Below are 57,671 nucleotides of genomic sequence, written 5' to 3'. Positions count from 1 at the left end.
CTTCAGGCTCTCATAATTGCCAACCTGCAACAGCAGGAACCGCTAACCAAAACCGAGCTGGAAAGTATATTTAACAACGCTCAACTACCGGTAATGGATATATTTTTTGCGGCCGACTATTCAGAACAACAAACAGCACGCAATCTTCACCGGGCGGTTGCTATGCGCCAAAAACTAAACGACTACCAACAACTGAAACTTAACAATCAGCCAACCGTTACCGAAACAGATTTTCAAAGTTTTTTATTGGGGCGAGTGCGCGGCTTTATGCAGAAAAAGGCTAGTGGCGTAGAACTGAAAAAAGAAGATTGATTGGAATGACAAAGAAATACCGCGAAATAAAAAAGCGGTATCAGCATACGCCGAAACCGCCGTTCATTGCTCACTCGATAGTGAACATCCTGTCCACATCGAGTAATTCCCTCTCCCTACTCATCGAGTGAGTGCTCGCATTAGGCGCTTCCCTTGACCCTGCTTGGCCAACCTACCGTCCCTGACGACCTCCTTGTTAGATGCCATTGTCCAGCAAGCAACCATTTCAGAACAGTCGCAAAGTTCACTGTTTTTTGTAGGATATTGCCGCCAATGGTTAGCCGCCATTAGCGCTTTTTTTGCGCGATATTAGCACCATGCATTATCGGTAATTCAGCATACGCAGATGTAACTCACCGATAATCGGGGGCTGTGTCGCACGAGTTGCCAGATAATGGAGGTTAAATAACTGAAAATAATCAATTAGTGCATCTGCCACACATGGTTCGCGCGCCATTTGCAAACATAGACCCGCCGCCTCAGCAGTTGACAAATAATGCTCCTGATGTGATTTGCGCACCGCATAACCTCGCACCAGAACATCCGGCAACTGGACACAGGGCACAGCATCCAACCAACGACTGAGATGAAACATTCTGCCACTTTGCTTCCAGGTGCCATCCAACAGAATAAACGTTGTAATTTTGCCATCCTCAGGCAACGTATAAATTACCTCATGGGGCTTGGAAGCAGTAGTTGCCGCCTCCGCTGGAAATACCAAAACACAACGCCGACGCTCATCATTCAACAGCGCCAACAAGTCTTCCTCAGGCTCAGTTCTGCTCCAACAAAACACATGGGTTTGACCCGGCAAAATATCTGCAATAAGCCGCCCGGTATTAGTAGGTTTGAAAATTTCATCACTGTGCATCAGGAGCACAAACTCACAATTTGTTGACATAGTCGGGCGCCATGGACAAATACAAGCAAATTGCGCCAACTGACATGACTCACAGCGCAAAACAGATTTTCCTCTGGCGAGAAATTCACGGGTTGACCGCGCCAATCGCTGTGCACGCAAATGCAAATATTGATTCGCATATTCACTCACCATGTCATCCACTCCAACCAAGTCAAATCAAAACTCTGGCATTACCCAAAAAATAACAGACGAAAAAAAAGCGCTCAATAAGAGCGCTTTTTTGTTTGGTGCCCTGGGCCGGACTCGAACCGGCACAGCTTTCGCCACTACGACCTCAACATAGCGTGTCTACCAATTCCACCACCGGGGCAAATACGTTAATTACTCTTTTTCTCTTCAACCTGATTAGTGCTTGGAGCAGCTTCATTTTGTACTGCAGGCACATCAGAAGGAGCAGGTGCTACAGGAATCTCGCTAGCAGGAACATCAGATGCTGCAGGGATATCTTGTTGCTGTACTGTAGCCGGAACAACCAAACCTTGGGTTGCGACTTGCGACTGATTTTTTGCAATAACTGCCAAACCAAAGCTTGTGCAAAAGAAAATTGTTGCGATTATTGCTGTAGCACGCGTAAAAAAGTTACCACTACCTTCACTTCCAAAAACTGTTTGTGAAGCACCAGCACCAAATGATGCACCAGCGGCAGCCCCTTTACCTTGTTGCAACAAAATCAGACCAATGATGGCAATTGCAGCAAGTGAATGAATAATAAGTACTAATTTTTCCATTGCAAAGCTCTCTTGAGCGTTTGATGTAAAGCAACTATTCAGCAGCTTTACAGATTGCTAAAAACTCGTCGGCATCAAGTGAAGCGCCGCCAAGCAAGGCACCGTCAATATCAGCTAATGCGAATAAATCTTTTGCATTGTGCGCTTTGACGCTACCACCATACAGAATTCTTACTTCTTGGCCTATCTCACCAAGCTGCTTACGTATAAAACGATGAACCTCTTCAGCTTGACAAGGCGTAGCTGTTTTACCTGTACCTACAGCCCACACAGGCTCGTAAGCTACTACTGCATTGCAAAAAACTGACCTATCTACAAGATCAAATACAGCATTAAGCTGTCGACCTATAGTTTGAAGATACAAACCATTATCACGATCTTCAGTTGATTCGCCAACGCATAGTATTGGGATCAACCCCGCGCTTTGGCATTGAACAAATTTTTCTGCAATTTCACGATCTGACTCGCGCTGCATTCGGCGGCGCTCATTGTGACCAATTATTACAAATTTGCAATCCAAATCTGCAAGCATTAAAGCAGAAACTTCACCCGTGTATGCGCCTTTTTCATACTCGCTTACTGTTTGTGCACCGGTCATAATTTCAGAACCAGAGAGCAAATTCGCAGTGTGCGCGAGATACGGGAAAGGAGGGCAAATTACAACATCGGCACTGTGCTTACCTTGCCATTCGCTGGCAATTGCTTTCAGCAACAGTCCATTTGCATTCAAGTTACCGTTCATTTTCCAGTTGCCAACCACAAGTTGGCGGCGCTTGGCGTTACTTGCTTTAGTCAACAGCAATACCTCCCCCAAAGCGGGCGCTAATGTTAGCCAAGATGATTTCAACATACAACAAAATCTTGGCTTAACATCTGATTTTTATCTGTTTTTTTGTTTTACTGGAGGAAAAATTTTACCGCTGAATACAACTCAAGCTGACTGAGCGTATTTTGCACGCCCACAATAGAGTGCAACCTCCGCCCATCAGCAGCCATCAGTTCAATGCGGCTTCGACAGTAGCTGCCAATTCCTGCGCCAATTCTTTTACTTGTTTCTTATCTTCACCTTCCACCATTACACGCACTACCGGCTCAGTACCTGATGGACGCAACAAAACACGCCCGGTACCTGCAAGCTTGTCTTCAGTAAGTTTAACTGCGGCTAGAACGCTGGGATTGCTACTTAAGTCAACACGCTTAGTCATATGTACATTGATCATCACTTGCGGCAACTTGGTCATGGATTTTTTAATACGGTGAAGCGGCTCACCTATAGTGGTAACCGCAAGCAACACCTGAAGTGCCGCAATAATCCCATCACCGGTAGTGGTTACATTGCTACATACGATATGGCCTGAGTTCTCGCCGCCCAAGCGCCAACCGTTTTGACGCATCAATTCAATCACATAGCGATCACCCACTTTAGCGCGAGCAAATGGGACGTTCAGTTTTTTCAAGCCTAACTCAAAACCAAAATTACTCATGAGTGTGCCCACAACACCATCACAACCGCCAGCGTATTCATGCTGATAAGCTGCAATGATGTAAAGCAATTCATCACCATCAATCAATTCACCTTTGTGATCAACAAAGACCACACGATCACCATCACCATCAAAGGCGATCCCCAAATCAGCACCCAACTCAACGACTTTTTCCTGCAAGGCTTCTGGTTTGGTAGAACCGCAACTGCGGTTGATATTTGTACCATTCGGCTCAACAAATAAAGAGGTAATTCGCGCCCCCAACTCAGTGAACACATCGGGTGCAATGTTATAAGTCGCGCCATTAGCGCAATCCAAAACAATATGCATACCCTTCAGGTTAAACCCCCAAGGCATAGTACCTTTACAAAATTCGATGTAGCGCCCTGACGCATCCGCAATGCGACGCGCCTTGCCCAGTTTTTCTGCAGTCGACATTTGTCGCTCGAGCTGATCCTCGATGAGGTTTTCCAGCTCATCCGGTAATTTACTGCCATTACCGCCAAAAAATTTGATGCCATTGTCGACATAGCTATTGTGTGAGGCACTGATCACTATACCCGCCTGTGCTTTGAAGGTTCGCGTCAAATAAGCAACACCTGGGGTTGGCATTGGTCCCAACAGACCCACATCAACCCCAGCATTGATCAGGCCTGCTTGTAGTGCAGATTCAAACATATAGCCAGAAATGCGCGTGTCTTTACCGATCAAAATCATATTCTGACCATCAAAGCGATCTTTCAACACACAGCCAGCAGCCCAACCCAGCTTAAGCATAAAGTCCGGGGTTATGGGAAACTCCCCTACCAAACCACGAATACCATCAGTACCAAAATACTTACGAGACATACTTCCTTACTCCGCTAACAATGAGTTACTGCACCCAGCTATTGGTTTACAGCAGCAAGAACCTTTAAGACATCGACCGTTTCGGCGACATCATGAACCCTAATAATCGCAGCACCGCGCTCGGCGGCAAGCATTGCCAACGCAAGACTACCGGCCAATCGCTGCTCTACTGGCCGACCAAGTAACTGCGCAACCATGGACTTCCGCGACACTCCAACCAATAACGGCAATCCAAATCGCGCGAACTCTGGCAAGTGCTTTAAAAGCGCGAGATTATGCGCGAGTGTTTTGCCAAAGCCAAACCCTGGATCGAGCAGGATTTGTTCGCGAGCAATTCCAGCGGCCTGACAAACCGCAACTCGATCCTCCAAAAAGCCAAATACCTGCTCAACCACATCACTGTAATTTGGGTTTTGCTGCATTGTGTCTGGTTCACCCTGCATGTGCATCAAACAGACAGGCAACCCCGTCTCCGCAGCTGCAGCAACCGCACCCTCACGCTGGAGGGCTCGCACATCATTAATCAAACTTGCGCCGCGACTAGCAGACTCGCGAATAACCGATGCCGAGCTTGTATCAACCGACACCAGCGCGCCCAATTGCCCGACCACAGCTTCCACCACCGGAATAACGCGATCCAGCTCTTCCTGCACCGAGACAATCGGAGCGCCAGGGCGGGTTGACTCCCCACCAACATCAATTATTTGTGCCCCATCCAACAACATTTGTTCGGCACGACGCAGAGCAAGATCCAATGAGAGCCGGTGATTTTTGTAGTAGCTCCCACCATCGGAAAAAGAGTCGGGCGTGGTATTTAAAATACCCATCACCACAGGGCGGGTCAGATCTAACAAATGTTTACCGCAACACAAACTTGTGACAGAGGGGGAAATTGGTTTCATAGAAGATGATTATTGAAAGTAAGCAGTTATTCTAAAACAAGAACCCCGAGCAAGCTCGGGGTTCTTGTTTGCCACGCTAAGAGATCAATGAGTATTGGCAGGGCCACCGATAGGACCGGCCGGGTTATCGCCTGAACTCCCCTTATCCTTTTCTTTTTCGTCTTTTTCTCGTAGATGACTATTGAAATCATCGTCATTCCAATCACGTGGTGGACGCACTTTTCGGCGAGCCATCAAATCATCAACTTGATCAGCATCAATAGTTTCATACTCCATCAGTGCATCTTTCATCGCCTCAAGGATATCGCGATTATCTTCAAGAATCTTTTGCGCGCGCGCGTAACAATCCTCAATGATGCGTCGAACCTCTTCATCAATATGCTTTGAAGTATCATCAGAATATTGCTGGCTAGCCATGCCGGGGTACATACCCTCCTCTTCACCATAGTGAAGAGGACCCAATTTGGATGACAAGCCCCATTTGGTCACCATGTTGCGCGCAATCGCGGTTGCACGTTCAATGTCGTTCGACGCACCAGTAGTGATGCCATCTTCACCAAGGGTCATCAATTCGGCAATACGGCCACCAAACAAAGTACATATACTGGATTCCAGCGCACGGCGGCTCATGCTGTATTTGTCTGCTTCTGGCAGGAATTGGGTAACACCCAGAGCACGCCCACGCGGAATAATAGTAACTTTGTGGACTGGATCGTGCTCCGGAACTATGCGACCAACGATGGCATGACCAGCTTCATGATAGGCAGTGTTCTCTTTTTCCTTCTCACTCATCACCATGGTACGGCGTTCAGCCCCCATCATAATTTTGTCACGTGCCTTCTCAAAATCCTCCATGGTAACCAGACGTTTATTACCGCGAGCAGCCATCAGAGCGGCTTCGTTTACCAGGTTTGCAAGCTCTGCTCCTGAAAAGCCGGGAGTGCCACGAGCGATGATAGACGCACTGATACGCTCATCCAATGGAACCTTGCGCATGTGAACTTTCAAAATTTGCTCGCGCCCACGGATATCAGGCAGACCAACATAAACTTGACGATCGAAGCGACCTGGACGCAACAACGCTTTATCGAGCACGTCAGCACGGTTGGTTGCAGCGATAATAATTACGCCATCGTTGCCCTCAAAGCCGTCCATCTCTACCAGTAATTGGTTCAAGGTTTGTTCACGCTCATCGTGACCACCGCCGTGACCACCGCCACGATGGCGACCAACCGCATCAATTTCATCGATAAAAATAATACATGGCGCCTGCTTCTTGGCCTGCTCGAACATGTCGCGCACACGGCTTGCGCCGACACCCACAAACATCTCCACAAAGTCAGAACCGGAGATTGAAAAGAAAGGCACTTTGGCTTCGCCCGCAATTGCTTTAGCCAGTAGGGTTTTACCGGTACCGGGTGGGCCAACCATCAGCACACCACGTGGAATTTGGCCCCCTAACCGCTGGAACTTAGAAGGGTCACGCAGGTACTGCACTAGCTCCTGCACTTCTTCTTTAGCCTCATCCACACCGGCAACATCAGCAAAGGTAGTTTTAATTTGGTCTTCACCGAGCAAGCGCGCCTTGCTTTTGCCAAAACTCATAGGGCCGCCCTTACCGCCAGCACCGCCTTGCATCTGGCGCATAAAAAACCAGAAAACCGCGATAATAATAAGTATAGGGAAGCTTGCCACCAACAATTGATTCAAGAGACTCGGTTGCTCAACCTCGCGCCCTTTAATAGTAACGTTGTGGTTATACAGATCATCAATAAGCTTGGGATCCTGCACCTGAGGACGTATCGTTTTAAATGTCGTGCTATCTCTATTTATCCCTTCGATAACCAGACCATCTATAGTTACCTCTTTTACCCGATCTTCGCGTACGCTGGCGATAAAATCTGAGTAATTCAACGTGTTACTCGCTGACTGCTTATTGAAGCCCTCAAATACACTAAACAGGACTACGGCGATTACCAGCCAGAGCACGAGATTCTTGGTTATATCGTTCAAGGAAAAATCCTCACAGTTACATCATTTTGGTGAAAGCATCAAACCCCAGCATAGCTCCACAACTTGCGAAACCCCAATGGAATTAGCTAATTCTTACACATCTGCGACATGAAATCGCCGATTTTTCCAAGAATACTCTTGGATATATACCTCCAATTCTATTTCATGAAGGCTTTGATATTGAGTGAATGATTGGGGCCCTAGGAGACGAAAACAAGGTCAAAATAAAATTATCCCAGTGAAAGCACCCACTTTCACCAAAACAGTTCCCCCTAAAAACAAGCCTTGCCCAATGGAATGAAGTAGAATACGCGCCATTATTTCATTATTAATTCAGGTACATTTATGCCGATCAGCCCAGAGCGCAAAAAACAGTTTCGCACCATTGGCCACAAACTAAACCCTATAGTCACCATCGCCGGCAATGGCCTGAGTGATGGCGTAGTAGCAGAGCTTAATCGTGCACTGGATGATCACGAACTGATTAAAGTGAAACTGGCGTTGGCTGAACGCGAAGAGCGCAAGGAAGTAGTCACCAAACTCTTAAACCTGCCTAATGTTGAGCTGATTCAGGAGATTGGCAAAGTAGTTTTACTTTATCGCCACAATAAAAAAGCCAACCCCAAATTATCCAATCTACATCGTTAATAAAAAACCGCCCAACGGCGGTTTTTTTATGACCTGAATTCAACAGCCTAGATGTGCTCAACCTTGTCAATTTCGTAGTCGACATCACCACCTGGTGTTTTTACTACCACCACATCTCCCTCCTCTTTACCTATCAGCGCGCGCGCAATAGGTGAGTTAACGGAAATTTTGTTGGATTTAACATCCGCCTCGTCGTCACCCACAATCTGGTAGGTCATAGACTGCTCAGTATCCAGATTGATCATAGTGACAGTAGTGCCAAACAATACTTTGCCGCTGTGGGGGATTTTAGTTACATCAATAATTTGGGCATTGGAAAGCTTGCCTTCAATTTCATTAATACGCCCCTCACAGAAGCTCTGCTGCTCGCGCGCGGCAGAGTATTCGGCATTTTCTTTTAAATCGCCGTGGGCACGAGCCTCGGCAATGGCGTTAACTATGCGCGGGCGCTGAACTTTTTTCAGGTCTTCCAGCTCAAGGCGCAGTTTTTCTGCGCCCTGTTCTGTCATCGGAAATTTAGTGCTCATGCCTAATCCTTTTAAACGATTCGACTGTGCAAGTCTTGTAGACGGCGCACTTCGATCTCTTTAACTTCTTTAAGTGCCATACACACCGCCAAACCAGCTGCCAGGGTAGTGTTGTAGTACACACGATGGTTTTCTGCGCTGCGGCGAATCGATGATGAATCACGGGTAGCTTGACGCCCTTCAACCGTGTTGATGATCAAATCAATTTCATCGTTTTTGATCATATCAACAATGTGTGGGCGCCCCTCCTGTACTTTATTAACAACCTGTACAGTCAAGCCAGCTTGCTCCAACACAGTGGCAGTACCGCGTGTTGCCACGAGTTTAAAGCCGAGCTCAGCCAGATCCTGGCCAACACTGACAATGCCAGCTTTATCCATGTCGCGCACGCTAATAAATGCAGTACCCGAAGTGGGAATGCGGTTGTTGGCGCCCAATTGCGATTTACCATAGGCTTCACCGAAACTGTTACCTACACCCATCACTTCACCGGTGGACTTCATTTCTGGCCCGAGAATAGGGTCGACCGCCGGGAACTTGTTAAAGGGGAATACCGCCTCTTTAACACTGAAATAGTCAGGAATAATCTCTTTGGTGAACCCCTGCTCGGCCAACGACGTGCCCGCTTGACAGCGCGCAGCCACTTTTGCCAGTGACACCCCAATACACTTGGATACAAAGGGCACAGTGCGCGAGGCGCGAGGATTCACCTCAATCACGTAAATCTTGCCGTCTTGATAGGCCAACTGGGTATTCATCAGGCCGATTACGCCCAACTCAATCGCCATTTGTTTTACTTGTTCACGCATAGCGTCCTGCACATCAGCAGGCAGTGAGTAAGGTGGCAATGAACAGGCTGAGTCACCTGAGTGGACACCGCATTGCTCGATATGTTGCATGATGCCGCCAATGACCACCTGTTTACCGTCAGATACCGAATCTATATCCACTTCGATGGCATTATTCAGGAAGTGATCGAGCAACACCGGTGCATCTTCTGACACTTGTACCGCAGTGCGCATATAGGTGCGTAACTCATCTTCTTTGTAGACAATTTCCATCGCGCGGCCGCCCAATACATAGGACGGACGAACTACCAGTGGATAGCCAACTTTATCAGCAGCAAGTAAAGCTTCTTCCAGCGAACGAACAATCGCATTTGGCGGCTGCAACAGACCCAACTTGTGGATCATTTGTTGGAAGCGCTCGCGGTCTTCCGCTTTATCGATAGCATCCGGGCTGGTACCGATAATGGGTACGCCTTCCGCTTCCAGTGCGCGCGCCAATTTCAGCGGAGTTTGACCACCGAATTGCACAATCACACCAACCGGTTTTTCTTTGTGGACGATTTCCAATACGTCTTCCAAGGTCACCGGCTCAAAGAACAAACGGTCAGATGTGTCGTAATCGGTCGATACGGTTTCAGGGTTACAGTTAACCATAATGGTTTCGTAACCGTCTTCGCGCATCGCCAGTGCCGCGTGTACGCAGCAGTAATCAAACTCGATACCCTGACCGATACGGTTAGGACCGCCGCCAATAACCAAAATCTTTTTCTTATCGCTCGGATTCGCTTCGCACTCTTCTTCATAGGTAGAGTACATGTAAGCAGTAGAGGTAGAAAATTCAGCCGCGCAAGTATCAACACGCTTGTATGCCGGGCGAATATTCAAACCTTGACGGTAGTGACGCACCGCCTTTTCGCTAGCCCCCAGGAGCAGCGCCAAACGTTTGTCTGAGAAGCCTTTACGCTTGAGCTTGAACAGCTGATCTGCATCCAAATCATTCAGTGACTTACCGCGCAGTGACTGCTCTATATCGATGAGTTCTTTGACTTGTACGAGGAACCAGGGATCAATTTTTGACAGGTTGAAAGCATCGTTAACGCTCATACCCATACGGAAAGCATCACCCACATACCAGATACGCTCGGCACCAGCAGTGGTCAATTCGCGGCGAACTTTGGCAGCGCCCTCTTCGGTGGTGTAATCCACTTTAGATTCAAAACCGGCCGAACCAACCTCCAAACCGCGCAGGGCTTTTTGCAGCGATTCCTGGAAAGTGCGGCCAATCGCCATCACTTCGCCCACTGATTTCATCTGGGTAGTCAGGCGTGCATCCGCCTCACCGAATTTTTCAAAGGTAAAGCGCGGCACTTTAGTAACAACATAATCGATTGATGGTTCAAATGAAGCAGGAGTTGCACCACCGGTAATTTCGTTTTGCAATTCGTCAAGGGTATAACCAATCGCCAACTTGGCAGCAATTTTTGCAATCGGGAAACCCGTCGCCTTAGATGCGAGTGCAGATGAACGCGATACCCGCGGGTTCATCTCGATCACTACCATGCGGCCATCAACCGGATTCACCGCAAATTGCACGTTGGAACCGCCCGTTTCCACGCCGATTTCACGCAATACCGCAATCGATGCGTTGCGCATGATTTGGTATTCCTTGTCGGTAAGGGTTTGCGCCGGTGCAACAGTAATCGAGTCGCCGGTGTGCACGCCCATCGGATCAAAGTTTTCAATCGAGCAGACGATGATGCAGTTGTCGTTTTTGTCACGCACCACTTCCATCTCGTACTCTTTCCAACCGAGCAGCGATTCGTCGATCAACAATTCATTGGTCGGTGACAAATCCAAACCGCGCGTACAAATTTCCTCAAACTCGTCCCAGTTGTACGCGATACCGCCACCTGAACCACCCATGGTAAATGACGGGCGAATGATGCATGGGAAACCGAATTCTTTCGGTGCTTCTTTGGCTTCTTCCAAGGTATGAACGATTTTCGCGCGGGCGCATGAAAGGCCAATGCGCTTCATGGCTTGGTCGAACAAGTTGCGGTCTTCTGCCATATTGATGGCTTCTTCTTTCGCGCCAATCAACTCAACATTGTACTTTTCCAACACGCCGTGTTTAGCAAGCGCCAACGCACAGTTGAGCGCCGTTTGGCCGCCCATGGTGGGCAGGATTACATCGGGGCGTTCTTTTTCAATAATTTTTTCTACGGTTTGCCATTCAATCGGCTCGATGTAGGTTGCATCCGCCATCGCCGGGTCGGTCATGATGGTGGCTGGATTGGAGTTCACCAAAATAACGCGGTAACCCTCTTCACGCAGGGCTTTACAGGCTTGCGCGCCTGAGTAGTCAAATTCACACGCCTGGCCGATTACGATCGGGCCAGCGCCGAGAATCAATACACTGTTTATGTCTGTACGTTTTGGCATGTCTGCTCCGATTAGGACGCCTTGCGCGCTTGCATCAATTCAATAAAGTGGTCGAATAAGGTATCGGCATCGTGTGGGCCGGGGCTGGCTTCAGGGTGACCCTGGAAGCTGAACGCGGCCTTATCGGTGCGATGAATACCTTGCAAGGAACCATCGAACAAGGATTTATGAGTCGCCTTGAGGTTGACGGGCAAGCTGGATTCTTCTACCGCAAAACCGTGGTTTTGCGCGGTGATCATCACGCGTTTGGATTCAAGATCCTGTACCGGATGGTTGCCGCCGTGATGGCCAAATTTCATCTTGATGGTTTTGGCACCCGAGGCCAGCGCCAATAATTGGTGGCCAAGGCAAATACCAAACACCGGTGTATCAGTTTCCAAAATAGCTTTAATCGCTTCGATAGCGTAAGTACATGGCTCAGGGTCGCCAGGGCCATTGGAGAGGAAAACACCATCCGGATTCATTGCCAGTACTTCAGCAGCAGTGGTTTTGGCGGGAACAACAATCAGTTCACAATCGCGATCAGCAAGCATGCGCAGGATATTGCGCTTAACTCCGTAATCGTAAGCGACTACTTTGAATTTTTTCGCGCCGGTCAAGGTTTTGTGGCCTTCACCTAAGGTCCAGCTACTTTCATTCCAGGTATATGACTCGCTGACGGTTACTTCTTTAGCAAGATCCAGCCCTTTCAAACCGCCGAAAGCTTTGGCAGCAGCCAGCGCTTTGGCTTCATCAATATCATCTCCCGCAATCAGGCAGCCGTTCTGGGCGCCTTTGTCGCGCAAGATACGGGTCAAGCGACGGGTATCGATATCAGCGATGCCGATCACATTGCGCGCTTTGAGATAATCGGAAAGACTTTCCTGATTGCGGAAGCTGCTGGCTAACAAGGGCAAATCGCGAATCACCAGGCCAGTAGCCCAAATGCGCTCGCATTCTTCATCTTCGCTGTTGGTGCCGGTATTGCCAATGTGGGGATAAGTGAGGGTAACAATTTGCTGGGCATAGGATGGATCGGTAAGGATTTCCTGATAGCCGGTGATCGCGGTATTAAACACCACTTCGCCCACCGATAAACCGTCAGCACCAATTGCGATACCACGAAAAACACTACCGTCGGCAAGGACCAAAATGGCCTTCTTCGGGGCAGGAAGGGATTCCTGAGTAGTCAAAACAACCTCCTGAGCTGGTTGGGTTTTGGCTTGGAGAACACCAGCAGTCACTAACCCTGCGGGATACCCTTAAAGCAAGCTAATAAATCGATGTAGGTTCGTCATCCAAATCACACAGACGTTCAGTTTCTTCAGGCTCAAAAAGTCAGTCGCATTGACACTTGTGAAGTGAGCATCGCGATAAGTCATTGAGTTAAAAGGCAAAATTAATCTGACTGTAAAACGTTTGGTTGTAAAAAAGCGAGATGAAACTCTAATCTCATCTCGCTTTTTTATGTTCTTGTGCGAACCGTTTTGTATTCTTTTGTTGCCCTACATCTGGTCGGGCACAATCTGGCTGCGAATTCTACGGGACTCGCCAGCGGCTGTCCACGGGAATCTGCCTTGATTCGGGCGAAGTCACCTCCCCCCCCTTTTTTGCAGAACCCTCATCATGTCCGTTAATTAACCTCACTTAAATAATTATTACTGAGCACCTCCCTAACTCGAGGCTCATAGGAGCAACGCTCGGCATAGTCCATCACAGTAATATTTTCTGTGGCGCTTAGCTGTAAGGACGGATTTGCCCCCAAACTCAACAACAAGGCCACCATATCAGCATTGCAATTATCAATTGCCTTCACCAACGGCTGGGCAACACCGGCATTGACCTCCGTAACCGGCAAGCCCTGTCGGGATAAAAACTTCACCATAGTTAAATCATTTTCATAAATAGCATCATTAATAAGGCTTCTCTTACTCTGACGGAGTGCAACATCGGCGCTCATCAGGTCTGCACCACCCGCGAGCAGATATTGCACCAAGGCTAATTTTTTATTCGTTACCGCTTTGCGAACTAGTGAGTTATCGTGATGTTTTATCTGCGGGTCCATGCCGCTTTCTAACAGATACTGCAACAAAGAGGGACTTTCATAGAGCACAGCATCCTCTAATAATTTTTGATAGATGCGTAAATTTTCGGCTGAAAAACCGGTGGCGCGCTTACTGACAATATTGATAGGCACCCAAGCCGCAAATTGTTTTTTAAGGGAACTCTTTTGATAGTGGTTGTCGTAATCACAATCCGTCTTACTAGCCGATGAATAATTCCTGCTAATAGCGCCATTGTGGGCAGGACGGCCATTTATATAAAGCTTGGCCTGAACCTCCCAAATGGGATCCCGCCCAAGATCAAGACTATCGACATAACTTTTAAGTTGATACTCGCTATTGGTGACCAGATACTCCTCTGTTTTTACCAGACGCCAAGTATCCTTGTAACTTTGCCTGACAGACCATTCCAGCTTTACTTTCTTTACTGGAATATCCACCAGTGTGGCCAACAACCACATTCGCTGCCCCGGCTGGATATAACATTGGGTAGGCGTATCTCCCTGCAACTCCGATGCAATCACCATCCGATAAACGCTCCAGGATGGAGAAAACCGCTCCATCGCCTTCTCTAACAACAAGACCGCACCGGAGTACCCCGACTCCTGCGCTATATCCACAGCCTGGCGCCCAGCATAATCAACATGATAAGGATCTTGATAAGGCAGCGATTCGGATTCTTCTACCATAGCATCCAAACCGACAAGACCAATGATCGCAAACTCATCACCGGATGCAGCAGCGCGCATCAATGAGGTTTCGCCCAAACGATTACGCCCACCAAGGTAAGCGTAATTACCGCTGGATAAAATGTTCGCAAAACTGATGTCGCTCCATCCGGCACGCTCAACCGAATTGCCGGAGATCATGTGCTCCAGAAGCATTTCAACCAACATTCTATTTTTTGCAGCCAGCGCCAAATCCAGGGGCGAGCGATTCTCCGCATCGCGGATAAATGGATTGGCGCCAATTGCCAGCAAACTCTTGATGGTGTTTTGGCTATTGTTTTTAATTGCCTCCAATAGCACCGTATCACCACCCGCTGTTTTGCGATTGATATTCACATCAGAATAATTAAGCACAACCCCACCTTTTGCAGAGGGCAGTGGGAGAGCTTTATCGCGTTCAACATACCGGCTAAAAACATCGCGCGTTAACTCATTGCGCAGCTGATTTTCAATATCAATATAGATTTTTGGATTTAACCGTTTTTCATCAAAACGATAAACCAAGGCGGTATTGTTAACCTCTTGCGAATACTGGAATGCACTTGATACATCACCGAGGGTTTTATTGTAATAATCAAAATAACTCGCAGATTGATCGAGGTGGATTGCATGTGCATCAGCAGAAAAATGAATCTTGTCCGCATGAACCATACATTGGCCGGACCAAATTTCAACAGTTAATGGCAGGGTTTTATGCAGCTGCGCATCCGGTTTGGTTAACCCATTAATGGCTGACCAAACCCGCCAACGCATCCCCTTCACATCAACCTGTTCACGGTAAAATTCCGCCCCACCCTTGCTCCACCTGAATTCTACCGATGGAGTTTTAATACCAATCAATTCGGAAAAATACACCAGGGAATCACGCTCAGGCTCTACTGCATCCAACAAAAATTCCGGCAGGCGCGCTTTAATACCTGATGTAAAAGTCGCATTCAAGGCAAATCCAGCCTTGGTGCAGGGATTGGTTTCAACCACTATGGAAGATACGGATGAGGATGATGCAGCTGCAACAACTTGCACTGGTGCTGGAGCAGGATTTAAAAACTTAAGCAGTCCGATGCCTTCATGGTTCATCCGGTAATTTACATCGGCTAACTGGAACAGGCCAAATGCGATAAAGGCAGTTACTAATATTTTTTTTATCATCGAAACTCCATATTCTATCAACTGATCAAATACATTAAAGGGCGAGGGGAAAACTTACTGATATTTCTGTTTATACTTTTCCTTCATTTGCTGCAACTCATACTCCAACAACAAGCTTTCATCTTCTGGTGTTAAGGTATCCCCCGCGTTTTTGAGTGCAATGACGCGTCCTATGTCCGAACTGTATTCGCCTTTACATTCCTGGTTATGATTAGTGTGTCGGGCAATAAATGTGGCTTCATTTAAAAACACCTCCAGGTCAGCACAATAAATTTGTGTTGTATCCGGCATATCCACAGCCTTCAAAGTGGCAATAGACAACAGCGGTTTAATGCTGTTCGGTTGATTTCCGGAAAGACGAATTTCTTTTAAGTTGGGAAGTGTGGCGAGCGCCTCAAGGCTGGTAACCGCATTGTTGGAAAGATCTAGGTTTTCAAGTTCACGCAACTGCGCCAATACATTGAGATTGACTATCGCGTTATCGCGCAGGTCAATGGAAGAAAGCTGCTTTAATGTTTCAATACCATCAAGACTGGCAATGCCTTTATTGGCACACCCCAGCCATTGGAGCTCAACGACAGAATCTATACCGCCTGAACTGGAGGGAGGAATTTTAGCCTGCTCAAGTGCCAGCTCACTGATACAGTTAAACAGTGCAGGATCAGTGAGCTGAAGTTTTTTTAACGAAAGAGTGACCAGCTGGACTCTATTTTCAACTTGCTCATCCAGCGCCGAATAATGCGCTTGCTCTTTGCGCTCAGCAAGCCAGAACATAAAGTTCATTCCCAGCACCGGCAACAAGAAAACACTGATCACAATAATAAGAATAACGGCAGAGAAGGTTTTAGAAATTTTAATCTCATTTAGCTTCATTGACGAAATCCATTTAGCCATATTCTTGGAGCCCCGCCACAGGAGTAGAAATTAATAGCTAGTCACAATATGCATTAAAGATATTAATGTAAAAATGTTAATTTTTCTTTTTAACAATCCATAACACGGCATTGACAACAACAAGCACCAGCGCACCAATCACCACCCCGGCAACACCATTCAATAGCGATGAAGTGAACCATCCCACTGGTTCAGTCGCAGTGGCTGCATGCTCAATCCAATGATGAATCACGGGAATACTGTGCGTCACGATCCCACCACCCACCATAAACATGGCGGCAGTGCCCAGTACGGATAAGAGTTTCATCAGGCGCGGTGCGGCGGCTAATAAAAAGTTACCGCAAACCTGTGCGACAGGATTCGACTTTTTACACAGGTGCATACCTATATCGTCCAGCTTCACAATCAACGCAACAAATCCGTAGACACCCACCGTCATCAATACTGCGATACTGACGACTACGGCAGCTTGTTTGGCAAATGTCGCCGCGGCCACCGACCCCAGGGCGATAACAATAATTTCAGCGGAGAGGATAAAATCCGTACGCACAGCGCCTTTGATTTTGTCTTTTTCGAAGGCAACCATATCCACTTCAGGGTTGGCAACCGCTTCGATTAACTCGCGGTGATGCTGGGCTTCTTCTTGCTGAGAATGAAAATACTTGTGTGCGAGCTTTTCACATCCTTCAAAACACAAATAAGCACCGCCAATCATTAACAGCGGGACGATCAACCAAGGGACAAATGCGCTAATGAATAACGCGGCAGGCACCAGAATCGCTTTATTGAGTGCCGAGCCTTTGGCGACTGCCCATACAACAGGTAACTCACGCTCAGCGCGCACACCGGACACTTGCTGCGCATTGAGCGCCAGATCATCGCCTAACACCCCAGCGGTTTTTTTCGCGGCGACTTTGGTCATTACCGCCACGTCATCAAGTACAGTGGCGATATCATCGAGCAACATTAATAAACTGGAACCGGCCATTCTTTAATTCCCTGTGCGATGTTTTACAAAATGGATTTAAGACTTTACCGCGCGACCGATCATAAAAACTATCGCAGGCCCAATACATCCTGCATATCAAACAAACCGGATTGTTGTTGCTGCAACCAAACGGCGGCACGCACCGCACCATTGGCAAAAGCTAAACGGCTGGAAGCTTTGTGGGTAATTTCTACGCGCTCGCCATCGGCCATAAACATCACCGTGTGATCGCCCACCACATCGCCGCCGCGCACTGTGGCAAAACCTATAGTGTCGCGCGGGCGCGGACCAATTTGACCTTCGCGACCATAGACTGCGACCTTATCCAGATCACGCTCCAATGCATTGGCCAGCACTTCCCCCATACGCATGGCGGTACCTGAAGGTGAATCCACTTTATGGCGGTGATGCGCTTCGTAGACTTCCACATCGTATTCATCGCCCAGCACCCGTGCCGCCAAATCGAGCAATTTAAAACACAGGTTTACACCGGTGGAAAAATTGGCCGAGAGCAGCAAAGGAATTTGTGTTTGATAAGAAAGCAGCTCGGCTTTTTCTGCGGCACTAAAACCAGTGGTGCCAATAACAATTGGTTTGTTGTGCGCAGCGCAAATTTTTACATTATCGAGTGTTGCGAGCGGCGAACTAAAATCAATTAATACATCAAACTGGTCGACCACAGCGGCAATATTATCCACTAAGGTTACGCCCAACTTTCCAACATTGCCCAGCTCACCGGCGTCTACACCAATCAGTGAGCTGCCCGCACGCACAGTTGCGGCGCCCAGAGTGGTTTGCGGATTTTTTTGGGTGGCTTCAATCAGCGCCTTCCCCATACGGCCAGCGGCACCGGCGATTGCAATTCGTGTCATTGCGTTACTCTCAGTAAAAAAGTGATTTCAAAAATTATTCGTCGTCGGCAGCATTAAATAAATGCCCGAGCTTACCTTTTTTGGTTTCAAGGTATTTAGCGTTATGGGGATTGCGCCCGGTTTGATGGGGCAAACGCTCTACAATATTCACACCCATTTCCTGCAGGGCTTTTACCTTGCGCGGATTATTGGTGAGCAATTTGAGTGATTTAATCTGCAGGTGTTCAATCATCGGTTTGAGAATAGAGTAGTCGCGCATGTCAGCGCCAAAACCTAATTGCTCATTGGCTTCAACTGTGTCCGCGCCCTGATCCTGCAAATGGTAGGCACGGATTTTATTGAGCAAACCAATACCGCGCCCCTCCTGACGTAGATAAAAAATCACCCCGCGCCCTGCTAGAGCAATTTTGTGCATGGCCGCCTGTAATTGCGGACCGCAGTCGCAGCGCATGCTAAACAGTGCATCGCCGGTTAAACATTCGGAATGAACGCGCGCCAGCACAGGTTCGTCGCTGCTAACATCACCCATGGTGAGCACCACATGCTCTTTATCATTTTCGGCATCACAAAAACCGTGCATCACAAAAATGCCCCAGGGGGTTGGCAACTTGGATGATTCCACAAAACGAACAGTCACAGAAACCTCACAGAATAGGCGATGAGTTGCAGCACAAGCAGTGCGTAAATTCCGGCCAATACATCATCGATCATAATGCCGAAACCACCGTGAACTTTTTTATCCAGCCAATTAATTGGCCAGGGTTTGATAATGTCAAAAAAACGAAACAGTACAAATCCAATGACTATCCAGATCCAACCGGCGGGCGCCATAAACATGGTGATCCAGAAACCGACAAATTCATCCCACACTATACCGCCGTGATCGTGTACGCCGAGCGCTTTGGATGAACGATCACACCACAGAACCCCTAATGCAAAAGTCACCAACAGCCAACTCAAATAAATCGGCCAGGATAAATCTTGCAGCAATATAAAAAATGGAATCGCTGCCATAGTGCCAACCGTGCCCGGCGCCTTAGGTGCCAAGCCACTGCCAAAACCGAAAGCAAATAAATGATTCGGGTTTTCCAGCAATTGTTTGAAGCTGGGTGTATGAAGCGCTGCTTTCGCCATAAAAAATCTAATTAAAAGTGTTGGTATCCGGTGCGAGCCATCGTGTAGGGCTCGCCATTTAATTCACACACAACCTTGCCGCCTGCAATCATTTCACCAATGACTGTCGCGTGTAATTTGCCCTGCGCAATTAACATAGCAAGTTCAGGCATATTTTCAGGGGCGATACTAAAACACAGCTCGTAGTCATCACCACCGCTAAGCGCCCATTGGCGTGCTTGTGTCACATCATTCAAGGATTGCAGCGCGGGTGATAGTGGTAAATCCTCCACATAAATCACCGCACCCAAATCGCTGGCATCACAAATATGCTGCAAGTCAGCCACCAAGCCATCGGAAATATCCAGGGCGCTGCTGGCGATTGCACGAATCAATGTCGATTCTGATAAGCGCGGTGTCGGGCGATAAAAACGCTGCTGCAAATACGCTGCGTGCTCAACGTTAAATTTATGGGTGTTTTGGATTGCGGCCAACGCGGCAGCGCCATCACCCACAAAGTTGGTCACTACAATAAAATCGCCGATATTCGCACCATCGCGCCGCAGGGTCTGTTGCGGTTGGGTTGCGCCCATCACTTGAATCGTAATCGACAGCGGGCCAGAGGTTGTATCGCCACCAACCAAGGCAATGCCAAATTCGCGCGCGCACGCGAATAAGCCACGACTAAAACGACGCAGCCAGTCTTCGTTTGCTGCAGGTAGTGTCAGTGCGAGGGTAAACCACAGCGGGTCAGCGCCCATGGCGGCGAGGTCACTTAAATTGGTTCTTAAAGCGCGCTCGGCGATTAACCCGGGATCTGCATCCGCCGGGAAATGTACATCAGCGACCAGTGTATCCACTGATACCGCCAATTGTTTTCCCGAGGGAACTTGCAGCAGTGCGCAATCATCGCCAATCCCCAGCAATACCCCTTCGGCAGGCTGTTCAGCTTGCTCGCGCTGGAAAAACTGCTGGATTAACTGAAATTCACTGGGCACTGTTTTACGCCGGAAATGAATAAGACGGGGAGAAAAAGGTGAGCACTGCCCACCTTGGAAATGAATACAAACTAGCGACTGTTGCGCTCAGCGTTAACTTCTAACGCCCGCACCACCGCAGCGGTTTTATCCAACACACCATTGATAAATTTGTGGCTGTCTTCCGCGCCGAATTTTTTAGCCAGGGCTACTGCCTCATTAATCACGACTTTGTAGGGCACATCGATGCGGAATTTAAATTCGTAGGTTGCCATACGCAGCAGTGCGCGGGTAATTGCATCCAGTTCCGCCAGTGAACGGTCAACCAAAAAGGGCGTAAACAGCGCTTCAAGCTCACTGAGATGTTCAGGCACGGCATGCAAAATTTCGTGGAAGTAATCCACATCCACTTTGCTCATATCGTTGTCGGTGCGAAATTCCGCTTCAATGGCATTGATGCTGGAACCTGCCATCTGCCATTGGTAAAGCGCCTGCATAGCGTAGTGGCGCGCCATACGGCGAGTAGCAGCGGTGTGGCCTTTTTGCTGGCCGGAAGAAGTGCTCATGAACAATTACCTGATAAAGAACTTGAATGCAGAATTTGAATAACCGGTGCGATGGTTAAAAATTAAATCTTGCCGAGCTTAAATTTTTCCAAACAGGGAAACCATTTCCAATGCAGTGGATGCCGCCTCTACACCTTTGTTACCTGCTTTAGTGCCAGAGCGTTCAATGGCCTGCTCGATGGAGTCTACCGTCAACACACCAAAGGTCACCGGTACGCCGTATTGCAGTGACACCTGTGCCAAACCTTTGGTGCATTCACCGGCAACATAATCAAAGTGCGGAGTACCGCCGCGAATTACCGCACCCAAGGCGATGATTGCGTCGAACTCATTTTTGGCGGCGATTTTCTGTGCCGTCAGCGGGAATTCAAATGCACCCGGAGCGTAATAAATAGTGACGTTTTCATCTTTGATGCCGTGACGACGCAGGGTATCCAGCGCGCCATCCTTCAAACTTTCCACGACAAAACTATTCCAACGGCTAACGATTAATGCATATTTGCCAGCAGATGCAGAAAAATCACCTTCAACAACTTTGATATTGCTCATACTCTTTTCTCTTTAAATTTTCCAATTTTTAAATTCGTTTACCTCCTCCCAGCCTCCCCCCTTTTAAAGGGAGGTTTGGGAAGAGGTTACTCGCCTTCAGGGCAAACCTTTCAGTCACCCTCCGGGCAAACATAGCCAACCACTTCCAAATCAAAACCGGAGAGCGCGGAGTAACGCATGGGTGCAGACATTACACGCATTTTGCGCACACCCAAGTCGCGCAGGATTTGCGAGCCGGTGCCCACTTGTTTGTAGAGGACTTCCGAGCTGCGGCGCATTTGTTTGCCAGAGATCAGCCAATCGATGCTGTCCTCTACTTCTTTGGTGGATTCATCGTGGCAGATTAACAGCACGACCCCCTTGCCCTCTTCACTGACTTTTTGCAGTGCATCCTGATAGGTCCAGCTTTTACCGCCAGCAACCGAAGTGCGTTTGAGGCTGAGCACATCGCGCGCTATATCCATCACATGCACCCGCACCAAGGTTGGCTCAGCGTCTATCTCGCCTTTGGTCATCACAAAGTGCAAATCGCCGCGCGCGGTATCGCGGTAGGTGTGCAAATCAAACTCGCCGTAAAGGGTATCCACTTTGCGGCTGTTGATGCACTCCACGGTTTTTTCTTTGGTGGCGCGGTAGTGAATCAGGTCGGCAATGGTACCGATTTTCAGGTGATGTTGCTCAGCAAATTGCTCAAGATCCGCCCGACGCGCCATAGTGCCATCGGGGTTCATTACCTCCACGATAACCGCTGCTGGTTCAAAGCCGGCCAGGCGCGCCAGGTCGCAACCGGCCTCAGTATGACCGGCACGGCTCATTACACCACCCGGCTGCGACATCAGCGGAAAGATATGGCCCGGTTGAACTATATCCGTTGCTTTGGCATTGGCTTTTACCGCCGCACGTATTGTTAAGGCGCGATCAGCAGCGGAAATACCGGTGCTAACACCTTCGGCCGCTTCAATCGAGACAGTAAAATTGGTGGTGTGCTGGGATTTGTTGTCGCTCACCATCAGCGGCAAATCCAGTTGTTTGCAGCGCTCGGCGGTGAGCGTGAGGCAAATCAAGCCGCGTGCGTGGGTTGCCATAAAGTTGATATCTTCCGGGCGCACCTGTTCGGCGACCATAATCAAATCGCCTTCATTTTCACGGTCTTCGTCATCCATCAGGATAACCATCTTGCCGTGACGTAAGTCTTCGATCAGTTCTTCAATGGTGTTGAGTTGCATAGAGAATCCCGAGTTACCAATTCCTATTAGGAAATGCCGATTACATAAAACCGTTTTTTGCCAAAAACTCCAGGGTGATGCCCTGCCCTTCGCCTTCAGCGGCTTTTTCGCCCAACATCAACCGCTCCAGATAGCGCGCGAGCACATCCACTTCCAGATTGATTTTGCTGCCCGCTTGATAGGACTCCATGATCGTCCACTTGAGCGTGTGCGGCACAATATTGAGTTCAAACTCGGCGCCATCCACTTTATTAACGGTAAGACTAGTACCATCCACCGTAATTGACCCTTTGTGGGCGATATATTTCGCCAACTCTTTCGGCGCGCGAATGCGAAAACGCTCGGAGCGTGCATCCGGGTGGCGGCTGACTACCTCGCCCACACCATCCACATGGCCACTAACGATATGGCCACCGAGGCGGGTTTGCGGGGTGAGTGCTTTTTCCAGATTCACCCGCTGCCCAATTTTCCAACTGGGTAAAGTGGTGTTATCCAGGGTTTCGCGCGAGACATCGGCCCAGTAGCCATCGCCGGGTAAATCAACAACGGTGAGGCAGACGCCATTGGTGGCAATCGAATCGCCCAAATGCACATCAGCCAAGTTCAAATTGTTCGTTTTGATACGCAGGCGCAGGTCGCCATTTTTAGGCTGCAACGCTACCACTTCGCCAATGGCTTCAATAATACCGGTGAACATAACTGAGCTCCGAATTTGCGCCGTAAATAACAGCGCTGTAAACATCAGCGCCGCACATAAAGGGCTTATGTAAACTGGCTTATACGATGATGCTGGTAGGTATGGTCTGGCTGTGAGTGACGGGAATTTTCAGATCAATCACTTTGGTTTTAGCGAGGTGATCGTGAATGCAGCGTTTGTCTTCACGGAAAATCGCCAGTACATCCGCCAAGCGCAGCAAAATGCCGATGACCGGCACCATACCCATCAACCACTGGGACACATAGCGCTGCAGAATCAAAAACAAAAATGCAGGCTTTTGGTTATCCATAGTGACTATCGCAATACCAATAATACGTTTACCAATGGTTTGTCCGTATTGATGCAATAAAAAGCCGTGCAGCACAAAAAACATCATCAACTGAAATAACACCAACTTCAACGCCAGCTCCGGCGGAATGGTGCCCTGCTTTTCGGCGATCTCCATCAAACCCTGACTTTGCGCAAAGGGAAAGATACAGACCATCATAATTACCACGTCGATAACCATGGCCTGAAAACGTTTACCCAATGAAGCAGTATTGTCTATAACAGGGCCAGAAGGCGGTGGCGTAAACGGGGAAGATTGTTGTTCATCACTCACAAGAAAAACCTTTAGGGGAAATTGGGTTTACAAAAAAGCCTTAATATTCGGTATCGGGCGCGGCGGTAATGCGCCAGTCACGGCCCACGGCGCGAATATCTTTGATTTTTAATGCCAGCGATGACGACATAGTATCCAGCGGCAAATCAAAGATGGGGCGCGCATTGCTGCCCAGCAGTTTGGGCGCCATATAAATAATGATTTCATCGAGCAGGCCACGACGTAAAAAACTGCCCGCCAGAGTCGCGCCGGTTTCTACCAACACCTCGTTGCACTGGCGCTTCGCTAACTCGCGCAACAGCGCAGTTAAATCGATACGGTCATCTTTCGCGGGCAGAGCTAACAGTTCGACAAACTCCGGCCAGCCATCATATTGAGCCGCATCTACCGAGCCGTTATGAACCAGCAAGATGGGGCTGGGTTGTTTGAATAACAAGGCGTTGCGCGACAAACGCAGGGTTGAATCCAGAATCACGCGTAGCGGTTGTTTGGCGGCTGCCTCCTGTGCATTGGGCAAATCCAATTCGTCTACACGCACAGTCAGGGAGGAATTATCCTGCAGAATCGAATCGACACCGGAAATAATTGCACAGGAACGCGCGCGCAAGCGCTGAACATCAGCACGCGCTTTGGGGCCAGTAATCCATTTGCTTTCACCGGATTCCATCGCTGTGCGGCCATCGAGACTCATGGCCAATTTGCAGCGCACAAAGGGCAACTTGCGCTCCATGCGTTTGATATAGCCGGGATTCAATGCGCGTGCATCGTCTTCTAATAAAGAGCCATCCACCTGCACACCCGCGGCGCGCAACATGGCGATGCCATCACCAGACACTAATGGGTTAGGGTCTTCCATCGCATAAACTACGCGCGCCACACCCGCATCAATCAGCGCTTGAGAACAGGGGCCTGTGCGGCCGGTATGACTGCAAGGTTCAAGGCTGACATAAGCCGTGGCACCGCGCGCATCTTCTCCCGCTGCACGCAATGCATTGACCTCAGCGTGAGCTTCACCGGCGCGAATATGCCAGCCCTCGGCAATAATCTGCCCATCTTTTACCAGCACACAACCTACGCGCGGATTGGGCATGGTGGTATGGAGGCCGCGCTCCGCCAACCGGAACGCCTGCGCCATAAAATCAAAATCGACTGGAGTAATAGCCATTAGGGGATTATTCGCGTCCGCTTACTGTTCGTGTTCGGGTTGCTGTTCAAGGCGATCAATTTCCTGACGGAATTCGTTTAGATCTTTAAAGCGGCGATAAACAGAGGCAAAACGCACATAGGCGACCTCATCCAGTTTCTGCAATTGCTCCATTACTTTTTCACCGACCAATAAGGCTTTTACTTCACGTTCGCCCGTGGCCTGCAAAAAGTGTTTGATATGGTTAATGGCAGACTCAATCGCCTCAATACTCACAGGGCGTTTTTCCAGCGCACGCAGTAAACCGGCGCGCAGTTTGTTTTCGTCGAAGGGTTCGCGGGTGCCGTTTTGTTTGATGATGCGCGGCATCACCAATTCAGCCACTTCAAAAGTGGTGAAGCGCTCATGGCATGATAAACACTCGCGGCGGCGGCGCACTTGATCGCCCTCGGCCACCAAACGGGAATCGATAACTTTCGTATCTTCCGCACTACAAAACGGACAATGCATAATCATTAGCCCCAGCGATTAAAAACTGGCGCGCAGTCTAGCACAAAAACCGGTGAATCTTGCCGTCGTAACGGCCACCACCAGCACACGTCGGAGCGCACAAAAAGAAGCGCTTGCAGCTCGCCCTTTCGCACGCGCTTTGTTCGCTGGCGCACCGCGCTCGTCAAGCTTACTGCCTATACTCCTCCCAAATTAAACGAAAGACGACTTGCCTGAGGTGTTGGTAGATCCAAGCAGCGCTTCACTTTTCTACTGTAATTACATTTTTATTACGCGGAAAAATAACTGCTCTACATTTCCTCGCAAAACGAATCTTGTTTACTTGTCTGCGCTGTCCTAAAGGCTCTCTCGCCTTAAAACTGCCGTTAACTCACACTCACAGAAAAGGCACCTTATGAAACACTCACTTCTTTTATTAACCTTAATTGGCGCGATTGGCCTTGCTGCGTGCGAACGCCAAACAGACACAGTAGTAGTTGCAGTCCCTGGCCCGGCCGGCGAAAAGGGTGCCACCGGCGATACAGGTAACACCGGAAATACCGGCAACAAAGGCGCAACGGGCAACGAAGGTGTACAAGGCGCGACGGGAAATACTGGTGACACTGGCGCAACCGGTGATACAGGTAGCACGGGCGATACCGGTGCAACCGGAAACACAGGAAATACCGGGAACACAGGCGCAACCGGAGATACGGGTTCGGCTGGCTCTGCAGGTTCAACTGGCAACACCGTGATTGTAGTGCCCCAGTAACCAAAAATTTGATTGATATTGGCAAAGGAAATTAATGCCAAAAACAAAAAGGCAGCCACAGAGGCTGCCTTTTTGTGATCAAGGAAAACCCCCGTATACAGATAGCGAGGGTTCCTTAGTAGGGGCCATTACTCAGCGTAAACGGGGAACTGCTTGCACAGCGCAGATACCTTGGCTTTCACCTCGGCAATCACTGCATCAGCATTACCGGCTTCCAGTGCAGCAAAAATATCGCAAATCCAGTTAGTCAATTGCACGCACTCAGCCTCTTTGAAACCACGGGTAGTCACCGCCGGAGTACCAACACGGATACCGGAGGTCACAAAGGGTGAGCGTGGGTCGTTAGGTACGGCGTTTTTGTTCACGGTGATGTGCGCTTTGCCCAAGGCTTCATCCGCATCTTTACCGCTGTAGGATTTGCCAATCAAATCAACCAGCATCAAGTGGTTTTCAGTACCACCAGAAACAATATTAATGCCGCGCTCAATAAAGGTTTTGGCCATCGCCTTGGCGTTTACTACTACTTGTTTCTGATAAGCCTTGTACTCGGGGGTCATGGCTTCTTTAAAGCTGATCGCTTTGGCAGCGATAACATGCATCAACGGGCCGCCTTGACCGCCGGGGAATACGGCAGAATTGAGTTTTTTCTCAATTTCTTCGTTGGCTTTGGCCAGAATCAAACCACCGCGGGGGCCACGCAGGGTTTTGTGTGTGGTGGTGGTAGTTACGTCGGCAATTTGCACCGGGTTAGGGTACAGGCCAGCTGCAACCAGACCGGCAACGTGCGCCATATCCACAAACAAATAGGCCCCCACCTTGTCGGCGATGTCGCGGAAACGCTGCCAATCCACTACCTGTGAATAGGCGGAGAAACCTGCTACTACCACTTTTGGCTTGTGTTCCAGGGCCAGACGCTCTACTTCGTCGTAATCGATCAGGCCAGTCTCAGGGTTCAGGCCGTACTGGATGGCGTTGTAATACTTGCCCGATGAACTGACCTTGGCTCCGTGAGTCAAGTGACCACCGTGCGCGAGGCTCATGCCCAAAATAGTATCGCCCGGGCTACACAGCGCCGCGTAAACCGCTTGGTTAGCTTGTGAACCGGCGTGTGGCTGCACGTTCGCGTAGTCGGCACCGAACAGCTCTTTGGCGCGCGAAATAGCCAATGCTTCAGTCACATCGACGTATTCACAACCACCGTAATAACGCTTACCTGGATAGCCTTCAGCATATTTGTTGGTCAGCTTGGTGCCTTGCGCCACCATCACCATGGGGCTGGTGTAGTTTTCCGAGGCGATCAACTCGATGTGCTCTTCCTGACGTTGACCTTCGTTCTGGATAGACGCCCAAATTTCGGGATCAAAAGAAGCAATAGTTTGGTTTTTATCAAACATAAATAGTTCCTGTGGAAAGTTCCTGAGTTAACCGCGCGCCATGAGATGGGCGGGGATGTGGATGGGAAGGTGAAAAAGGGAGGCGCGCATTGTACACCAAGCACCCAAAGCCCTTCCACGCAAAAAACTCATCCACAGCGTTAAATAGATTCATGTAGCTTTTGCACTAAATCCTGCCCTTCGGGCACCGTCGCACCAAAAAGATACAAAAATTAATTTCCTATTTACAAAAATGACTCTGGGAAATTTCATCATTTCGCCATCAAAACCAAGAAGAATCATTCATCTGACACGAAAGCCCGCTTTATTTATGCCTTGGTCTGCATTTTTGTGATTTTTTTATATCAATTGTATGAGTGGGCCTCGCTTTTGCAGGAGCAAAGCTAGATATCGTTTTATTCCCCGAACTTCGGTGGATAGATCATTAAGGACAGTTGAAATGATTCGTTGTTATCCAGTTGGTCGTTCCGGTCACTACCTCACCGCAGCTGTTTTATTGCTGTTCAGTACGCTGGCATGGGCAGAGTCGTCAATGGCACCGCGCAGTTATCTGATCGGGAGCGGTGATGAAGTGCGCATCACTGTATATGGTCAACAAGAACTCGCCGCCGACGCCCAAGTCAGCGCGACAGGCACAGTGCAAGTCCCCTTGCTGGGCACCATGATCGTCGCCGGTAAAACCAGTGCCGAAGCGGCACGAATGATTGCTGAACGGTATGAGGCCGGCAATTTTCTCAAAAATGCCCAAGTTAACCTATTGGTTACCAAGTATCGCAGCCAAGTGGTCGCCATTCTGGGGCGAGTTAATAGCCCCGGAAAACTGGTTCTGGAAGGCCCCACCAGCCTGACCCAGGCGTTGGCATGGGCCGGCGGCATAGCCCCCACTGGCAGCGAAAGGTTAATTCTTACCCGCACCCTCGCCAACGGTCGCCAGGAGCGTACCGAATATGACCTGCAGCAAATGCTCAACCACGCTGCGGAACAGCAGCCAACGGTGTGGCTTAAAGATGGCGACACAATATATGTGCCCAATGCTGGCCGTTTTTATATTAATGGTGAAGTTCATTCACCAGGAATGTACCCCCTTGATCGCCCTTTAAATATCCGTCAGGCACTCAGTGCCGGTGGTGGCCCCACCGCGCGCGCCAGCGACAGCAAGGTAAAGGTGTTTCGTGAAGCTGCCGACGGTTCAGTACAGGAATTAGTTGCCAAACCCGATGATCGAGTGATGGACGGAGATGTGTTGGTGGTGAGAGAAAGCCTGTTCTAGCCGCCCCTGAAAAGTAGGAACTGACGTATGAATCTGAATACACTGATGGGCATCTTACTGGCGCGGAAGTGGGCGATTATCGCCAGCTGTGCCTTGGCTCTGCTGGCAGCAGCGATACTGATTTTGCTAACCCCCAAGTCTTACACCGCCTCTATTGACCTATTGGTGGATAGCCGCGGGCTCGATCCGATCAGCGGCCAATCACAACCAGCTCGAATGACGGGCGCCTATCTCGCAACCCAGAGCGATATCATTCGCAGTCGCAATGTGGCCGGCAAAGTGATTGATCAGCTGGCACTGGGTAGCTCTCCTGCCATGATCAAAGCGGCCAAACTCACCGGTGAACCCGAGCGCGATCAGCGCCGCATGCTCAGCTTCCTCGCAAAGGGTTTAATTGTGGTGCCCAAACGGGATAGCAGTGTGTTGAGCATCGCCTTCAAGGCTCAAGACCCACAGCTTGCCGCGCAAATCGCCGATGCCTACGCAGAGGCATATATGTACACCAACCTCGAACTGCGTATTGAACCCGCCAAACAAACTACCCAGTGGTACAACCAGCAATTAACCGGAATGCGGCAGGAGCTGATCGAGAAGCAGGATGCACTTTCCAGTTATCAAGAGGAACACGGTATTCTCGTGTCTTCTGACCGATTGGATCTGGAATCCAACAAGCTCGCCGAGCTGTCGTCTATGTTGATCGCCGTGCAGAACGAACGCCTGAACTCCCAAAGCCGCAGTGACCAGATTGCCAATACCAAGCGCGGCCAGCTGGAAACCCGCGCGTTGGATAACCCTCAAGTACAAAAGCTGGCAACGGATCTGGCGCAAGCTCAGGCACGGCTGGCCGAGCTGGCTACCCAAGTCGGTGAAAACCACCCTCAATACCGCCAGGCACGCAGTGAAGTGGGCGCACTCAAACAACAAATGAACCGCATGTTGGAGCTGATCAGTGGCAGCCTGCAGTCTTCTGTAGAACTGTCGCAAACCCGCGAAGACCAGCTCAAAGCCGAGCTAACACGGCAAAAAGAACTGGTGCTACAACTCAGCCGTAATCGCAATGAACTCAACCTGCTCAAGCAGGAAGTGGATAACGCCCAAGCCGCTTACGACGCCGCACTCGCCCGTTCGGTACAAACCCGGTTGGAAAGCCAGATTGCCGCCACCGATGTCGCGGTACTCAACAGCGCACTGGTACCTACAAGCCCAACATCCCCCAAACCCGCCCTGATCATCCTGCTCGCTGCCATGGCCGGTCTGCTATCCGGTATTGCTATCGCACTCTGTTGGGAATGGTTGGATCAACGTATTCGCAGCGTTTTGGATCTTGAACAAGGGTTGGGTTTGCCGGTGCTGGCCCATATTCCGCGCTGACCGCCAGACGCAGACTTAGATATAGCAGGAGCTCGCACCATGAATGATCGTTTGCAAATACTGGATCGCGAACAGGCGCTTGCCCAGGCAATGCAGCTCGGCCAGTCATCCCGGATGGGACCAATGCTGGTGGCAATGGGCAAGCTCAGCCCCAAAGACCTGAACACCATTCTGGCGACCCAAAAGAAACAGGGGCTGCGCTTTGGCGATGCCGCACTGAAATTGGGGCTGGTCAGCGCCGATGACATTAACGCCATTCTGGCTGAGCAGTTTGCTTACACCCAGACACCTGCGGCATCGAGCAAACTTGACCGCCGCCTGAGCGCACTCTTTCAACCGGACAGCACACAGGCAGAAGCACTGCGTAGCCTGCGCAGCGAGTTGATGTTGCGCTACTTCAACCCCCAACCACACCATGCGCTGGCGATAGTCAGCGCCGAAAATGCGACGACCACAGCAATCACTGCCGCCAATCTGGCGATCAGTTTTGCGCAACTCGGCCTGCGCACCCTGCTGATCGACAGCAACCTGCGTACGCCACAACTCAACGCCCTGTTTAACCTGCAGGAGCACGCACCCGGTTTGTCCGACTGGATTGCCGAGCGCACCTCGGTGGCCCCCACGGCCATAGAGCAAGTGCGCTCACTGTGGGTGTTACCTGCCGGCACCCGCGCGCCCAACCCTCAGGAATTGCTCGCCAGCAAACACTATCAGGAGCGGGTGAACCCGCTGATCCAGCACTTTGATATCACCCTGATCAGCACCGCACCGATGGACTCAAATCGCGATGCACAACTGGTCGCCGCACAGGCGGGAGCAGCCCTGTTAATTGCGCAACAACATGTCACTCACACCAAAGCGCTGGTTGCCATTGGCAACCGCTTGCGCGAATTAGGTGTGCGCCTGTTGGGCACAACCCTGCTCGGCTAGTGGCGGTTGCAGACGATACACACGAGGTAAGGATGAACTACCCGCAGGCCTGCCCGACTATTCCCCCCCTGCCCGCCAGTGCGCATCTGGTGCGGGAGCAACGCTGGCTGAACGATCAGCGACTGGTCACTTTTATCATTGTCGCCAGTGTCGGCTACCAGGCGGTGTTGTGCCTGCTCAATACCCTCGTCCTGCCTATGTCGCGCTCGCTCGTGGGTTTGGCCGAGGCAATTATCCTGATGGCATGTGTGCCGCTATTGGTACGGCGGCTATTGCCGGGGGTGGTCATTCTCGCCTGTCTCGCCGCTGCCATGCTGTGCCTGCTGAGCATCATCAACGACCAGGTTAACGTCAAAGCCTTTCGCGATATTGCCATCCCCCTCTGCTACTTCTGGCTGGGGTGCAACATCGGGCGGCTGGAGCTGGCTGATCGCGCGCTTAAAGTGGCGATTTGCATGGTCTTGGCGATGGGCATGTTTGAGTTGCTGCTACTTGATAGCTACACCCGCTGGTTTGATATTTTCAGCTACTACGTCAACATCGGCTCTATTGATCCTGCGATGGACTTTGTCCGGGAAGACCGCCTGCAAGCCAATGGTATGCGCCCCGAAGGTATAGGCCGCACCCTGCTCCCCGGCCTGCTTGGCCCGCATCGGGTCTCCTCGGTTTTCCTCGAACCGGTATCGCTCGGCAACTTTGCCAGCCTTTGCGCCGCTTGGGGGCTTGCCCGCACACACTGGCGCGATGGGATATTTTTTGTAGTGGCCGCGGTGATAATGATGGTGCTGTGCGATTCGCGATTCGCGCTGATGACCGTGAGTAGCTTTGTAGTGCTGCGTCTGCTGGTGCACGGCAGCCTGCTTAATTTTTGTATCTTCGCTCCTATCGCCGCCATCCTCCTGCTCTTGGTCATTGGCTACACAACCCCCAACGAAACCGGGCGGATTCTCAATGACGACTTGCAAGGGCGCCTCGCCTACAGCGGTTGGTCGCTACTGCAATTTGACGCCCTCAAACTACTCGGTATAGGTCACACCAAGGTTTATTACGATGAGGGCTACGCCCATACCCTAGCCACGTTTGGGCTACCAATGGCGCTGGTGTTTTGGTGCAGCTTCTGGCTATTACCCATCAGCTCCGCTACCAGCCAGCGTTTTCGGGCGATGGTATCGCTCTACATCGCGCTGATTCTCTGTATCAGTGGCTTTTCATTTTTTGCACTCAAAAGCGCCGGCTTACTCTGGTTTTTAGTGGGTTGCAGCCTGCAAAAGCCTGCACCTACTCCCGGGCAACCCACTTATACCGGAGGAAAAGATGCCAGTTAGCTCTCCCATTAAAGTCACCCACATAGTGCGCCAATACCTGCCGTCCATTGGCGGGATGGAAGAAGTGGTGCGCAATATTGCTCGCCACCAGTTACATCAAGGCCAAGGCGCCACGCGGATCATTACCCTCAATCGCCTGTTTCGTAACTCCAGTGAGTTGTTGCCCCAGCAAGAGACGATTGAGGGAATTGAAGTCATCCGCCTGCCCTACATGGGTTCCAGCCGCTACCCCCTGTGCCCCGGCGTTTTTAAATACCTGAAGGATGCCGATGTAATACATGTGCATGGCGTGGACTTTTTTTACGACTTCCTCGCTGCAACCAAATGGCTACATCGTCGCCCGCTGGTGCTATCCACCCATGGCGGGTTCTTCCATACCCGCTTTGCGTCGCGCGCCAAACAGGCGTATTTCCACAGTGTTACGCGCCTCTCCGCCAATGCCTACAACCGGGTGGTTGCCACCAGTGCCAATGACGGCGACTTGTTTGGACAAATCATGGATCAGCACAAACTGCAGGTCATTGAGAATGGGGTGGATGTGGAAAAGTATGCAGGTAGCGCCGCACCACAACTCACACCAACGCTGATGTATTTTGGCCGCTGGTCATCCAATAAAGGGCTGATTCCTGCATTGGAATTGTTCGCTGAACTGCTGCGGCAGCGCCCCGAGTGGCGCTTGATTATCGCCGGGCGCGAATACGATCACAGCCTCGCAGAGCTGCAAGCAACCACGCAATCCTTGGGTATTAGCCATGCAGTGACCTTGGCCGCTAACCCCAGCGACGAGGAAATCAAACACCTGCTCAACCAAGCCAGCTATTTCATCTGCCTGTCGGATCACGAAGGTTTTGGTATAGCGCCGATAGAAGCGATGAGTGCCGGGCTCACACCCATTCTCAGTGCGATTCCACCCTTTCGGCGGCTGCATGGGGAATCTGGCTTGGGGTTCTGTTTTGAGCCGGCAATACAACAGCACGCGGCAATCGCCCAGCTGCTGGAACTTCACGATCAAGGCGAGCAGGCTTACCAGCAGCGCGTGAAAGCCGCGCAGGCGTTTGCGATTCGCTATGCCTGGCCGCAAGTGGCTGATCGTTACCTCGCGCTTTACGATCAATTGCGGAAGGCATCATGACTATTCTCCGGTGTCCTCGCCCCCTGAAGCGCGCCCTGGGCTTATTGAGCCTGATGTTGGCGATGGTTGGCTCACCTTCACAGGCGGGTTGTTTGGATCAAGCGCGGCTGACCGGCGTCAATCTCGCCGGGGCGGAGTTCAATACCAAAGCCTTGCCGGGCATCGTCTATAAAAATTACACCTATCCCAGCACCGCGGAATTGAATTACATCGCCGCCCAGGGCGCCAATATGATTCGCCTGCCCTTTCGCTGGGAGCGCCTGCAACAAACGGTTAATGGCCCACTCGACCCGGCCGAGCTGGGGCGTTTGCACACTACAGTCAATAACGCCAGCGCCGCGGGGTTATGTGTACTGCTGGACGTACACAACTACGCCAAATACTACCAATACAAACTGGGCGACCCACTGCCTACACCTTCGCCCGAAGGCACCACCTTAACCACTATGTTTATCGCCTTTTGGCTGGCGCTAGCCGCCGAATTTCCGGACGCCAATAAAGTCGCCTTCGGGTTGATGAACGAACCGGCCAATATTCCGTTGAACAGCTGGGCAGTTATCGCCAAACAAACCCTCGCCGAACTGCGCGCGGCAGATGCGACCAATCTGGTCTTTGTCAGCGGTGGCCGCTGGAGTGGCCTGCACGATTGGTTTTCCGGCCTGGAATACAGCAACGCCAGCGAATTTAGTGACCTGCATGACCCGCTCAACCGCGCCATTATCGAAGTCCACCAGTACACCGACAGTGACTACTCGGGTACTCACACCACCAGCACTGGCACGGGGTGCCGGCCCGCCGATCAATTTAATGCGAAATTCGAGCGCATTACCGAGTGGGCCAAAACCCATCAGCAAACGCTGTTTTTAGGGGAGTTTGGTGTGCCGCGCAGCAGCGAATGCCTACTCACGCTTACTCGCTTTCTGGAGTTGATGGACAACAACACCTGGCGCGGCTGGAGTTACTGGGCGGCTGGTGGTTGGTGGGGTAGCTACCCACTTGCCTTAAGCGGTGCTAACCAGGCACCTGCACCGCAATGGGAACCGTTGAAAGCCTTTTTCTTTCGCGCCGGGGAAGATGAAACCAGTCCGCCGCAACCACCCGTTCCTCACCCAGCGAATCCCTAATGCTGTGAATGAAGGCCTTAATGCAGTAACCGAAGGAGAGCATCGTGACCGCACCAGAAATACTTACCCACACAGATGAATCATCCCTGACCAGCGCTCCCCCGGCGCCGCAACAGAAATACCTGCTGCTCTCCGCGCACGACTACCGCTCGCCGCGCAAAGCGGGCATTCACTTTGTGGCGAGTGAATTAGCCAAAATGGGGCCGACACGCTTCTTCTCGCTGCGTTACAGCTTTTTATCGCGCTATAAACACGACCCGCGTCTGTCGCTGGACGATCAGGCAAACAAAATAGTGAATCATCAAGGCGTTGATTGTTATTTGTGGAAAACCTTGATCCACCCTATTCGCATTCGCCCGTTTGAATCACTGATGTATCACCTTTACAGCTTCGGCTTTAACGCGGTGTTACGCCGTTGGATAAAAGAATCGGATGTGATTATTTTGGAGAGCGGTGTTGCACCGATTTTTTTCGATTTAATTAAAAAATTAAATCCGCGCGCAAAAATACTTTACCGCGCCTCCGATGCACTGGACACGATTGACGCCGCAGACTATATCCGCAACACCTTTGCCCGCATCGCCAAAGAGATAGACACCATAGTCATGCCCTCCAAAGCGCTGGCCGACTCCATGCCGTCAACGCACAATCTCGCATTTGTACCGCAGGGAATTGATCATTCTGTTAATGAAAAGGCCAACCCATCGCCTTATGGCGAAGGCATACATGCGGTATCGGTTGGCTCCATGTTGTTTGATCCACAATTTTTTATTCTTGCGGGCAAGCGCTTTCCACATATTCATTTTCATATTATCGGTTCCTGCCAACCGCGCCACCCGGAGTACGGTGAAAATATCAGCGTGTACGGTGAAATGCCGTTTGATAAAACCCTGCCCTACATCAAACACGCCACACTCGGTATTGCGCCTTACGCCAGCGTGAACCTGCCCGCTTATTTACGCGATACCTCACTTAAACTCACGCAATATGAATTTTTTGGTTTACCCGCGATTTGCCCACATTTTATCGCCGCCGATTACCCCACCCGTTTTGGTTATGACATTGGCGATGAAAATTCTATTGCTCAAGCGATTTCACGTGCACTAAACCCAGCGCAACCGCTCACCAAACGCACAGTACTGGATTGGGCGCAAGTGACCGAACGCATGCTCGCGCCTAAAAAATTCAGCGACACAGAGGTATTTGCATAATGACTACAGACACAATTAATGCAATTTCACCGGATGACATTATCCCCCTTGGCGGATTCCCTATAATGCGCACCACCAGCGCCGCATTAATTCCGCTTTTGCAAGAAAAAATGCAGCAGCAACAAATCGCTTTATTATTTGCCAACACTAATTTTATTGTGAAATGCCAAGCCGAAAAGACCGCTCTGGCAGGCAGTGACACAATTATTGTCAACGACGGTATTGGGCTGGATATTGCCACTTGGCTCGTGCATCGCCGTCGCTTTATTGAAAATTTAAATGGTACGGATTTCACCCCGCAGTTTTTACAACAACTGGGCGCAAGTGCACGAGTTTTTTTGCTCGGCGCCAAACCCGGTATTGCACAGCGCGCCGCGCAAACACTGACAACTCAATATCAGGTTAAGGTAGTCGGTGTACGCAACGGTTACGATGAAGCGCGTAACAGCGAAGAACTTATTGCCGCGATTAATGCCAGCAATGCGAATGTAGTGTTGGTCGCCATGGGCAACCCTTATCAAGAACAATGGATTTTAAAACATCGCCGCCAATTAAATGCGCCAGTGTTGATGGGTGTTGGCGCGCTACTGGATTTTCTGGCAGGCGACAAAACCCGCGCGCCCGCGTTGGTGCAACGTTTGCGATTGGAATGGTTTTATCGCTTATGCCTTGAACCTTCGCGTTTATTGCGGCGCTACACAGTGGATATCGTGCAGTTCCTCTTACTCTGCTTGCGCAGCGGTAATCGCATAGATCACCTGCGTCACTCGGAAGGATAAGACTATGAAAATTTTTGCGGCGCCAGCCTTTAGCAATGAAAAGGTTAATCCCTACAACGCACTGCTCTATCGCGAACTACAGCAACTCGACGTGAAGGTTGAGGAATATCGCCACAGCAAAGCCCTGCGTACACCCTGCGACATAGTGCATTTCCATTGGCCGGATGGTGATATTAATCGCCCCAGCCTTGGTAAAAGTGTACAGCGCATGCTGCTCCTGGCAGTCACTGTGTGCGTATTAAAATTAAGAGGCACAAAAATCGTGTGGACAGTGCACAACACAGCACCTCACGATGCGCGCCGCCCGCGGTTATCAAACGCATTTATGCAGTGGTTTGCACGGCGCTGCGACGGTTTTATTTTTATGAGCGAAGCCAATCGCGCGGCGTTTTATCAGTTGTACAAAACCTCCCCCACCAGTCATTACGCCATTATTCCCCACGGTCACTATCGGGGCTGTTATCCCCCAGCCATTGATCAACAGGTTGCAAAAACCCAATTGGGATTAGATCCAGCCAAAAAAGTATTATTGTTTGTCGGGATGATAAAACCCTACAAAAATATCGACGGTTTAATGCAAGCATTTAATCAAGCCGAACTCGCGGATTATCAATTAGTTGTAGCAGGCACTGCAGACACGGCACCTACCGAGTTGCGTAGCACCATGGAAACGCTAAAAAATGCCAACACCCATTTATTCCTGCGCTTTATTCCCGACAGCGAATTGGCACTGTTTATGAGCGCAGCCGATGTGGTGATTTTGCCCTACAAAGCAATTCTCAATTCCGGTGCGTTACTATTGGCGCTTTCTTACAATCGCCCGGTGATTGCACCGCATATGGGCGCCGTAGCCGAATTGCAAAAGAAACTGGGGCTGCACTGGATTTACGGTTACGCCAGCGACTTAACACCGGCAAGCCTGCAACACGCGTTGCTTGCCCTTGAACACAGCAGCCGCCCGCAAGAGTGTCCATTGGATAATTACAACTGGGACAAACTCGCTGCACAAACTCTGGATTTTTATGGTCAACTACGCGCCCCAATACAAGCACCCACAACGCTAACTGACTCCAAAAAAACACCTTAATCGCAATAGCTTTTGTATGAGCATTCAAAACCTATGAAAAACCTCGCGCGTCATATTTACCGCCGCATTCGTGCGCAGCTATTGCAGCGTATGATTCCCAAAAGCGACGCGCCGCTCCCCCTTAACATCGCCGAGTTGCGCATAGAAGTGATTGGATTTTTTCACAGCATTTCCGGCATTGGCGAATCTGCCCGCTTGTGCGCGCAACAATTAGCGGCAGACGGTTATCAGGTGCAATGCACCAGTGTAGAAAAGTTTTTTCACAAACCCGAAGAACTAGCATGGGACTGGCCGGCACAAAAGCCTAATCCCAGCGGGCCAACTGCTATTAATTGTCGAATCTATCACTTGAACCCACCCATGTTGCCGCCGGTGATTTTCCAAATGGGAATCGCCAATTTTAAAAAAACCTACAACATCGGTTATTGGGCATGGGAGTTGGAGGCCATACCCAGCGAATGGGTTAATGCTATTCGCTATATGAATGCGATTATCACACCCTCTCGCTTTACGACTGATGTTATCCAGCGCTACACAGATTACCCGGTACTGACGGCGACCCACCCGGTTACGCGCGGTGAAGCTACCCAAGGTATGCGTGGCAAATTAAACATCCCCGAGCAGGCATTTTTGGTATCCAGCATTTTTAGTTTTGGCAGCGCAATGGAACGCAAGAATCCCCTCGCATTAGTCGCTGCGTTTAAACAAGCATTTGCTCATACGCCCGATGCTTATTTAGTGCTAAAAGCGAATACCGGTGGCGATTCACCTGAAAAGCAGCAACTGCTTGATGCTATCGCCGGGCACCCCAATATCTGTTTAATCGATCAACATTGGAGTCGCGCCGATGTGCTCGGTTTAATTCAGAGTTCCGATCTCTATGCGTCACTGCACCGTTCGGAAGGTTTTGGTTTAACCCTTGCCGAAGCGATGTTGTTAGACACCCCCGTACTCGCAACCGCTTGGTCAGGGAATATGGATTTCTGTACGGCAGAAAATAGTTTTTTAGTGCCCTGCACACCCATTGCGGTTAACTCCAAGCACCCGGAGTTTCAGGAAGTTGATAACATCACTTGGGCCGATGCCGACAGTCAGGCAGCAGTACAAATACTGGGCGACATTTATCGCGATCGCACATTACTCGCCAAGAGAAAATCCTGCTGTGCACAGCAAATGCAAAACTGTATCGATAGCAACAAATATGAACATGCCTTGCAGCAGTTAGTTAACGCACGAATCAATCCTCTATGAGCCTGAAAAAGAATTTTGGTAAAAGCAGTGTTTGGATGAGTACCGCTGCGAGCGGTAATAGCCTCATCAGCCTGGTGATTTTTATTATTCTTTCCCGCCTGTTGGCGCCGGAAGAAATTGGCTTGGTCGCCTTTGCATTAATTGTGGTTGAGTTGGGTAGAGTCATTGTCAATGCCGGCTTCTCACAAGCCATCGTGCGCCACCCCGAATGGGATGAACACTACGCGGCCACTGGTTTTTATCTCAACCTGTTATTGGCATTGGTGGTTACTGCGGTTGCATTTTGGGTAGTAGCGCCACTGGTCGCTTTTTACTACGACTCCCGCGCCGAATTATTAGTACAGGTGCTTTCCGTGATCTTTTTTTTGGAGGGCGCCAAAGCAGTACATGAAGGCAAACTCAAACGAGAGTTTAATTTTCGTGCGATTGCGCTGCGCACTGTCATTGCAAGCTTGGTATCCGGCATCGCGGGGGTAGCACTGGCCTTTTTGGGTTACGGTGTTTGGGCGTTGGTATGGCAACAATTAATTAACCAGATATTCATGACCCTGCTCACCTGGAAAAGCGCACACTGGTTTCCCAGTTTGCATTTTTCTTTCCTACACACACGATCACTATTAGGTTTTTCTGCGCCGCTGACACTTGCACAACTGGTAAGTAATCTCGCGAGTAAAATATACGAATTATTGATAGGCCTCTTAATTGGCCCCGCTGCATTAGGGTTTTTCCGCGTGGGTGGGCGCGTGCTATTTATCATGCAAGAAATTGTAATAAAGCCTTTCGAGCAGGCGCTGCTACCGGCATTGTCGCGATTGAACGAGCGCGACGCACGCGCGCAGGCCACACTGCGCGTAATGCGCATCAGTGCTTATTTTACTTTCCCGATTTTTTTTGGCGCTGCGGCGCTGGGGCCTGAGTTTATTGAACTTGCCTTTACCGATAAATGGGCACAAAGCGGCCAGGTAATGACCATGTTGGCACTGGGGATTGCCCCCATGGTAATTAGTGCACAAGTGAATTCCGCACTGACCGCAAGCGGCCATACGAACTACGTTATGCTACTGGCAGTTATCACATTTGTACTGAATTGCCTGCTCGGTTTTCTGCTAGTACCTTTCGGTATAGTGGTGGCGGCAGCGGGTTATGCATTGCGGGCGTATCTGAGTATTATTTTCAATATGTTATTTTTCAAAACCATATTTAACGTGGGCATACTACAACAGTTGCGCATTATAGCGCCCACTTTCACCGCAGCCTTAATCATGTTCGCGCTGGTACAACTTACAAAATTTTTATTGCCCGCTGACTGGGCGCTCGGAGTACGTTTACTATTGCTCGCCGGTTTCGGTGGGCTGATTTATATTTTTATCATGTCGTGTATTTTTCGCGATGAAACGAAACATTTTTTAGGCGAGAGTGCGGCCATGGCGCCCGCCAAAGCAAAACCTGCTATAACGTATTTGCAGCGGTTATTACGCCTGGCCTAAATCGATAGTTAAAAATTTAATTCCATAAATGGAGCGGAAACGCATCCATCAGCGGGCGATGATCAAAACGCAACCCCGGCATGCCGCCCATTTCTTGCCCTTCAGCAATTGAATTGGCAAATTGAAATTCAGACTCCAAACGCCCGGAACCAAAATAATAATCTTTGTATTTAAACAAGTCTTCAGTTTGCGACAAACGCACATAGCGTGCTGGAATACCATAAGCCTCCGCGATCACCAATCCGTGCAGGGAACTCGCCAGTACTAATTTCGCTTCCAGAATTTGTTCAATCACACGATTCCACCCTTGCAAAGGTGAAATAACATTCGGTGTCTTGGGTGGCAATATAGATAGATCGTGTAGATTGGGCACAAATACATAATCGCGGCAGGGATTGGGCGTAAAACGTCCTTTAAATAAATGCGGCATCAGCAGTGCAGGATCACCATAAACTTTCGGTACGGTAAAACCACGGCTGCGCAAAAACTCACGGGTCAATGGGCCACGCACTGCATGCAGGTTCAAGCGTTTGGATTTGAACATGATCTCGGGTACTTTGCCATTCCAACCTGTACCCCAGATATGGTCATCGTTTGCACTGTATTGCAAGATTGAACCAATGGCTAACAAGCGCGCACTTTTTGAAACTTCCTGATCCAGACTTAATCCCTGTAGTGCCAACAATTGGCGAGTAACAATCTCTGAAAGATGATCACCAAAATTTACCCGCCCGTCACCTGGCGCCCAGTTATATAAATCCACATAAGGAAAAGGTAAACGCGGTTTCAGTTCAGTAGGGGTTTCCCAATAAGCAGCCAGACGTTTAAACATGAATATTCCACTCATATAAGTTAAGCGTTAAAAAATTATTTTTAAAGTATCAGCGCGACGCCAAGGCTTGCCTGGGCATAATCATAATCGCGATACTCTAATGGCGATTCGCGATCCACCCACTGGCTACTGAGGCGAAACTTGAGCATTTCAGAGAATTGATAAGTAAGTGCGATAGGGCTGAGTGTCGTGATGTGTTCGTCGCGGGCGGGTTCGGTTAACCGCTGCACATAAGCCTGAGTGCTGTAACCCGCCGCCATGGAGAGCGACCATTTAGCCGACGGCTCCCACCCCAGGCTAATTCTGCTGGCGCGAACATCGGCCGGCGAGTCAGAGGTTTCACCCACCGCGGGTTCGCTTTGGCTGTAACTCAAGGACAGTGTGAGTTTTTCACTCACGGCCCAATCCAAATCCACTACGGCTTGGGTACCTGTACCGGCATTAATCTCCCCTTCGCGCTTGAAGCGCCCCAGGGTAAATCCCAGTTGCGTTTTGCGGGTCAGCGCCCAGGAACTTTCCACTTCCAGTTGGCGATAATCAAAATCCAATGAGGTAAGTGCATCAGGCAAAGGGTTTTCATAAACTCGCTCACCTTCACGCAAACGCAAACTCAAAAACGATTTATTTGCCGTAGTGTAAGTACTGGCAACAAACCATTCATCATCATCAAAATCCAGACTTTCGCGCAGCTCATTGGAATGCGTTTGCGCTACTTGCCGCGCGCCAACAGTAAATCCAAGGCGCTGCCCTACCCCCATAGTCAATTGGCCCGCAAAGTTATCGCGTGCAACAACATCTTTATCGGCAAATTCCAAGCGATCCACCGCGTAGGCATCACGCACCCAGGTAAAATCTGTTTTTACCCGTGTGCTCCAGTCACTGCGCCAACGTGCATTGCCTTCATAAAAACTTACGTCCAAATCATCACGCTCAGCATAAGCATAATGGTTGCCACTTACGCCCAATGAAAAATCCTGTTTACTCAGGCGCTCATTAAGTGCAACTGAAATAACCGAGTGAGTGTAATGCTCGGAATCCACATCTGCACTGCGCGCAAAATTGCTGTCCCAGTGTTCATTCGTGCCCAACGACAAAGTAAAGCGATCCATCGCATAAGCAGTTGAGTTAGCCAGCCCAGCGAACAGAATTAACGCCATACCCCGCTTAACGCTGACAGGTATAGTGTTCATTTTTTTCGCGCAGCATTTAATTTCATCTGGATTAATAAACATTCTCGCCAACAAAACCTTTAAAGATTGTTTTCCATAAAATTTTTATGTCCAACAAAATTGACCAGTTACGAATATATTCCAAGTCATACGCGATGCGTCCGGACATTTTATCCAGCGTTTCCGTTTCACCACGAAAACCATTCACCTGCGCCAATCCAGTAATGCCTGGTTTTACTTTATGGCGCAACATGTAGCCTTTGATTTGCCCGCGATAAAATTCATTGTGCGCAACGGCGTGGGGGCGCGGGCCTACCAGCGACATACTGCCGGACAATACATTGAATAGCTGGGGCAATTCATCAAGCGACGTGCGGCGCAAAAAATTGCCAAACGGCGTAATGCGTGGATCAGCGCGTTTGGCTTGGGCAACACTATTGCCATCCTCACACACAGTCATGGAGCGAAACTTCCACACTTTTATTTTTTCACCCCCCATGCCGTAACGCGTTTGTTTAAAAAACACGGGACCAGGCGATGTCACCTTCACACCAATCGCCACGGCTAACATAGGGATTGCCAATAAAAGTAAAATTCCAGCGCCCAACACCACATCTTCCAAACGCTTCACCCAACCGTTATCAACCAGTGGCGAATCGTAAATACTCAGTGCGGGAATGCCCTGTAAACACGTGAGGCGCGAATGCAACAAATCAAAACTAAATACATCGGGTATAACATAGGGCGATACTGTAGTATCAGCCAAGCGATCAATCACAGTACGCATGCGCATTTCAGCGCGCATTGGTAAACCGACAAAAACCATATCCAATTTGCCATCATGGGCATCTTGATAAAGCTGCTCAAGCCCACCTTTTACTTCAATATTGTCGCCAATCAAACGCCGCCCCACTTCATGGGAGGGTGAGCGATCGTCGTAAAAGCCAATCACTTTGTAGCCCAACCATGGCATTACTTTCATGGAATTGATTAACCGTAAACCCAATTCATTGGCACCGACAATCGCTACACGGCGCGGCTCGGTTGGATGAGAGCGCAATTTGGCAAGCAGCAAACGCCGCCCAATATGCATACCCGTCATTAATACCGGCGTTGCAACCAACCAGCAGACAAACGCCAATAATTCCATGGATTTAAATGGATAAATCACCAGCGCCGCAAGAATGATAAAAATAGCCGTTACCAGCCAGGCAAATAATATTCGACCAGCCAAATCCAGCATGGAATGACCGCGCCACAAATAATAAACTTCATTGCCCTCGGCAAAAAAACCAAAAACAATAACGGCGGTAATTGCAAAGGTAGTGTAAAGATTTGTCCACTCAAGCCCTAGCATGTTAAGCCCGAGCCAAAGTATGGATACGATCAGCGCGCTATCAATCGCACGAAATAGCGCGAGGATTTTTGAATGGTGAAGCCGTATAACCGGCGGTTCATTTGATAAGGTTACAGGGCTAACAAGCGCCCGATTGACCGATAGATTGCTCATACTCCCTCCACGCAATGTACTTCATCATGCCATCAGCATTTGTTTACTAGCAGGATATAGAAGGCATTAATCAGGCCATAAAGAATGCAACATCACGATTACGTGACGAAGTTTTAAAAAAATCGATATTTGTCGCCAAATCAACTAAAATTGACGCCAAAAGCAGCAATCATCAATCCGCTTTTGATAAAAATATTTGTAATTTTTATAATTTTTCTGCCCCAGCAAAACGCACTGTTTTTTTAAAAGCACCGATCCAACGCAAAAACATTTTTCTTTATGAACACTAACTGAATAATCACTCTAAAAATTAATTAAGACGCCATGACAGCACTGAAATATTTAACCGGCTACTCCGCCGATACACTGCAAAAAGTGAAAACGCTTATTGAAGAGAAAAAGCTGGCTGAGGTATTACTAAAACGCTACCCAAATGTTCATCAAGTGCGCACTGATGGTGCGCTATATCAATATACGCAACAAATTAAAGCGGATTTTATGGGCAAGACCCAACCTTTGAACCGGGTCAGTTATGACAGCAAAATAAAAGTGATCCAGCATGCACTGGGGCAACACCACTACATTAGCCGTATTCACGGAGGGAAACTTAAAACCGTGAACGAGATCAAAATTGCCAGTGTGTTCAGAACCGCACCAGAAGCATTTTTAAAAATGATTGTCGTACATGAGCTTGCACATTTTAAAGAGAAGGAGCACAACAAAGCGTTTTATCAACTCTGCTGTCATATGGAACCACAGTATCACCAATATGAATTTGATCTGCGTCTGTACTTAACCCAACTGGATTTATTTGGGGATATATATACCTAAATTATTACCGCCCTATTACCTTGCTTAACATGAGCCAGAAAAAAACATGAAAGACCTAATGCACACCGCCTTGAATTATCTTGGTATTCCAAACAACGAATATGCTTATCTCGCGGCCGTTATTCTTGTCATCTTATTTACGTCACTTGTTATTCATTGGCTCTTGCATAAAGTGGTGATGGGTTTATTGCGTGCCAATGCCAAAAGCGCAGAACAGTTGTGGAAACGTTCATTTTATAAAAATAGATTGTTTACCCGCGTCGCCCTTACCTTGCAAGGTTTGATTATTTTTATGCAAGCACGCCTCTGGCTGGATGCGGATGATAGCGCCCTGCCAGTCATCGCCGTTATTACCAGTTTATGGGTACTACTCTACGGGCTGCTGTCAGTTTATTCGCTGCTGGATACGCTGGAAGATATTTCAAACACTAACCCTGCAGGACGTCGCCTGCCGCTACGTGGAATTTTCCAAAGCATCAAATTAATTGGCGCAACAGTGGCAATTATTTTTGCGCTGGCGTTATTGATTGGTAAATCGCCCGTGATTTTATTTAGCGGTCTTGGCGCCATGACTGCAATTTTATTATTGGTATTTAAGGATCCTATTCTCGGCTTGGTAGCAGGCATTCAACTTTCCGCCAATAAAATGTTGGCGGTGGGCGATTGGCTGGAAATGCCAAAATACGGAGCGGATGGTGAAGTGACGGACATTAACCTCACCACAGTCAAAGTCCGCAACTGGGATAAAACCATTACAACGATTCCCACTTATGCACTGATTGCTGACTCATTTAAAAATTGGCGAGGCATGGCGGAAGCGGGTGGTCGCCGTATAAAACGCGCCATCAATATCGATGCAACCAGCGTTCACTTTCTTAGCGAGGAGGATGTAATGCGTTTGCGTAAAGCAAAATTACTGACTGACTATATTGAACAAAAAGCCAAGGAAATCACCGACTACAATACACAACATCAAGTTGATACCAGCTGCCCGGTCAATGGTCGTCGCTTGACGAATTTAGGAACCTTTCGCGCTTATTTGACCGCTTACATCAAAGCCAATCCTCATATTCATTTGGGTATGACGCATATGGTGCGACAACTTAGCCCCGGCGCTGAAGGTATTCCCATTGAGGTGTACGCGTTTACCAATAACACGGAATGGTTGGCTTACGAAAATATTCAGTCAGATATTTTTGATCATATTTTTGCAGTGCTGGCAGAATTTGATTTGCGGATTTATCAAGCACCCAGCGGCTATGACATGCGCCAAATCATCACTGGCAGCACTCAAAGCCACTGAGCATCCTCACAAACTTTTAATATATTCCACTAATGCCCAACGCTCTTCATCACTCAATGCCGTGCCATATTCATGGCCGGCATTGGAATTGCCCGGCAGACCTGTATCAAAAAAGCTGGTATCGGGAGCCGCACTGGAAACATGGCCAACTTTGATTACATCCAATTCAATATTACCCACATAAAATTGCGACGGGCGCTGTGCCGCGGGCAACAGTAAATCGTAAATCGTTGGCACCGAGCCATTGTGCAAATAAGGTGCAGAGGCCCATATGCCATTGATTGGGCGAGCTTTATAGCTATCGACACTGGGGGTATCGGCAGAAAGATTGGAATGATATTCACGCACAATAGTTTTGAGGGTTTGCCAGGGTTTGTTTAATAAAGTCCCCATAGCCGCATGAGTGACCAGGTCAAGTGAACTGGCTTCTGCAGTAAACTTTTTCCCAACCAACACCATGCTGCGCTCGCCTTCCAGCACCCCGGTTTTTACTTTGCGCTGACTGAAATTATGCGCCATCAATGGATCCGTCCCCACCTCCGCAACCGGCGTTAGTACCGCCCGCAGTTTGCGTTTTTTATCTGCTGCATCGACATGTGTATGGCACTCCACACAGTGCTGTTGATAAAGTTTTTTACCGGCAACTAATTTGGTTTCATCCAACTTCCCGGCAAATTCTTGCGGCCATCGCGGTGCAGTTAATTGATAAAAGGCTTTTTGAAGATCGGCAAGGTGATTAATACGAATCGAGGATGAATAGGTTAAGTGTTCTTTTTTAATTTCAATCGTGCCATAAACCGCTAGTGCAGTGATTGCATTTTGAAACAACGGGCCAGGTTCTTTATTGGGTGCTGAGGCATTCCATTGCACCAAATCCAGATGGGATGCATCCCACATCACCGGATAACTGGTGGGTGCATTAGGTGAATGAATATTTTCTGGCATATTTAACGCTTCAACTGCAATCGCATTAAAAATTTGCCCAAAGGCGTCCAAGCGACCATGACCATAAGGCACATCGGTTTTGTTATTTTCCAACCGCTGTTGCAACTGCTGCAATCGCCCATGCATTTGGACTTGTAGAGCTTGGGTAGTAAGTGAGGCTGAAGCGATGGCGCTGACCGACGGCGCTGTGCACACATTGGAATAAAAGCGCGCAAATTTTTCGGTATCCTCCAGCGTAGCCTGCAATGCAGCTACCAGTGCTGTTTCAAACCCGGTGAAATCGATCAGCGCTTGGCCGCCATCAATTCGAATACGCTGGCCGTTAATCATTACTTGACCGGTATGACAAGCCGCGCAAGTCAGGCCAACATAATCACCATGTTTTTTATCCTTATCGCGTACCACACCAATGGGTAAGCCATCCGGATTATATTTATCGGCGGCAGCAACGATAAAACCCAGCGCCGACATATGCGCCGGATCGCGAAATAGCGCTGGATTATTCGCTTGCTCCAACACGATAAACCAGTCATAGGGAATAAGCCGCGAACCAAAAGAGGTAAATGACAGTTGCTGGCGAGTTTCATGCTCCCAGCCCTGCGCAAGGTAATGGGTATCCTGCATGCTGGATACAGTGGTCGAGGCAAGTGCTGCAGTACTGCACAAAGCAAGCCACGCAAACCCGATATAACACTGGAGATGACTAACGCGAGTCAGTACTGAACCGATTTTTTTACTGTGTTTTTTGTTGTTTTTCATGCTGCATCCTCAACATTTTTATACTGCCCCTATCCGGGGCAGAAGCACACCTTAAAAATTGACTCCTTTCACTATAAGCCTCTTATTAGTCTCCTTCTATTACACCAGGTAACAAACTACACCCAACCAATACCGACACAACACAACGCGTAATTTAACGTCGCCCTCCCAACAGAGAACCAAGAATCCCGCGTACAATTTGACGGCCCAAATTACTACCAATTGCACGCGCCGCACTTTTTGCCAGCGCTTCAGTGGCCGATTCACGTCGGCTCTCAGCACGCTGTGCTTGCTGCTGGGCTTTTAGCTGTTCTTTTTGCCAGCGCTCTTGCTGTTTTTGCTGCTCTTTAGCGATGCGTTCTTGTTCGGCGCGCTGCTGTGCATTTAATTTTTCTTGCTCTGCCTGAAGCTGCTCCTGCTGCACAATCTGTGCCTGCTGGTTAACGCGCTGTTTTAAAATTTCATACGCCGACTCGCGATCCACCAGTTGCGAGTAAATGGCTTTATAAGGGGAGCGCGCCATCACTTCTGCACGCTCCTCTGCTGTTAACGGCCCAATACGTGATGCTGGCGGAGCAACCATCACCCGCTCAACCGGTGTGGGCGAGCCTTTTTCATCCAACACCGATACCAGCGCTTCTCCAATACCCAATTCAGTAATTACCACCTCGGTAGAAAATGCCGGATTGGGGCGAAAAGTTTGCGCAGCAATTTTTACCACCTGCTGATCTTTAGGAGTGTAGGCGCGCAATGCATGTTGAATACGATTGCCCAATTGCCCTAATACGGTATCAGGAATATCCGCAGGGCTTTGTGAGATAAAATAAATCCCTACACCTTTGGAGCGAATCAAGCGCACCACTTGTTCGATTTTATCCACCAATAATTTGGGTGCGCCATCGAACAACAAATGTGCTTCATCAAAAAAGAATACCAGTTTGGGTTTATCGGCATCGCCCTGTTCAGGCAAATTCTCAAATAATTCGGAAATTAACCAAAGTAAAAAAATTGCATAAAGTTTTGGCTGATTAACCAAGGTGGTGGCATCGAGAATATTAATGACACCCGTGCCTTCCAAAGTGACTTGCATCAGGTGATTAAGGTCCAGCGCTGGCTCACCAAAAAATTCATCCGCCCCCTCCTGTTCCAACATCATCAAGCGGCGCTGAATAGCGGCAATGCTTGCCTCACTTAAACCGCCGTATTCGTCTTCCAGATTTTTGCGCTCATCCTTCATCCAATTGAGCATGGCTTGTAAATCTTTTAAATCCAGCAACAACATGCCTTGGTCATCGGCAATTTTAAACGCGGCATAGAGCACGCCGGTTTGGGTTTCATTCAAATCAAAAAAGTTGGCGAGCAATAGCGGGCCAAAATCAGAAATAGTGGCGCGCACCGGATGGCCTTGTTTGGCATACAAATCCCAGAATACACAGGGAAATAACCGCTGCTGGTAATCGCTGATATTCATCAGCTGCACTCGCTCATCCACTTTAGGGTGAGGTTTGCCCGCTTTGGCAAGGCCAGAGAGGTCGCCCTTGATATCCGCCATAAATACCGGCACGCCGGCCTTGGCAAAACCTTCGGCGAGCACCTGTAAACTCACCGTTTTGCCCGTGCCCGTGGCACCGGCAATCAAACCGTGGCGATTTGCCATACGCAGATTTAAATGCACCGACTGGGTGCCGTTGCCGCCAATAAGATAATGTTGGGTCATAAATTCTCCGTCACTCTGCACGAAATCAATTTGTTAGTGTTGCGCGTAAAGTTTACGCAATTGATGTTTGGGCGTTTTTGTTAGTTGGTGCATAAAACCAAAGGATAGATCATTGAGCCCCTGCTGCGCACGCAGCTCCTCCAATAAACTCAACCACAAATGCGCGGTGACCTCTGCATCAGCCAAAGCGCGGTGATAGACACCCTCGGTCGGTAAGTTTTTATAGGCAACCAAAGTAGCTAATTGATGATTGGGCGCATGTTGAAATATTCGGCGCGCCGCCAATAAACTGCAGGCAATACCTGACGAAAAGTATTTTTTGATCCGCTTGAATTCGGCGCGTAGAAACCGCTCGTCAAAACTGGCGTTGTGCGCAACCAGATTGTGACCGGCGATAAAATCGTAAAAATCGCTCATTACCTCGGCATTATTGCGCGCCTCTTTTACCATCGCATTGGTGATACCGGTGAGATTTTCAATAAACAGTGGAATACGCACACCAGGATTCATCACCTGCTGGAAGCGATCAGTGATACGCCCATGCTCAATTAATACTGCACCAATTTCTATCGCGCGATCGCCCATATCAGGCGACAAGCCGGTAGTTTCAAAATCGAAAACTATTACACTGGCAGCGGAACGCCGGTGAAAATCCAATGTTGTCATTTAATAACCCAGCAATTACCCGATGAAAATTGAACAAAGAAAAAAAGAGCGCCAATGCGCTCTTTTAAATTGAAATTATTGCGCCGATGACACCAGCTGCACCCGCGGTGGGCCGCCTAATTTAATGTCGCCACGCACGCGATAGCCCGGCAAGGCGTCGCGCATTTTTTGATAGATCCAGCGCCCCTCTACATCACTGCGGGCGATAATCATGGCCAGGCTATTCGTTGCTTTGAGCTGTTGTGCAATCTCATTGATGCGCGCCAATATTTGCGGATCATCTTTTCCCAGCAAGCTGGCTTCTAATAAAAATTCATTGGCACCGCCACGATAAGGCTCTACGGGTGGCGCGGATTTAATTTGCTCGGTAAGCGCCGCCGAAACCTCCTTAATTAACAAGTTGTTCGGGTCGACGATACGGGCATTGTTGAGCATGGTCGTCGCTTGGGTGTAGTTGCCGCGGGCTGCAGCCTGACGAGCCAGATCTACATAGCGCATAACGATGCCCTGCAACCCACCCTTGGCGCGCTGGTTGTTGGGATCGAGTTTTAACACTGCATGGAAAAAATCATAAGCGTTGTCATTGGCAGGCGTGAGCAATTGATCGCGCGACAGGGTGTACTCCCCATTGAGTAGCAGCATGCGAACCACCTGCTGCTCTTTGGTGATCACCGGAACCGGTGGTGCTACTGGCGCAGGTGCTACAGGAGCGGGTTTTTTCTGATTCGCATAAAAAGGAAGCTGACAGGCACTGAGGCTGAAAAACACTGCCATACACAATGCACTGCGACCAACAAAATTAAACATAACGCCTTTTCTCTGTACTGAAAGATGAGTTGTGTGTTGCGTTAGAAAAATCGAACATCGCATAGAATGATTGCGATTACCGATTGTCTAGAAGGCTGCGTATGTTACTGTAAGTCGCGCCCAAGGACACCAGAACCTGGGCACTCCCCAGCCAATTTGATCAAGATACGTTTCCATGTATATGAGAATGCAAAAGACTCGCCACCCATTTATCAAATTCCCGAACTGCACTGGCGTCATCGCCCTGCTGCTCGCCAGTGTTATCGCATTTGCTGCGCCTGCTTATGCCCAGGATCCCTTTGCTAAAAACACCAGCACTAACAACAGCAATAGCCTGCTGGGCGCACAGGATGAATTTTTGCCGGTTGCCGAGGCATTCAAACCGAGCTTCGAGATATCCCGCGAACAGCTGACATTAAGCTGGACTATTGCAGATAGATACTACCTCTACGAAGAGCGCTTCAAGTTTAAAGCCGATCAGGATATTGAGTTAACCCCGCGTTACAGCCCTGGGCTAATGAAGTATGACGAGCTGTTTGAGCGCGAAACCATGGTGCACTACCAACAAGTCAGTGCGGCATTTGATATCAGCGCAATTCAACAATCTTTTACGCTGAAGCTGGAATACCAAGGCTGCGCCGATGCTGGCCTCTGCTATCCACCGCAAAAACTTACCTTGAAAGTTGACCCTGTTGCATTGACCGTGACGGAGCAAATCCCTACCGCACCATTAATAGCTCCAACAAATCCAGCCACTACCGACACGCCGACAACAGATTCAAACTGGCTACTGCAAGCCATGCTGCTCGCCTTGTTAGGCGGCATGATTCTGAACCTGATGCCCTGCGTTTTTCCGGTGCTATCTATTAAGGTGATGAGCCTTGCGGCTGCCGATCGCAGCCGGTTAGCACTGCACGGCTGGGTTTACACGCTGGGTATTGTGGTCTGTTTTGTGGGATTTGCCATCGCGTTGATTCTGGCACGCAAAGGTGGTGAAGCGGTGGGCTGGGGCTTTCAATTGCAATCGCCCGGGTTAATTGCCGCACTGGCCTATTTATTTTTTGTGATGGGCTTGAGCATGTCCGGACTGATTCATTTTGGCGGTAGTTTGATGGGCGCCGGCCAGCGATTAACACAAAAATCTGGCTTGAGCGGTTCATTTTTTACCGGCGTATTGGCGGCCGTAGTTGCCAGCCCTTGCACCGCTCCGTTTATGGGTGCCGCACTCGGGTTTGCGCTCACACAACCACCGCTGGTCTGTATTGCTGTTTTTGCCGCACTGGGTTTTGGTATGGCACTACCGCTGTTGCTCTTGTGCTACCTGCCTGCCTTGGCTAACCGCCTACCCAAACCTGGCGTGTGGATGGACAACCTGAAACAGCTGCTAGCATTCCCCCTGTACCTAAGTGCGATTTGGCTGCTGTGGGTTTATGGTCGCCAGACAGGCGTTAACGGTATGGCAAGTTTGTGCATTGGCGCCGTGCTGATTGCTTTTGGCTGCTGGTTATCAGGCCGCCATACCACCGGTTTATGGCTTTGGCTGCGCCGTTTGGCGATTGTGGCCAGTTGGATTATCGCTCTTGCATTCATTTTCCAAACACCCGCCCTAAACAACCAAGCGCAGCCCCAAGGACGCTGGCAACCTTACAGCCCCGAACTACTGGCGGACTTACGCAGCCAAGGCCGCCCGGTATTTGTAAACCTGACGGCAGATTGGTGTCTCACTTGTCTGGCCAATGAACGAATCGCACTGGACACAGCTGCTGTGGAAGCCGTATTTGATGAGCTTAATGTGGCAACCATTAAAGGTGACTGGACAAATACTGACCCCAAAATCACCGAGTTACTGCAAGAATATGGCCGCAGCGGCGTTCCTCTATACCTCTGGTTTCCGGCCAACCACGCGGGCAAAGGCCAGTTATTACCCCAACTACTCACCAAAGAGTTGGTTATCAACACCTTGAAAGGCGAAGATAGGCCATAAATTCATACTTTTTGATGAAATTAGCAGCACTTACCGTCAACTTTACAAAACTTCCCGCATCGTGCCGCTATCGTGGGGGCATGATGCGGGGATAATCATGCAAAAGTGTTATTTAAGTGCCGCTTTTTAGCATCACCCTGACTAACTTCTTCAATCATGCTGGCATTTTCTGCCAACTCAACAAAATTTCGCTGCTATCGTGGACAGATCCCGGTTTTTGCGGCAAACTCTTCTCACTTTCAATCCAGACAGGCCGAGACTCGCCAGATATTGGTGAGTTCGTGCACAAAAACAGAATATCACTGCAGGATCACAGTCAATGGCAACCATTTTGGTACTTCACGGCCCCAACCTGAACCTTTTAGGGCTGCGCGAACCAGGCATCTATGGCGCCACCACACTGGAAGACATCAACCGTAACCTGACCCAAACCGCGCTTGATGCCGGCCACCACCTGCAAACCCTGCAAAGCAATGCCGAATACGAATTAATTGATCGCATTCACGATGCACGCAAAGAAGGTGTCGATTTCATCATCATCAACCCCGCCGCCTTTACCCACACTAGCGTTGCACTGCGCGATGCGTTACTTGGCGTTGGCATTCCGTTTATCGAAGTGCACTTATCCAACGTGCACAAGCGCGAGACCTTCCGCCACCACTCCTATTTCTCTGATGTCGCCCAAGGCGTCATCTGTGGATTTGGCGCCACCAGTTACGACCTGGCGCTGCAAGCTGCTTTCACCCTGATCAAATAGCACCCTATTTATCGGGCCCAATTCAATATCAACCAACAACCTAATGTTGCCAAAGAGGACACTATGGATATTCGCAAAATTAAAAAACTGATCGAGCTGCTCGAAGAATCCAATATCGGCGAGCTGGAAATCAAAGAGGGCGAAGAATCTGTGCGTATCGCACGCAACAGTGGCACTACTCAATACTTCACTGCACCGCAAGGCTTTGCGGCACCCGCTCCCGCAGCGGCGGCACCCGTTGCGGCCCCCGCAGCAGCCGCACCTGCTGCTGCCCCTGTTGCAGTGGCCCCCTCTGGCCACTTGGTAAAATCACCCATGGTTGGCACCTTTTATCGCTCACCAAGCCCAGGCTCACCTTCATTCATTGAAGTGGGCAAACACGTTAAAGCGGGCGATGTCATTTGCATCATTGAAGCGATGAAAATGATGAACCAAATCGAAGCTGACAAGACTGGCGTGATCGAAGCCATTTTGGTTGAAGACGGCAGCCCCGTTGAATTCGACCAGCCTCTAGTGACTATTGCCTAACCATTTGTTGTGGCTGTCGCACGCCCTTTTTTTTGCGCGGGCGACCTATTCACTAATCGCTGAGGATTTGGTTTATGTTCGATAAAATTTTGATCGCCAACCGTGGCGAAATCGCGTTGCGCGTGTTGCGCGCCTGTAAAGAGTTAGGCATCAAGACTGTTGCTGTTCACTCACAGGTTGACCGCGATTTAAAACACGTTCGCCTGGCGGACGAATCGGTGTGTATCGGGCCAAACCCGTCGCCCAAAAGCTACCTGAACGTTCCGGCGATTATTTCCGCCATGGAGATCACTGACGCGGAAGCCGTTCACCCGGGTTATGGCTTCCTTGCTGAAAACGCCGATTTTGCCGAGCGCGTGCAAAACAGCGGTTTTACCTTTATCGGCCCGGATCCTGCGGTTATTCGCATGATGGGCGACAAGGTAGAAGCGATTAAAGCGATGAAAAAAGCTGGCGTGCCTACGGTTCCGGGTTCCGACGGCCCACTGCCAGAAGACCCCGAAGAGTGCATGAAAATCGCCAAGCGTATTGGCTACCCTATTATCATCAAAGCGGCAGCTGGTGGCGGTGGTCGCGGTATGCGCGTAGTACACACCGAAGCAGCGCTGATCAGCTCCATCCATGTTACTCAGGGTGAAGCCAAAGCAGCATTTGGCGATGGCACTGTGTACATGGAGAAATTCCTGCAAAATCCGCGTCACGTAGAAGTACAAATCCTGTCTGACGGCCAGGGTCATGCCATCCACTTAGGTGATCGCGACTGCTCACTGCAGCGCCGCCACCAAAAAGTGTTGGAAGAGGCACCCGCACCCGGCATTCCACAAGAAATCCGCGAGGAAACCTACGCCGCTTGTGTAAAAGCGTGTATCGATATTGGTTACAAGGGCGCCGGTACTTTTGAGTTTTTGTACGAAGATGGCCGCTTCTACTTTATCGAGATGAACACCCGTATCCAGGTGGAACATCCGGTTTCAGAAATGGTAACCGGCATCGATTTGATCAAAGAGCAAATTCGCGTTTGCTCAGGTTTACCACTTTCATACAAGCAGTCCGATGTGATTATTCGCGGCCACTCGTTTGAATGCCGTATCAACGCTGAAGACCCAAAAACCTTTATGCCCTGCCCTGGTTTGGTTAAAGGCTTTCACGCCCCCGGCGGCTTGGGTGTACGCGTGGATTCACACCTGTACAACGGCTACACAGTGCCGCCAAACTACGATTCCATGATCGCCAAAATCATCACCTTTGGTGACACCCGCGAGATCGCCTTGAACCGTATGCGCAACGCACTGGATGAGACCATTGTGGACGGTATCCGCACCAACATTCCGCTGCAGCAGATGTTGGTACGCGATACTGAATTCCGTAAAGGCGGCGTGAACATTCACTACCTTGAGAAAAAATTGGCTGAGTAATATCAGCCGATGACTAAAGGGCGCGATTTATCGCGCCCTTTTACGTTTAGCCCCCGAAAATCAGATTCCTTTATCACCAAGAGCAGAATTCCTATGCCCTGGCTGCAACTCAAAATTATCACCTCGCGCCGCTATGCCGAATCCCTTGAGGATTCATTACTGGCGTGTGGTGCTGCATCGGTAACACTACAAGACAATGCCGACCAACCCATTCTCGAGCCGGGTTTGGGCGAAACCCCCTTGTGGGACAGTGTGAAAATCACCGGCCTGTTTGATGCGGAAATCGATACCGCCAAGACGATCACCATCGCCGAGCGACGCTTTGGCAACCCGCTGCCCGAACACTATTGGGAGCAGCTGGAGGACAAAGATTGGGAACGCGAGTGGATGACCAATTATCATGCGATCCGCTGCGGTGAGCGCCTGTGGATTTGCCCGAGCTGGCAACAGCCGCCAGAACCAGACAAAGTCAACCTGATGCTCGACCCAGGCCTCGCCTTTGGCACCGGCACCCACCCCACCACATTTTTATGTATGCAGTGGATCGACCAGCAGGACTTTAACGGACTTGAGGTAGTGGACTACGGCTGCGGTTCGGGCATTTTAGGTATTGCTGCTTTATTGCTGGGCGCCAAACGCGTTATTGGTGTCGATATAGATCCGCAAGCACTGCTCGCCACCACGGAAAACGCCAAGCGCAACAATCTGCCTGCAGATGCCATGCCCGTCTATTTACCACCGAACTGCCCTGCCGTAAAAGTGGATGTAATGCTCGCCAATATTCTCGCTGGGCCACTGGCCGAACTGGCACCGGCGTTAAATGCCATGACCAAAGTTGGCGGCAAACTGTGCTTATCCGGGATTTTATCGGTGCAGGCCAAATCGGTTATGGCTGCTTACGAACCATGGTTTGAGTTTGATCCCATCGCCGAGCAAGAAGAATGGGTGCGCTTAACCGCCACAAAGGTGAGATAGTTGGCATTGCGATACGAGAACCTGAAACCGGTCTCGCGTCGCAATTTACCGCATGGCGCGTGAAAAGCTACACTGTGCTATTCAACAGATTGACCCGACAGGTTTAAGAGCCCACAGACATGACCTCCGCCAACAACCAAATGATCACCCGCTGCCCGAAATGTGGAACTGCATTTCGTGTAACCCAAAGCCAACTGCAATCCGCCAAGGGTGCAGTGCGCTGCGGCTCCTGCCTGAATGTTTTTAAAGCGCAGGAATATTTGGTTGACGTCAAACCCAAAACCCCACCTGCGGCACCAAACACTGTAGCAACACCGGCAATGGCGGCTACTCAACGTAGCGCGAGCACTGCAACAATCACAGCGCAGCAACCTAAACCGCAACCGCAACCGCAACTGCAACTGCAACTGCAAAAACCCATACTCACAAGTAATGCCGCCCCCACAGTACAAGCGCAACCAGAAACTGCGCCGGTCACACGTGCGATGGAACTGAAAAAGCCAGACTTCAGCACTGCGAAGCATTTATCCCCACCGGTGGAAAAACCAGCGAGCCCGGTCCGCAGCTTTAAACCGATTCAGCTCGACGATGGCGATGACATGTTGATCAGCGATGACATGGAAGAGCCATCAGCAAGTGAAAACAAATACGAGTTTGATAGTTTTATGG

The 57,671-nt window shown here is 49.6% G+C and carries 53 protein-coding genes and 1 tRNA gene (2 of these 54 only partly in view); 22 read left to right on the top strand and 32 right to left on the bottom strand.

Annotated elements, in window-relative coordinates; translation table 11 throughout:
- Nucleotides 1-312: the 3' portion of an alpha/beta hydrolase family protein gene (locus NNX04_RS20455; RefSeq protein ID WP_261947016.1), read on the top strand. The gene continues 762 nt to the left of window position 1, outside the view; the window shows 312 of its 1,074 coding nt (coding positions 763-1,074); the start codon falls outside the window, past its left edge; the stop codon is at nucleotides 310-312.
- A 322-nt stretch (nucleotides 313-634) separates the two neighbouring features.
- On the opposite strand, the gene NNX04_RS20450 is transcribed toward NNX04_RS20455, so the two are convergent.
- The 7 genes from NNX04_RS20450 to ftsH form a co-directional block, all read right to left on the bottom strand.
- Nucleotides 635-1,213: a tRNA-uridine aminocarboxypropyltransferase gene (locus NNX04_RS20450; protein ID WP_410004069.1), complete on the bottom strand. Its 579-nt coding sequence runs from the start codon at nucleotides 1,211-1,213 to the stop codon at nucleotides 635-637.
- A gap of 246 nt (nucleotides 1,214-1,459) precedes the next feature.
- Nucleotides 1,460-1,544: transfer RNA gene (locus NNX04_RS20445), tRNA-Leu, on the bottom strand.
- Nucleotides 1,545-1,551: 7 nt separating this feature from the next.
- Nucleotides 1,552-1,962: a preprotein translocase subunit SecG gene (gene secG, locus NNX04_RS20440; RefSeq protein ID WP_151058636.1), complete on the bottom strand. Its 411-nt coding sequence runs from the start codon at nucleotides 1,960-1,962 to the stop codon at nucleotides 1,552-1,554.
- A 34-nt stretch (nucleotides 1,963-1,996) separates the two neighbouring features.
- On the bottom strand, nucleotides 1,997-2,704 hold the full coding sequence (gene tpiA / locus NNX04_RS20435; RefSeq protein WP_410004095.1) for a triose-phosphate isomerase: 708 nt from the start codon (nucleotides 2,702-2,704) through the stop codon (nucleotides 1,997-1,999).
- A 253-nt stretch (nucleotides 2,705-2,957) separates the two neighbouring features.
- Nucleotides 2,958-4,295 carry a phosphoglucosamine mutase gene (glmM, locus tag NNX04_RS20430; protein WP_261947014.1) on the bottom strand — a complete coding sequence of 446 codons (1,338 nt, stop codon included), beginning with the start codon at nucleotides 4,293-4,295 and terminating at the stop codon, nucleotides 2,958-2,960.
- Between the two features lie 38 nt (nucleotides 4,296-4,333).
- Complete coding sequence (gene folP / locus NNX04_RS20425) at nucleotides 4,334-5,197, bottom strand: dihydropteroate synthase (RefSeq protein WP_315973067.1); 864 nt, start codon at nucleotides 5,195-5,197, stop codon at nucleotides 4,334-4,336.
- A gap of 84 nt (nucleotides 5,198-5,281) precedes the next feature.
- A complete protein-coding gene (ftsH, locus tag NNX04_RS20420) occupies nucleotides 5,282-7,210 on the bottom strand; it encodes an ATP-dependent zinc metalloprotease FtsH (RefSeq protein WP_261947013.1) in 1,929 nt (642 codons plus the stop codon).
- Nucleotides 7,211-7,555: 345 nt separating this feature from the next.
- Between ftsH and NNX04_RS20415 the strand changes: the two genes are divergently transcribed.
- Entirely contained in the window at nucleotides 7,556-7,858 is a 303-nt protein-coding gene (locus NNX04_RS20415; RefSeq protein ID WP_151058643.1) for a YhbY family RNA-binding protein, read from the top strand.
- A gap of 47 nt (nucleotides 7,859-7,905) precedes the next feature.
- Here NNX04_RS20415 and greA read toward each other — a convergent pair whose 3' ends face one another.
- The 17 genes from greA to nrdR all read right to left on the bottom strand — a co-directional run bounded on the left by greA (nucleotide 7,906) and on the right by nrdR (nucleotide 25,692).
- The gene (greA, locus tag NNX04_RS20410) at nucleotides 7,906-8,385 is read right to left on the bottom strand and encodes a transcription elongation factor GreA (RefSeq protein ID WP_007643994.1); all 480 of its coding nucleotides are present in this window, start codon (nucleotides 8,383-8,385) and stop codon (nucleotides 7,906-7,908) included.
- A gap of 11 nt (nucleotides 8,386-8,396) precedes the next feature.
- Nucleotides 8,397-11,615 (bottom strand): carbamoyl-phosphate synthase large subunit, encoded by a 3,219-nt coding sequence (gene carB, locus NNX04_RS20405; protein ID WP_007643996.1) that lies wholly within the window; start codon nucleotides 11,613-11,615, stop codon nucleotides 8,397-8,399.
- Nucleotides 11,616-11,626: 11 nt separating this feature from the next.
- Nucleotides 11,627-12,787, bottom strand: coding sequence for a glutamine-hydrolyzing carbamoyl-phosphate synthase small subunit (carA, locus tag NNX04_RS20400; RefSeq protein WP_261947012.1), 1,161 nt, complete (start codon nucleotides 12,785-12,787; stop codon nucleotides 11,627-11,629).
- Nucleotides 12,788-13,227: 440 nt separating this feature from the next.
- Entirely contained in the window at nucleotides 13,228-15,534 is a 2,307-nt protein-coding gene (locus NNX04_RS20395; RefSeq protein WP_261947011.1) for an ankyrin repeat domain-containing protein, read from the bottom strand.
- 54 nt (nucleotides 15,535-15,588) lie between these two features.
- Nucleotides 15,589-16,407, bottom strand: coding sequence for a leucine-rich repeat domain-containing protein (locus NNX04_RS20390; RefSeq protein ID WP_261947010.1), 819 nt, complete (start codon nucleotides 16,405-16,407; stop codon nucleotides 15,589-15,591).
- A 97-nt stretch (nucleotides 16,408-16,504) separates the two neighbouring features.
- Nucleotides 16,505-17,416, bottom strand: coding sequence for a DUF808 domain-containing protein (locus NNX04_RS20385; RefSeq protein WP_261947009.1), 912 nt, complete (start codon nucleotides 17,414-17,416; stop codon nucleotides 16,505-16,507).
- A gap of 68 nt (nucleotides 17,417-17,484) precedes the next feature.
- Complete coding sequence (gene dapB, locus NNX04_RS20380) at nucleotides 17,485-18,288, bottom strand: 4-hydroxy-tetrahydrodipicolinate reductase (protein WP_261947008.1); 804 nt, start codon at nucleotides 18,286-18,288, stop codon at nucleotides 17,485-17,487.
- 34 nt (nucleotides 18,289-18,322) lie between these two features.
- Entirely contained in the window at nucleotides 18,323-18,925 is a 603-nt protein-coding gene (gene ribA, locus NNX04_RS20375) for a GTP cyclohydrolase II (protein WP_007644013.1), read from the bottom strand.
- Nucleotides 18,922-19,422: a phosphatidylglycerophosphatase A family protein gene (locus NNX04_RS20370; protein WP_007644015.1), complete on the bottom strand. Its 501-nt coding sequence runs from the start codon at nucleotides 19,420-19,422 to the stop codon at nucleotides 18,922-18,924. The genes ribA and NNX04_RS20370 overlap by 4 nt, the downstream gene beginning before the upstream one ends.
- 11 nt (nucleotides 19,423-19,433) lie before the next feature.
- Entirely contained in the window at nucleotides 19,434-20,399 is a 966-nt protein-coding gene (thiL, locus tag NNX04_RS20365; RefSeq protein ID WP_261947007.1) for a thiamine-phosphate kinase, read from the bottom strand.
- A gap of 71 nt (nucleotides 20,400-20,470) precedes the next feature.
- Nucleotides 20,471-20,944 carry a transcription antitermination factor NusB gene (gene nusB / locus NNX04_RS20360; RefSeq protein ID WP_261947006.1) on the bottom strand — a complete coding sequence of 158 codons (474 nt, stop codon included), beginning with the start codon at nucleotides 20,942-20,944 and terminating at the stop codon, nucleotides 20,471-20,473.
- A gap of 78 nt (nucleotides 20,945-21,022) precedes the next feature.
- A complete protein-coding gene (gene ribH / locus NNX04_RS20355) occupies nucleotides 21,023-21,493 on the bottom strand; it encodes a 6,7-dimethyl-8-ribityllumazine synthase (protein WP_007644020.1) in 471 nt (156 codons plus the stop codon).
- 110 nt (nucleotides 21,494-21,603) lie between these two features.
- Nucleotides 21,604-22,719 (bottom strand): bifunctional 3,4-dihydroxy-2-butanone-4-phosphate synthase/GTP cyclohydrolase II, encoded by a 1,116-nt coding sequence (gene ribBA / locus NNX04_RS20350; RefSeq protein ID WP_261947005.1) that lies wholly within the window; start codon nucleotides 22,717-22,719, stop codon nucleotides 21,604-21,606.
- 40 nt (nucleotides 22,720-22,759) lie between these two features.
- Complete coding sequence (locus NNX04_RS20345) at nucleotides 22,760-23,416, bottom strand: riboflavin synthase (RefSeq protein WP_261947004.1); 657 nt, start codon at nucleotides 23,414-23,416, stop codon at nucleotides 22,760-22,762.
- Nucleotides 23,417-23,495: 79 nt separating this feature from the next.
- Nucleotides 23,496-24,038, bottom strand: a complete 543-nt coding sequence (locus NNX04_RS20340) for an RDD family protein (protein WP_261947003.1) — start codon at nucleotides 24,036-24,038, stop codon at nucleotides 23,496-23,498.
- Nucleotides 24,039-24,078: 40 nt separating this feature from the next.
- Nucleotides 24,079-25,203, bottom strand: coding sequence for a bifunctional diaminohydroxyphosphoribosylaminopyrimidine deaminase/5-amino-6-(5-phosphoribosylamino)uracil reductase RibD (gene ribD, locus NNX04_RS20335; RefSeq protein ID WP_261947002.1), 1,125 nt, complete (start codon nucleotides 25,201-25,203; stop codon nucleotides 24,079-24,081).
- Between the two features lie 21 nt (nucleotides 25,204-25,224).
- On the bottom strand, nucleotides 25,225-25,692 hold the full coding sequence (gene nrdR, locus NNX04_RS20330) for a transcriptional regulator NrdR (RefSeq protein ID WP_040392987.1): 468 nt from the start codon (nucleotides 25,690-25,692) through the stop codon (nucleotides 25,225-25,227).
- A gap of 394 nt (nucleotides 25,693-26,086) precedes the next feature.
- On the opposite strand from nrdR, the gene NNX04_RS20325 reads away from it, so the two are divergent.
- Nucleotides 26,087-26,443, top strand: coding sequence for a collagen-like protein (locus NNX04_RS20325; protein ID WP_151058661.1), 357 nt, complete (start codon nucleotides 26,087-26,089; stop codon nucleotides 26,441-26,443).
- Nucleotides 26,444-26,571: 128 nt separating this feature from the next.
- Here the strand turns inward: NNX04_RS20325 and glyA are convergent, their stop codons facing one another.
- Nucleotides 26,572-27,837, bottom strand: a complete 1,266-nt coding sequence (glyA, locus tag NNX04_RS20320) for a serine hydroxymethyltransferase (protein ID WP_261947001.1) — start codon at nucleotides 27,835-27,837, stop codon at nucleotides 26,572-26,574.
- Between the two features lie 439 nt (nucleotides 27,838-28,276).
- Between glyA and NNX04_RS20315 the strand changes: the two genes are divergently transcribed.
- The 11 genes from NNX04_RS20315 to NNX04_RS20265 are packed head-to-tail and all read left to right on the top strand — an operon-like array spanning nucleotide 28,277 to nucleotide 40,804.
- On the top strand, nucleotides 28,277-29,107 hold the full coding sequence (locus tag NNX04_RS20315; protein WP_261947000.1) for a polysaccharide biosynthesis/export family protein: 831 nt from the start codon (nucleotides 28,277-28,279) through the stop codon (nucleotides 29,105-29,107).
- Nucleotides 29,108-29,134: 27 nt separating this feature from the next.
- Nucleotides 29,135-30,478 (top strand): Wzz/FepE/Etk N-terminal domain-containing protein, encoded by a 1,344-nt coding sequence (locus NNX04_RS20310; RefSeq protein ID WP_007644040.1) that lies wholly within the window; start codon nucleotides 29,135-29,137, stop codon nucleotides 30,476-30,478.
- Nucleotides 30,479-30,517: 39 nt separating this feature from the next.
- Nucleotides 30,518-31,408 (top strand): polysaccharide biosynthesis tyrosine autokinase, encoded by an 891-nt coding sequence (locus NNX04_RS20305; RefSeq protein WP_007644041.1) that lies wholly within the window; start codon nucleotides 30,518-30,520, stop codon nucleotides 31,406-31,408.
- A 32-nt stretch (nucleotides 31,409-31,440) separates the two neighbouring features.
- A complete protein-coding gene (locus tag NNX04_RS20300; RefSeq protein WP_261946999.1) occupies nucleotides 31,441-32,733 on the top strand; it encodes a polysaccharide biosynthesis protein GumE in 1,293 nt (430 codons plus the stop codon).
- Entirely contained in the window at nucleotides 32,723-33,865 is a 1,143-nt protein-coding gene (locus NNX04_RS20295; RefSeq protein ID WP_261946998.1) for a glycosyltransferase family 4 protein, read from the top strand. The genes NNX04_RS20300 and NNX04_RS20295 overlap by 11 nt, the downstream gene beginning before the upstream one ends.
- The gene (locus tag NNX04_RS20290) at nucleotides 33,862-34,989 is read left to right on the top strand and encodes a glycoside hydrolase family 5 protein (protein ID WP_261946997.1); all 1,128 of its coding nucleotides are present in this window, start codon (nucleotides 33,862-33,864) and stop codon (nucleotides 34,987-34,989) included. The genes NNX04_RS20295 and NNX04_RS20290 overlap by 4 nt, the downstream gene beginning before the upstream one ends.
- Nucleotides 34,990-35,033: 44 nt before the next feature.
- Nucleotides 35,034-36,200 carry a GumK N-terminal domain-containing glycosyltransferase gene (locus NNX04_RS20285; protein ID WP_261946996.1) on the top strand — a complete coding sequence of 389 codons (1,167 nt, stop codon included), beginning with the start codon at nucleotides 35,034-35,036 and terminating at the stop codon, nucleotides 36,198-36,200.
- A complete protein-coding gene (locus NNX04_RS20280) occupies nucleotides 36,200-36,979 on the top strand; it encodes a WecB/TagA/CpsF family glycosyltransferase (RefSeq protein WP_151058671.1) in 780 nt (259 codons plus the stop codon). Before NNX04_RS20285 ends, NNX04_RS20280 begins: the two co-directional genes overlap by 1 nt.
- Before the next feature lie 4 nt (nucleotides 36,980-36,983).
- Nucleotides 36,984-38,066, top strand: coding sequence for a glycosyltransferase family 4 protein (locus NNX04_RS20275; protein ID WP_261946995.1), 1,083 nt, complete (start codon nucleotides 36,984-36,986; stop codon nucleotides 38,064-38,066).
- Between the two features lie 33 nt (nucleotides 38,067-38,099).
- On the top strand, nucleotides 38,100-39,317 hold the full coding sequence (locus tag NNX04_RS20270) for a glycosyltransferase family 4 protein (protein ID WP_261946994.1): 1,218 nt from the start codon (nucleotides 38,100-38,102) through the stop codon (nucleotides 39,315-39,317).
- Between the two features lie 35 nt (nucleotides 39,318-39,352).
- Complete coding sequence (locus NNX04_RS20265) at nucleotides 39,353-40,804, top strand: lipopolysaccharide biosynthesis protein (RefSeq protein ID WP_261946993.1); 1,452 nt, start codon at nucleotides 39,353-39,355, stop codon at nucleotides 40,802-40,804.
- Between the two features lie 16 nt (nucleotides 40,805-40,820).
- Here the strand turns inward: NNX04_RS20265 and NNX04_RS20260 are convergent, their stop codons facing one another.
- From NNX04_RS20260 to NNX04_RS20250, 3 genes are read right to left on the bottom strand one after another with little or no spacing between them, the layout of a single operon-like run.
- Nucleotides 40,821-41,636, bottom strand: coding sequence for a polysaccharide pyruvyl transferase family protein (locus tag NNX04_RS20260; RefSeq protein WP_261946992.1), 816 nt, complete (start codon nucleotides 41,634-41,636; stop codon nucleotides 40,821-40,823).
- Nucleotides 41,637-41,677: 41 nt separating this feature from the next.
- Nucleotides 41,678-42,826, bottom strand: coding sequence for a hypothetical protein (locus NNX04_RS20255; RefSeq protein WP_261946991.1), 1,149 nt, complete (start codon nucleotides 42,824-42,826; stop codon nucleotides 41,678-41,680).
- A gap of 31 nt (nucleotides 42,827-42,857) precedes the next feature.
- Nucleotides 42,858-44,315, bottom strand: a complete 1,458-nt coding sequence (locus NNX04_RS20250; RefSeq protein ID WP_007644062.1) for an undecaprenyl-phosphate glucose phosphotransferase — start codon at nucleotides 44,313-44,315, stop codon at nucleotides 42,858-42,860.
- Nucleotides 44,316-44,639: 324 nt separating this feature from the next.
- On the opposite strand from NNX04_RS20250, the gene NNX04_RS20245 reads away from it, so the two are divergent.
- Together NNX04_RS20245 and NNX04_RS20240 are read left to right on the top strand one after the other, a co-directional pair.
- Nucleotides 44,640-45,146, top strand: a complete 507-nt coding sequence (locus NNX04_RS20245; protein ID WP_151058679.1) for a M48 metallopeptidase family protein — start codon at nucleotides 44,640-44,642, stop codon at nucleotides 45,144-45,146.
- A gap of 46 nt (nucleotides 45,147-45,192) precedes the next feature.
- Nucleotides 45,193-46,449, top strand: coding sequence for a mechanosensitive ion channel family protein (locus NNX04_RS20240; RefSeq protein WP_261946990.1), 1,257 nt, complete (start codon nucleotides 45,193-45,195; stop codon nucleotides 46,447-46,449).
- Between the two features lie 6 nt (nucleotides 46,450-46,455).
- Here the strand turns inward: NNX04_RS20240 and NNX04_RS20235 are convergent, their stop codons facing one another.
- From NNX04_RS20235 to NNX04_RS20220, 4 genes are all read right to left on the bottom strand, one after another.
- Nucleotides 46,456-48,153, bottom strand: a complete 1,698-nt coding sequence (locus NNX04_RS20235; RefSeq protein ID WP_261946989.1) for a c-type cytochrome — start codon at nucleotides 48,151-48,153, stop codon at nucleotides 46,456-46,458.
- Nucleotides 48,154-48,307: 154 nt separating this feature from the next.
- The gene (locus NNX04_RS20230) at nucleotides 48,308-49,870 is read right to left on the bottom strand and encodes a DUF853 domain-containing protein (protein ID WP_261946988.1); all 1,563 of its coding nucleotides are present in this window, start codon (nucleotides 49,868-49,870) and stop codon (nucleotides 48,308-48,310) included.
- A 33-nt stretch (nucleotides 49,871-49,903) separates the two neighbouring features.
- Nucleotides 49,904-50,536, bottom strand: coding sequence for a 3'-5' exonuclease (locus NNX04_RS20225; protein WP_261946987.1), 633 nt, complete (start codon nucleotides 50,534-50,536; stop codon nucleotides 49,904-49,906).
- 75 nt (nucleotides 50,537-50,611) lie between these two features.
- Nucleotides 50,612-51,343, bottom strand: a complete 732-nt coding sequence (locus NNX04_RS20220) for a hypothetical protein (RefSeq protein WP_261946986.1) — start codon at nucleotides 51,341-51,343, stop codon at nucleotides 50,612-50,614.
- A gap of 187 nt (nucleotides 51,344-51,530) precedes the next feature.
- Here NNX04_RS20220 and NNX04_RS20215 point away from each other — a divergent pair, with 187 nt between their 5' ends.
- The 6 genes from NNX04_RS20215 to NNX04_RS20190 all read left to right on the top strand — a co-directional run.
- A complete protein-coding gene (locus tag NNX04_RS20215; RefSeq protein WP_261946985.1) occupies nucleotides 51,531-53,327 on the top strand; it encodes a protein-disulfide reductase DsbD family protein in 1,797 nt (598 codons plus the stop codon).
- Between the two features lie 319 nt (nucleotides 53,328-53,646).
- The gene (gene aroQ, locus NNX04_RS20210) at nucleotides 53,647-54,084 is read left to right on the top strand and encodes a type II 3-dehydroquinate dehydratase (protein ID WP_261946984.1); all 438 of its coding nucleotides are present in this window, start codon (nucleotides 53,647-53,649) and stop codon (nucleotides 54,082-54,084) included.
- A 63-nt stretch (nucleotides 54,085-54,147) separates the two neighbouring features.
- On the top strand, nucleotides 54,148-54,612 hold the full coding sequence (gene accB / locus NNX04_RS20205; RefSeq protein WP_261946983.1) for an acetyl-CoA carboxylase biotin carboxyl carrier protein: 465 nt from the start codon (nucleotides 54,148-54,150) through the stop codon (nucleotides 54,610-54,612).
- A gap of 74 nt (nucleotides 54,613-54,686) precedes the next feature.
- Nucleotides 54,687-56,027, top strand: a complete 1,341-nt coding sequence (gene accC, locus NNX04_RS20200; RefSeq protein ID WP_007644083.1) for an acetyl-CoA carboxylase biotin carboxylase subunit — start codon at nucleotides 54,687-54,689, stop codon at nucleotides 56,025-56,027.
- Nucleotides 56,028-56,120: 93 nt separating this feature from the next.
- Nucleotides 56,121-57,002, top strand: coding sequence for a 50S ribosomal protein L11 methyltransferase (gene prmA, locus NNX04_RS20195; protein WP_261946982.1), 882 nt, complete (start codon nucleotides 56,121-56,123; stop codon nucleotides 57,000-57,002).
- Between the two features lie 119 nt (nucleotides 57,003-57,121).
- Nucleotides 57,122-57,671: the beginning of a DUF3426 domain-containing protein gene (locus tag NNX04_RS20190; protein WP_261946981.1), read on the top strand. It continues 1,049 nt past the right edge of the window; 550 of the gene's 1,599 nt are visible here — the first part of the coding sequence; the start codon lies at nucleotides 57,122-57,124; its stop codon lies beyond the right edge, outside the window.

The sequence above is a fragment of the Cellvibrio sp. QJXJ genome (assembly GCF_024452345.1).
Taxonomy (GTDB): domain Bacteria; phylum Pseudomonadota; class Gammaproteobacteria; order Pseudomonadales; family Cellvibrionaceae; genus Cellvibrio.
Note: the sequence above shows the minus strand (reverse complement) of the source record. Positions and strands in the feature narration are given on the sequence as shown.

Excerpts from the sequence above, each read along its gene's own strand:
- NNX04_RS20300 (WP_261946999.1), top strand. The coding sequence starts at position 31,441 with ATGAACTACCCGCAGGCCTGCCCGACTATTCCCCCCCTGCCCGCCAGT.
- aroQ (WP_261946984.1), top strand. The coding sequence starts at position 53,647 with ATGGCAACCATTTTGGTACTTCACGGCCCCAACCTGAACCTTTTAGGG.
- NNX04_RS20450 (WP_410004069.1), bottom strand. The coding sequence starts at position 1,213 with ATGTCAACAAATTGTGAGTTTGTGCTCCTGATGCACAGTGATGAAATT.
- NNX04_RS20310 (WP_007644040.1), top strand. The coding sequence starts at position 29,135 with ATGAATCTGAATACACTGATGGGCATCTTACTGGCGCGGAAGTGGGCG.
- NNX04_RS20260 (WP_261946992.1), bottom strand. The coding sequence starts at position 41,636 with ATGTTTAAACGTCTGGCTGCTTATTGGGAAACCCCTACTGAACTGAAA.
- nrdR (WP_040392987.1), bottom strand. The coding sequence starts at position 25,692 with ATGCATTGTCCGTTTTGTAGTGCGGAAGATACGAAAGTTATCGATTCC.
- nusB (WP_261947006.1), bottom strand. The coding sequence starts at position 20,944 with ATGAGCACTTCTTCCGGCCAGCAAAAAGGCCACACCGCTGCTACTCGC.
- folP (WP_315973067.1), bottom strand. The coding sequence starts at position 5,197 with ATGAAACCAATTTCCCCCTCTGTCACAAGTTTGTGTTGCGGTAAACAT.
- greA (WP_007643994.1), bottom strand. The coding sequence starts at position 8,385 with ATGAGCACTAAATTTCCGATGACAGAACAGGGCGCAGAAAAACTGCGC.
- NNX04_RS20275 (WP_261946995.1), top strand. The coding sequence starts at position 36,984 with ATGAAAATTTTTGCGGCGCCAGCCTTTAGCAATGAAAAGGTTAATCCC.
- ribBA (WP_261947005.1), bottom strand. The coding sequence starts at position 22,719 with ATGCAACTCAACACCATTGAAGAACTGATCGAAGACTTACGTCACGGC.
- NNX04_RS20215 (WP_261946985.1), top strand. The coding sequence starts at position 51,531 with ATGCAAAAGACTCGCCACCCATTTATCAAATTCCCGAACTGCACTGGC.
- NNX04_RS20305 (WP_007644041.1), top strand. The coding sequence starts at position 30,518 with ATGAATGATCGTTTGCAAATACTGGATCGCGAACAGGCGCTTGCCCAG.
- NNX04_RS20315 (WP_261947000.1), top strand. The coding sequence starts at position 28,277 with ATGATTCGTTGTTATCCAGTTGGTCGTTCCGGTCACTACCTCACCGCA.
- ribH (WP_007644020.1), bottom strand. The coding sequence starts at position 21,493 with ATGAGCAATATCAAAGTTGTTGAAGGTGATTTTTCTGCATCTGCTGGC.
- NNX04_RS20230 (WP_261946988.1), bottom strand. The coding sequence starts at position 49,870 with ATGACCCAACATTATCTTATTGGCGGCAACGGCACCCAGTCGGTGCAT.
- prmA (WP_261946982.1), top strand. The coding sequence starts at position 56,121 with ATGCCCTGGCTGCAACTCAAAATTATCACCTCGCGCCGCTATGCCGAA.
- NNX04_RS20265 (WP_261946993.1), top strand. The coding sequence starts at position 39,353 with ATGAGTACCGCTGCGAGCGGTAATAGCCTCATCAGCCTGGTGATTTTT.
- NNX04_RS20345 (WP_261947004.1), bottom strand. The coding sequence starts at position 23,416 with ATGTTCACCGGTATTATTGAAGCCATTGGCGAAGTGGTAGCGTTGCAG.
- NNX04_RS20220 (WP_261946986.1), bottom strand. The coding sequence starts at position 51,343 with ATGTTTAATTTTGTTGGTCGCAGTGCATTGTGTATGGCAGTGTTTTTC.
- ribD (WP_261947002.1), bottom strand. The coding sequence starts at position 25,203 with ATGGCTATTACTCCAGTCGATTTTGATTTTATGGCGCAGGCGTTCCGG.
- carB (WP_007643996.1), bottom strand. The coding sequence starts at position 11,615 with ATGCCAAAACGTACAGACATAAACAGTGTATTGATTCTCGGCGCTGGC.
- glyA (WP_261947001.1), bottom strand. The coding sequence starts at position 27,837 with ATGTTTGATAAAAACCAAACTATTGCTTCTTTTGATCCCGAAATTTGG.
- NNX04_RS20235 (WP_261946989.1), bottom strand. The coding sequence starts at position 48,153 with ATGAAAAACAACAAAAAACACAGTAAAAAAATCGGTTCAGTACTGACT.
- NNX04_RS20370 (WP_007644015.1), bottom strand. The coding sequence starts at position 19,422 with ATGGCGAAAGCAGCGCTTCATACACCCAGCTTCAAACAATTGCTGGAA.
- dapB (WP_261947008.1), bottom strand. The coding sequence starts at position 18,288 with ATGACACGAATTGCAATCGCCGGTGCCGCTGGCCGTATGGGGAAGGCG.
- secG (WP_151058636.1), bottom strand. The coding sequence starts at position 1,962 with ATGGAAAAATTAGTACTTATTATTCATTCACTTGCTGCAATTGCCATC.
- NNX04_RS20240 (WP_261946990.1), top strand. The coding sequence starts at position 45,193 with ATGAAAGACCTAATGCACACCGCCTTGAATTATCTTGGTATTCCAAAC.
- NNX04_RS20325 (WP_151058661.1), top strand. The coding sequence starts at position 26,087 with ATGAAACACTCACTTCTTTTATTAACCTTAATTGGCGCGATTGGCCTT.
- tpiA (WP_410004095.1), bottom strand. The coding sequence starts at position 2,704 with ATGAACGGTAACTTGAATGCAAATGGACTGTTGCTGAAAGCAATTGCC.
- NNX04_RS20280 (WP_151058671.1), top strand. The coding sequence starts at position 36,200 with ATGACTACAGACACAATTAATGCAATTTCACCGGATGACATTATCCCC.
- NNX04_RS20250 (WP_007644062.1), bottom strand. The coding sequence starts at position 44,315 with ATGAGCAATCTATCGGTCAATCGGGCGCTTGTTAGCCCTGTAACCTTA.
- NNX04_RS20390 (WP_261947010.1), bottom strand. The coding sequence starts at position 16,407 with ATGAAGCTAAATGAGATTAAAATTTCTAAAACCTTCTCTGCCGTTATT.
- accB (WP_261946983.1), top strand. The coding sequence starts at position 54,148 with ATGGATATTCGCAAAATTAAAAAACTGATCGAGCTGCTCGAAGAATCC.
- NNX04_RS20395 (WP_261947011.1), bottom strand. The coding sequence starts at position 15,534 with ATGATAAAAAAAATATTAGTAACTGCCTTTATCGCATTTGGCCTGTTC.
- NNX04_RS20385 (WP_261947009.1), bottom strand. The coding sequence starts at position 17,416 with ATGGCCGGTTCCAGTTTATTAATGTTGCTCGATGATATCGCCACTGTA.
- accC (WP_007644083.1), top strand. The coding sequence starts at position 54,687 with ATGTTCGATAAAATTTTGATCGCCAACCGTGGCGAAATCGCGTTGCGC.
- NNX04_RS20270 (WP_261946994.1), top strand. The coding sequence starts at position 38,100 with ATGAAAAACCTCGCGCGTCATATTTACCGCCGCATTCGTGCGCAGCTA.
- NNX04_RS20290 (WP_261946997.1), top strand. The coding sequence starts at position 33,862 with ATGACTATTCTCCGGTGTCCTCGCCCCCTGAAGCGCGCCCTGGGCTTA.
- NNX04_RS20415 (WP_151058643.1), top strand. The coding sequence starts at position 7,556 with ATGCCGATCAGCCCAGAGCGCAAAAAACAGTTTCGCACCATTGGCCAC.
- NNX04_RS20245 (WP_151058679.1), top strand. The coding sequence starts at position 44,640 with ATGACAGCACTGAAATATTTAACCGGCTACTCCGCCGATACACTGCAA.
- NNX04_RS20295 (WP_261946998.1), top strand. The coding sequence starts at position 32,723 with ATGCCAGTTAGCTCTCCCATTAAAGTCACCCACATAGTGCGCCAATAC.
- NNX04_RS20225 (WP_261946987.1), bottom strand. The coding sequence starts at position 50,536 with ATGACAACATTGGATTTTCACCGGCGTTCCGCTGCCAGTGTAATAGTT.
- NNX04_RS20255 (WP_261946991.1), bottom strand. The coding sequence starts at position 42,826 with ATGAACACTATACCTGTCAGCGTTAAGCGGGGTATGGCGTTAATTCTG.
- glmM (WP_261947014.1), bottom strand. The coding sequence starts at position 4,295 with ATGTCTCGTAAGTATTTTGGTACTGATGGTATTCGTGGTTTGGTAGGG.